Source organism: Dysgonomonas sp. HGC4 (genome assembly GCF_001261715.1).
Lineage (GTDB): Bacteria > Bacteroidota > Bacteroidia > Bacteroidales > Dysgonomonadaceae > Dysgonomonas_A.
This window is the reverse complement of the sequence record NZ_CVRU01000123.1, coordinates 1-44985: the sequence shown is the minus strand read 5'-3', so window position 1 is coordinate 44985 and position 44985 is coordinate 1. Positions and strand designations below refer to the sequence as shown.

The window sequence follows — 44985 nt, the reverse complement described above, 5'->3', positions numbered from 1 at the left end:
ATAGATACAGAAATGGTATTTGCAAACTTTTTTAACTTCAATATTGATCCATTTTATGTATTTTTGCAAGTTAATTTATAATGTATAATTATATTCTACTGAGTATCAATATATACTTGGTCACATTTGTTTAATAAATCAATGATAGATAATACTATATTCGAAAATAAACTTGCCGCTTATCTTACTTTAGGCTGCAAGTTAAACTTTGCCGAAACTTCGGCAATAGGTAAACAATTATCAGAAGTAGGTGTACGCAAAGCCCGAGAAGGGGAAATTGCCAACATCTGTGTAATAAATACTTGTTCTGTTACTGAGTTTGCAGATAAAAAATGCAGGCAAGCTGTAAGAAAGCTAATTAAAGAAAATCCCGGAGCCTATGTTATAGTAACCGGTTGCTATGCGCAACTTAAACCCGATGATATAGCCTCCATAGAAGGTGTAGACATTGTGCTTGGTGCTGAACAAAAGCTGGATGTAATAGCTTATCTTGACGAACTTAAGAAAAAAGAAAAAGGAACCGTTTTTACCAGTAAAACTAATCATATAAAGACATTCGTCCCTTCATGCTCGAAGGATGACAGAACCAGATATTTCCTTAAAGTACAGGATGGTTGCGACTATTTCTGTTCTTTCTGTACCATCCCTTTTGCACGAGGAAGAAGCCGAAATGGAAGCGTTGCCGATTTAGTTAAGCAAGCCGAAGAAGTTGCAGCAAACGGAGGTAAAGAAATTGTATTGACAGGTGTAAACATTGGTGATTTTGGAAAAACCACAGGCGAAACATTCTTCGATCTAGTAAAAGCTCTGGATAATGTAGAAGGAATTGCACGTTACCGCATCTCGTCTATAGAGCCAAATCTGCTGACAGATGATATTATTGAATTTGTAGCACGATCTAAACGTTTTGCTCCGCATTTTCATATTCCATTACAATCGGGATCTGATACTGTATTGAAGCTAATGAAAAGAAAATATGATACAGCTTTATTCAGACATAAAGTAGAAAAAATAAAAACTGTTCTTCCTCATGCCTTTATTGGTGTAGACGTAATCGTCGGCACTAGAGGTGAAAGAGATGAATATTTTGAAGAATGCAGACAATTTATTGAAAGTCTTGACATTTCTCAACTCCATGTATTTACATACTCTGAACGTCCAAATACACAAGCTCTAAAAATAGATTATGCAGTGGACGTTAGAACTAAGCATGCCAGAAGCAAAGCATTACTTGACATCTCGGATAGAAAACTCAGAGATTTTTACCTTTCTCAACAAGGCTTATTAAGAAAAGCTCTGTTTGAACATTCTATTCATGACAATAAGATGTATGGTTTTACTGAAAACTATGTAAAAATAGAACGCGAATACGACGAACGACTTGTAAACGTAGTAGGCGAAGTACATTTAGGAGGATTAAACATGGAAGGAACAGCAGTAGTTCTTCAATAAGACAAGAAGATGAATTATATAATATACAAAATAATATACGCTTTACTGTACATACATGCTCTATTACCATTAAGAGTACTATATATACTATCCGATATATTATATATTCCCGTATATTATATTGTAAGATATAGGCGCAAAGTTGTAAGAACCAATTTAAAGAATTCTTTTCCTGAAAAGAGTAAAAAAGAATTGCTCGAAATAGAACATCAATTCTATCATCATTTTTGTGATTACTTTGTTGAAACGATCAAACTACTTCACATTACAGACGAAGAAATAAAGGAGCGCATCAACTTTAAGAATATTGAATTGGTTGACGATCTTATGAAGGATGGGAATTCGGCTATTATGTATTTAGGTCATTATGGCAATTGGGAGTGGGTACCATCAATCACTCTTCATGTTAATAAAGACACCTTGCTAGGTCAGATATATCGCCCTCTCAAGAATAAAGCTTTCGATAATATATTCCTAAAAATAAGAAGTAGATTTGGTAGTGTCAGCATTTCCAAAAACAATACATTGAGATCTATTATTCAATACAAGCAATCGGGTCAAAAGGTTCTTATCGGATTTATGTCCGATCAGACCCCAGCTTGGAATAATATACATTATTGGACTACATTCATGAATCAGGACACTCCTGTATTCACAGGTGTAGAGCGAATATCTAAACAAACAGGTTTCTCAATAACTTATCTCGATATAAAAAAAGTTGCAAGAGGTAAATACGATTGCGAAGTGAAGCTAATCTCAGCAAACCCTAAGGAAGAGCCTGAATTTACAATCACTGAAAGATATATTAGAGAGATGGAAAAAACCATCTTACATAATCCCGCTTATTGGCTATGGACACACAAACGTTGGAAACATAAGAAAGAAGATTTCGAAAAGAGATGAAAAAAGTATCTGTTGTTATACTTAATTGGAATGGAAAACATCTTCTTGAACAATTTCTTCCATCTGTAGTAAAATATACAGACAGCAATATTGCTGACATTATTGTTGTAGATAATGCCTCCTCAGACGACTCTATCTCCTTTATTCAAGAAAACTACCCTACTCTATCTATTATTCGATTATCTGAAAACTTTGGATATGCTGAAGGATATAATCAAGCACTAAAACAAATAGAGACCGAATACTCTATACTTCTCAATTCGGATGTAGAAGCAACTGCCAATTGGTTAGCACCAATGATTAGCTTTCTAGATACACATCCTGATGCTGCTGCAGTTCAACCTAAAATACTTGCCCAACAAAATAAAAACTATTTTGAATATGCAGGAGCCTCAGGAGGCTTTATTGACAAATATGGATACCCTTTTTGTCGTGGACGCATATTTGACTCATTAGAGGAAGATGAAAATCAATACGACCAGCCTATTGATATATTTTGGGCTTCGGGAGCATGTTTAGTTATTCGCACAAAAGAATATCTAAAAGCAGGTGGACTAGATGCATCTTTTTTTGCTCACATGGAAGAAATAGACCTTTGCTGGAGACTTAATACCCAGGGACTTAAAGTAGTATGTATTCCACAATCGGTAGTTTATCATGTAGGTGGAGCAACCTTAGCTGGTGAGAACCCCAAAAAGACCTTTCTTAATTTTAGGAATAACTTAGTTATGCTCTACAAAAATCTAGATGATAAAGCCTTTAGAAAAATTTATAAAGTGCGATTCTTTTTAGATTATTTAGCTGCATTACAAATGATACTAAAAGGTAAAACTAGTAGTGCAAAAGCAACACATCAGGCACATATTGAATTCAAAAAAATAAAAAAGAATTATAATAGCCTCAGAGATGAAAATCTAAACAAACAAACCTCTGAGAATATAAAAACAATTTACCCTAATAGTTTACTTTGGCAATTTTATGTAAAAGGACATAAAACATTCAAACTTCTTTCTTGGAATATTCAAAAATAACTGCCTCTCAACTCCTTCTGTATAATATATTTATGTAACTCTCTTAATCTTTATTTTAATACTCGCTTCTCAGACAGAGAAAACCTGCCTATAAAAGTATTAAAACACTCATTATTAACTGTATTCTCACAGAAAAACCAAAATAGATATTTATACTTGAGAAAACAAATAGCAAGTTTTGGCTCAAAATAAACAGTACAACATTTTCTATTCTTTTTCTAACATAATTCTCTTCCAGAATTACACCCTTCAAAGACTATCTATATATAACAAAAAAGAATAGACCTCAATTATCAGCTTACATACAACATCAATATATACAACTATAACTAGATAAATATTTTAACATTCTCTACATTTCCAACAAGAACATAAAAACCTATATATCTTCTCAATAACAAGACTATCTATATACACCAATGGAATAATCACCTTATCAAGTACATCAACAAGATTTAAATACGCCAAAAGAATAAAAGAAAACGTCAATATGAAAATATACCCTTTTTATCAATAAAAAACAATGTACTAAAATAAGATGACCAAAATAGAGTAATCGTAATCCATACAAAATAACATGAGAAGTTATTCTAATTAAATTCTTCTTTTACAGAGACAATAAAACTTAGACAAAGGTATCATACAAAAAAAATCTCTTGTACAAAAATTCAAATTACACGCAGCAAAAATCTGACACACTGATATAGAATAGAGTATATATTAATAACCACTTAACATTTCACACCGACTATACACGACCATAATCACCTAATATATAGACAATAAAAAACTCCACCAATATACATTGATAGAGTTTCTATTTATATAAGATATAAAATATCTATATCACATAACTTTTTCTATAATCTTTTGAAGTGCTATATTTTGAGAAGTATCGGACAAATTTATCCAAGTAATATCGGTGTCTCTTTTAAACCACGTCATCTGTTTGCGAGAATATATACGTGAATTTTGTTTTATTTTCTCAACTGCAAAATCTAAAGTCCATTCACCATCTAAATACTTAAATAATTCTTTATAACCCACCGTATTTAGTGAGTTATTCATTCGTAAAGGATAAAACTTTTCAGCTTCTACTAATAAGTCATCCCTCATCATTTCATCCACACGCATATTTATTCTTTGATAAAGCTCTTCCCTATCCCTCATCAATCCAATCTTGATGATTTCAAAAGGACGCTGCTTTACCGTATTGGTCCGAAAAGAAGAATAAGGCTTACCCGACATCAGGCAGACCTCTAAAGCATGAATCACTCTTTTATAGTTTTTCAAATCTACTTGATCATAAAAAACAGGATCTAATATCTTTAATTGTGACCGAATAGGTTCAAGCCCTTCTTTTTCATAACGATCATAAAGCTCTTTGCGGAGAGCATCGTCAATGGTAGGAACTTCGTCAATCCCTTTACATAATGCATCGATGTACATCATTGATCCTCCCGTCACAATAAGCACATCTAAAGTTTCGTGTAACTGCGATATTATTTTTAATGCTTCGCTTTCAAACTCACTTGCACTATAATAATCTTCAACACTAAGAGTGCCGACCATATAATGAGGAACTCGAGATAATTGATTCTCGGTAGGAGCGGCAGTACCTATCGAAAGACCTTTATATAATTGACGTGAGTCTGCTGATATTATCGGACAATTCCAATATTCAGCAAGACTCACGCTTAATTCCGTTTTACCAACTCCGGTTGGACCTAGCAGTACAAGAAGTTTCTTCATCAAAAATTTTCACCATCTGACGGAGGCAGAGCATCGTCTAAACCATCAAAACCTTCTGCATCTAATTCATCCAAATCATATCCTTCATCTCCGTAAAAATTCTCACCAGTATCTATAACCGTACTTTTTACTTCGAAATCATTGAAATCTACAAATTGAGCCGGTGCATCACCTATCGATTTTGTACAAATGGCTCCATCCAAGTCTTTTCCTGTAATAATCTCTCTTAGTTCAATAAAGAAAGATCGTTCAGTCATATAGTCAAAAACATACATAAGTTTTTGCTTTTCGTCTTCAAGGAAATCATTCAATACAGAATCTTCCATTATATAGGAGTCTTCTTCCGAACTTGTATCCATTTCGGTCAAAGTTATTTCACGCTCTTTTTCCCAGTTATCACTACAAATAAAGAACGAAGACATTTCACCCTCTTTGTAATCTACTGATGAAAGAATAGCATTGTGTAAATCCTGAAAAGTTGCATCAGCATCTATCTGAATTTCTCTTTTGAAATCCTCCACTTCATCTGACAACATTAAAAACCTAAATACCATGAGTCTAGCTAATTATTTTCTTTATTAATTAATATGTTCAACTATCTATTTCCTGAATGTTTAATTATAATTACCATAACTTATGATATTTATCTAAGAAACAAATAGGGTTTGCGTTCTTATTTATTTTTCAAAGTTATACAAAAGAATTATATCTAAATTACTGTATCGTTATCTTTTTCGTATTTTTATTGTAAATAGGCAGAACGTGTGTTGTATCTGATTGCAGACAAAAATCGGCAACATCCAAAAGCCCATGTGCTTCCAACCGTTTCATATGCTCGCCTCTCTTTATATATGCGAGAATATCAGGCTTTGCCTCTTTCCACATAGATAAAGCTACACCCGCAGCATCAAAGCCTGCATTATATCCTCCTTTGTCAACTAATATCTCAGCCAAAGCACCGCCAAACAAGCTATCTTCCAGATTAAATTTATCTTTCCATCCCGCACATAGTACCAAAACATCTTTCTTTTGAGAAAGACAGAAATCAGCTATTGTCGAAATATTAGAAAAAGACCCAATTATCAGACAAGAGCAATCTTCCGCCATATCTATGGCATGAGTACCATTAGTTGTAGAAATAACAACATCTTTTCCCTCTACTTTTTCGCGAGTATATTCAGATGGAGTATTACCAAAATCACCAAATTCGAATTTCACTACATTTCTTTCTCCTCCTACTAAATACCCTTTGTCTTTGTACGCCTTAGCCTCTTCTACCGTTGCTACGGGCATAATACTCGCAGCTCCATTGTTAAGAGCCATACACATGGTAGTAGTAGCACGGAAAACATCTACTACAACTACAATAGTATCATTATTTTCTACATAATAAGGATATAAAATCGGGGAAAAACAAACGTCTATTTTCATCTTTAACTATTCTTTTATGCTCTAAAATCGTCCCACTTCTTTAGTAAGCATTAATCAACAATAAATTATCTGCATAAATATTGTATAAATGAGCATGTGACTTATATAAACAAAGCTACAAAAAAATAATAGGCTATAAAAGCTATAGACAGTACTTATTCCGATTTAGTAAACTTATATAAAATCACTATCTTTACACGCTCAACTAAAAAATCAAGCCTATTTATTTGCTTTTACAAAAAACTGACTCATATAAAGCAACGGGCATTTACTTTATACAAAGAATAGAATGATACAAATAGATGATGCCATAGTAGCATTAGATGTTATAGAAGAAAATTTTATCTGCGATCTTTCAGCCTGCCAAGGAGAATGCTGTGTAGAAGGTGAATCGGGAGCTCCTCTAGAAAATGAAGAGGTCGAAATTATCGAAAAGCTATTACCCGCAATATGGGACGATCTATCACCCAAAGCTCAAGAAGTTATCAACGCACAAGGTGTTGCATACAAAGATAGAGATGGAGACATGGTTACTTCCATTGTGAATGGAAAAGACTGTGTATTTACATACTATGATGAGAAAGGAATATGTAAATGTGCTATCGAAAAAGCACACAAAGAAGGCAAGACCGATTTTTACAAACCTATTTCTTGTCACTTATACCCTATAAGATTAGAAAAATTCAGAGAGTTTACAGCAGTAAATTATCACAGATGGCGTATATGCAAAGCAGCAGTGTTATTAGGCAATAAAGAAGAATTACGAATCTATCAGTTCCTGAAAGAACCTCTTATCCGTAAGTTCGGCAATGCTTGGTATAACGAATTATGTATTGCGGCAGATGAATATAAAGAAATGAAAAAGAATGGGTTGACTAAATAAAGTCAACCTTTTTTATACTGAGGATTTATTTAATAAAATTCTCGAATAGACTATTTATATAGGGACGTTCAAAATCTTCGACTTTAATAATATTCCCATTCACAACAAGCAGATCAACATCTATCTTAATAATACCTCTCGATTTTTCTTCTGCGTGTCGCCCGATTTCAGATTCTATCATCTTTAATCTTTCAGTAATTGCTAAGTCATCATCATCTGAGTTAATCAATGCCAATTGATTAAAGAAATCACTCTGATAATTATCACCAAAAGGCTCGGTGTTAATCATTTCTGAAAACATTACATCGGGATAATACTTACTAAGCAGGTAACGGCAACGAGACATATTTTCTGTCCTGTTTTCGTTCGAGCCCATGCTTATAATAAATGTATTCATAATCGGATACAAATATACATTCATTTTATTAAAAAGTTACAGATTGATTATTTTGAATTATCTTTGTTTAAGGTCATATACCCTAAAGAAACAAGGCCTATGATCTTTTTATTTAGCAAATAAATAGAATATAGAAAATTACTTACACTTATAAGACATAGCATAAACAGTTGAAATTACTTATATGAAAAAAACACTTACTCTTCTTTTTTTAATTCTTGTGGGATGTATTCAGCTTATAGCCGATAACAATACGCCTCTTATATACAAAATCAATATAAAACAAGAGATAGGGCCAGTTACATGGCAATATCTTCAAAACGGATTACACCTTGCCGAAAAAGAAAAAGCGGATTATATACTTATTGAAATGAATACCTATGGAGGGAATGTAGTAGAAGCCGACTCGATGCGAACAGCTATTCTCAACAGCAAAATCCCTGTATATGTATTTATTAACAACAATGCTGCATCGGCCGGAGCTTTAATTGCTATTGCTTGTGACAAAATTTTCATGCGAAACAGTGCCAATATAGGAGCAGCAACAGTAGTTGATGCTCTAGGAGAAAAAGCCCCCGATAAGTATCAATCCTATATGCGGTCACTGATCAGATCTACTGCCGAAAGTCATGGCAAAGACACTCTTATATCTCAGAGTAACGACACCATACTTAAATGGAAGCGAGATCCCAGAATAGCGGAAGCAATGGTAGATGAACGAGTAGTAATACCAATACTAACCGATACAACCAAGGTTTTGACTTTAACAGCTAATGAAGCCGTTAGTGTGGGATATTGTGATGGAATTGCTGAAAACATTTCCGAAGTTATAGTAAAACATATGAATATTGAGGATTATGAAATTCATACCTACAATCCTACAATTTTCGATTACATAAAAAACATTCTCACCAATGGAATAGTCCAAAGTATCCTCATTATGATTATCATAGGAGGAATATACATAGAGCTGAAAACACCAGGGATAGGTCTTCCCATTGCAATGGCTATAACTGCAGCCTTGTTGTATTTTACACCTTTATATATGGATGGCTATGCTCAAAATTGGGAAATCATCATATTTGTTATTGGTCTTATTTTAATAGCCTTCGAGATATTCGTCATACCCGGATTTGGCGTTGCAGGTATCAGTGGTATCGTACTTACCATTGCCGGATTATTCCTCAGTTTAGTAGGTAATGTTGATTTTGACTTTACAGGAGTATCATCCGATCAAACACTCAAATCATTAGTAACTGTTATTGTGGGAGTCTTTATGTCGTTTATTCTCATTATTACTCTCATTAGTAGGATTGGGAAGGAAGGAAGCTTATTCAGGAATATTGCACTCACTAGCGATCAGGAAGGATTTATCTCTGTACCCGAAGAACAAAAACTAATGATTGGAAAAATCGGGCATGCCGCCACCGTATTAAGACCATCGGGAAAAGTAATTATAGATGGAGAATATTACGATGCAGTTGCCAATCAAGGTTTTATAGAAAGTGGTAAAAACATTAAGGTCATTAAATACGAAAGCTCTCAATTGTATGTTGTCGAAATAAAGGTCTAAGACGTATTTTTCTTTAGATAAATATAGTAATAAAAGACAGTATAAAGATTAGATAGTGATATAACAAAGAAATATGAAATTTATAGCAATTATACCAGCCAGATACGGATCGTCTCGTTTTCCCGGAAAACCTTTAGCAAATATGGCAGGAAAACCCATGATACAACGAGTTTACGAACAAGTAAAGAAAGCTCTGGATGAAGTTTGGGTAGCTACTGACGATGAACGAATAATAAAAGCAGTAGAAACTTTTGGAGGAAAAGCGGTATTAACTTCACCCGATCATAAAAGCGGTACAGACAGATGTAATGAAGCTTATACTAAAATAGGACTTGGATTTGATGTTATAATCAATATACAAGGTGACGAACCTTTTATTCAACCTCAGCAGATAGAGACGCTAAAGGCTTGTTTCGATACGAAAGAAACTGAATTGGCAACTTTAGTAAAACCATTCAAAAAAGAAGATGGTTTTGAGGTATTATTTAATCCGAACTCTCCTAAAGTTATATTGAATAAGAATAGTGAAGCTATCTACTTTAGTCGTTCTATTATTCCATATATAAGAGATGTACATCATCAAGAATGGCTCAATAAGCATACTTTTTATAAGCATATAGGTATGTATGCATATAGAGCAGATATTTTAAGAGAGATAACTCTTTTATCACAATCTACACTAGAATTTGCCGAATCTTTAGAGCAACTGCGATGGATCGAAAATGGTTATAAAATAAAAGTAGGACTTACTGATATAGAAACTATTGGTATAGATACTCCCGAAGATATGGAAAAAGCTATCAAGCTACTAAACTTCTAGAACTAAGTGATATTAGTACAATTGTAGCTTTAGACCTGAATTTTTATTTTTAGCAACTAAACACTTGTTTAGTTGCTATTTTTTTCATTAATTTGCATAATTAAACAAGTGTTTAAAACAGAACACTATTTATTACTCCCAATATGATCAGCGACAAAGACCCTCACGAAGTAAAAAAACGCATACTGAAAGAGGCTAAAACTCTCTTTATCAAAAATGGATATAATGGAACCAGTATCAGGGATATTGCCAAAGTATCAGAAACAAATGTTGCGATGGTTAATTATTATTTTCAATCGAAATATAATTTGTTTGAAATAATATTTGAAGAGGCTATAGATATACTCACTCAAAAAATTTTCCTCACACTAGGTTCAGATGTCCCATTTTTTGAACTCATAGAAACATGGATAAATACCTATTACGAGATTCTTTTTGAATATCCACAAATACCCATGTTTATTTTAAATGAGGTAAGTCGGAATCCTGAAAAATTAACGACCAGAATAAAAAGTAAGAATCCATTACAGGCATTTGAAACAATAGCGAAACGCATCGAAGATGAATCTGCAAAAGGAACTATAAAAGAAACTCCATCTGCCGATTTTCTCCTGAATGTACTTTCTCTATCTCTATTTCCTTTTATGTTTGGCGAATTAGCTATGGCACTGATGGATGTATCGAGAGAAAAGTACAGCGAACTAATCGCCAATCATAAAAAATATGTTGTAGAGTTTACTATTAATGCTTTACAACCCAATACCACGTCTTAAATATTTGCTAAACATGCACACAAAACTTCAATATAAGATGGGTGTTGACGTTGGGTCAACAACTATCAAGATCGTAATTATAGACGCCGATTTTCAAATTATTTATAAAACTTATAGAAGACATCAGGCTAACATTCAGCAATCGTTTGCTGAAGAATTAAATAAGGTAACAGCACAATTTCCTGATAGCGAATTCTGTATAAACATTACAGGATCAGCAGGCATGGGTATTGGCGAACGTATTGGCGTCACTTTTGTACAAGAAGTAGTAGCAGCAGTAGAGGTGGTAAATAAAATATATCCGGATACACATACTCTCATCGATTTAGGCGGAGAAGATGCCAAAATGGTATTCTTTAAAGAAGGTAAACACCCTGATATACGCATGAATGGCAGTTGTGCCGGTGGTACAGGTGCTTTCATCGATCAGATGGCAAATCTAATGAATATTTCGACAGAAGAACTAGGTAACCAAGCTCTTAAATTTGATAAAATTTACCCGATAGCTTCTCGTTGTGGCGTATTCGCTAAAACAGATGTTCAAAACCTGATAAGTAGAAATATACCAGTATCTGATATATCGGGTTCTATCCTTCACGCAGTTGCCCTTCAAAGTGTAACAACTCTTGCCAGAGGCTGCGATATTACACCTAAAATACTATGTATTGGCGGTCCTCTTACTTTTATTCCTGCTTTACGGAACTCATTCAGAGAAGTTTTAAAGATAGAAGATAATGATTTTATACTACCCGAAAACGGAGAATACTTTCCGGCTTGGGGTGCTGCATTATATCAGGAAAAGAATGTAACTCATCACAATCTGAATGATCTAATTGCTAAATCTGAAGATAACACAACAGCTCAGAAAAATTATTTACCTGCTTTGTTTAAAGATGAAGAGGAATATCTGGAATGGAAGAAAAACAGAAAGATAAAGCCTCTCAAATTCCAAGAACTGGGAAGTAAAAAAGAAATAGAATGCTTTCTTGGTATAGACTCGGGCTCTACTACAACCAAAATTGTAGTAATGGATGACAATGCCAATATAATATATCGTTTCTATGGTAGTAATGAGGGAAACCCTCTAAAGAAAGTCATTGAAGGACTCTCTAAATTCTACAAAAAAGCAGAAGAAAGAGGCGTATCATACAAGTTTTTATCCTCAGCAGCTACAGGCTATGGAGAAGACCTGATAAAATCGGCTTTAGGGCTCGATTACGGAATTGTAGAAACGATGGCTCACCTATCAGGAGCACAATATGTAGATCCTAAAGTTTCTTTCATTCTCGATATTGGAGGTCAGGATATTAAATCGATATTCACCGAAAATGGAGTAATCTCCAATATTGAACTCAATGAAGCCTGTTCTGCCGGATGCGGCTCGTTTTTGCAGAACTTTGCATCAACAATGAACATGACTTTAGGCGAATTCTCACACGCTGCATGTATAGCACAATATCCATCTGATTTAGGTTCTCGTTGTACTGTTTTTATGAATTCGAAAGTAAAACAGTCGCTTCGTGAAAATGCAGGAATGGATGATATTGCAGCCGGTCTTGCTTATTCTGTTGTAAAAAACTGCTTATATAAGGTTCTTAAAATATCGAATCTAAAGCAATTGGGCGATCATATTGTTGTTCAAGGAGGTACATTTCGTAATGATGCAGTGTATCGCACATTGGAATTGCTTTCGGGCAAATCTATCAGCTCCACAGATCACCCCGAATTAATGGGAGCCCTAGGTGCTGCCCTTTATTCTCAAAGGTTATGGAAGAAAAAACAGACCTCAATTCCTAACACCAAAGCAATATCTTTACCGAATATAGAGGCCATTGACACTAGGGAACTTCAATGTAAAGGCTGTAACAATAACTGCTCAGTATTACGATTCAAGTTCGAGAACGGCAATCTATGCTATGCAGGTAATAAGTGCGAAAAGATATTTTACAGCAAAAGCTCTATACAAAAAGGAGGCTATAACGGTTTTGATGAAAAGAATGAGATATTATTCAGCCGAGGGGTAAATGCCGACAATATCCAACAAGGAAAAACAATCGGGATACCTCGTGTTTTGAATATGTTCGATAATTATCCTTTCTGGCATACACTTCTATCAGAATGCGGATTCAATGTAAGATTATCACCTGAATCTACATTTCCCCTCTATCAAAAAGGTGTGGGTGGTGTAATGTCCGATAATATATGCTTTCCTGCCAAACTGGTACATGGGCATGTATTGTCTCTTATTGAACAGAAAGTCGATCGCATCTTCTACCCTATTATACCAAAGGAAGAAAAAGAATTTGGCAGTTCGTCCAACTCTTTTAACTGTCCTGTTGTCAGTGGCTATCCCGAAGTTATCAGAAGTTCAGTAGAACCCGATGAGAAATACGGTATTGCATTCGATAAACCTGTTATAACTTTCAGTAGCGATAAGGCTTTAGAAAAAGGTTGTTATGACTATTTATTATCATTAGGTGTTTCAAAATCTGTTTTCAGCAAAGCGTTTGAGAAAGCGATGAAGGTAAAAACGGATATAAAAATACAGCTAAGAGAAAGCCAAAAAGATTTGCTCAACGAGGCTATTGAAAATAACGAGACTGCTTTTGTTGTTGCAGGCAGACCTTATCATGCTGATCCACTTATCCATCAAAAAGTCGGACAAATATTGTCAGATCTTGGTGTTACAGTATTTACTGATGATGTTTTCCGTAAAGAAGAAAGCTCGGGATTCGGACGTTTGAACATTGTATCTCAATGGTCATATCCAAATCGTGTAGTGCAAGCAGCTATGGAGGTTGCAAAATTACCTCAGAATATACAATTGATTCAGTTGAATTCTTTCGGATGTGGCCCTGACTCCTTTTTCATGGATGAGACACAAGATATATTAAAAGCAGCAGGTAAGAACCTTACTGTTCTGCGTATTGACGAGATAGCCAGTCCGGGATCTATCCGATTACGTTTACGTTCATTAGTTGAGTCTTTAAAAACAATCAATACTTTAGAACAAAGAACTCCTCAACCTGCATACGAAGGTTATCGAACACCTTATACTAAAGAGGACCGAAAGAAAACAATACTTATCCCTTGGTTTACTGATTTTCTATCTCCTTTTGCTCCTGCTTTAGGTGAGTTGGTTGGATATAAAATACAGAACCTCCCTAAATCAAATAAAGTATCGGCCGATTTAGGTTTGATGTATGGTAATAACGAAGTTTGTTACCCTTCAACTCTTATATTGGGAGATATTATAAATACTTTACAATCGGGTGATTACGATGTACAAGATGTTGTTCTGGCAATTACTCAAACAGGTGGACAATGTCGTGCAACCAATTATCTGGCTCAAATAAAGAGCGGATTACAAAATGCTGGATTCAGAGACATTCCGGTTATAGCCCTTTCGTCTGGAGACTCATATCAAAATGAGGAAAGTGAATTCAATATCGACTGGAAAAAACTAGCTAAAATAGCTGTTGATCTTGTTCTTTATTCGGATGCTCTACAACAAATGCATAGTGCTATAACAGTACGTGAAAAGACAAAAGGTGCATCGCAACAGGTATTTGATTTCTATATAGAAAGAGGTATAGACGGAGTAAGAGCAAATTCGCCCAAAACACTACGCCGATTATTAAAAGAGGCTGTTGCCGATTTCAATAATGTTCCTATTTTCGAGAAACAATATACTAAAGTGGGTCTTATAGGTGAAATTTTCCTTAAATACAATAATTATGCTCAGGCAAATATAACTGAATGGCTGAGATCTAAAGAAGTAGAGGTTTCGTGCCCTCCACTCTTAGATTTCTTGATACAGTTCTTTGTAAACAATAAGGAAGATGTAAGAAACGGTCTGAAAGAAGAAACAATTTTCGAAAAAGCGATGCAACCTCTTATCTGGACTTGGATCAATAGCAAGATTAAGAAGTTCGAAAAGATAATGACCAATTTCAAATACTACGAAGTATCCGAGTCTATTTTTGCTAAAGCTGAAGCGGCCTCCGAAGTATTAAGCCTATCTAATCAATATGGTGAAGGATGGCTTATTGCAGGGGAAATAGCTCACTACGCACGTAAGGGAGTTAATAAAGTCGTCTGCATTCAACCGTTCGGATGTATAGCTAATCACATTGTAGCTAAAGGAATTGAGAAGCGATTGAAAACTCTATATCCTGATATGAACATCCTATATCTTGATATCGATGGAGGTATTGCTGAAGTAAATCTACAGAATCGTCTACATTTTATGATCTCATAAATTAAAGTCTTAGACTTTAATTACCGCTTTGACAAGTATAGTATTAAATACATTTAAATACTTAAATAAAAAAGGAGAGCCATCAAACTCTCCTTTTTCTTATTCTACAACTATCTCATCAACCATTATATAAGCCTTAGCCCCTGCTTTTTCATGCCATGACGGTAATTTATTAATAGCCTCTAGAGTTACTCTGATATAGTTAGTTTTTATAGTATCAAAACTTGCTTCTACATCAAACACCTGAGGTTTAATATGCTCATTAAGAATAGGCAACGTTTTATGATGCACTTGGCTAAAAGTTTTTCCATCATCTGAAACTTCAATAGTTATTGATCTGGCAAATAAAAGCCCACCACGACTATTTATGAATTGATTTAATTTCACCGAGGAAATTGAAACTTGCTCACCTAATTTTATCGTCGCTATCATATCCGTTCCTAAAAAACCAAGCCACGAGCCTGTACGATAAGTATTCTTATATCCTTTTTCTCCATCTACCAATGTTATCGGAGAATTGAAAGTATATTTATTATCCGGCTGATTTTTTAATTCAATAGGCTTCACTGTAGCTTTGTTAAAAGAAAATTCCTTTGAATACATTTCACTTTGCTTACCCTCTCTGACCACAACAGCTTTTAAGCCTGTCGACTTAGCAATAACAATAGGTTGTGAATATTTAAGGCTCTTTTCTGTCGGTTCAGTTCCATCCAAAGTATAGTAAATGGGAGCATTATCAAATGTTGACAATATTATCTTTATCTCACTCTTTACCGTATCATAATCATATTTAGCTTGTACCCCATAAGCCTGCTTATTGTTTGCATAACCTAGTTTATCCAACAATAGAGATTGACGATACATTCTTTCAACAAAGTCATTATAATTCTTTTCTTGAGGATATGACCATAACGTTTCAGCCAATGCAGCCATACGAGGTAATAACATATATTCTACACTTTTGCTGGTAGGTATATATTCTACCCAAACATTTACTTGCCCTCCTAAAATATGCTTTCGTTTGTCTTTTGGTAATTCAGCTGGAATGGGATCAAAACTATATACCTTTTCCAAATTGGTTAACCAACCAAAAGTATAAGGTTCACTATCAACATTTGACGATTGATAATAATCCAGATAAACATGCGATTCGGGAGTCATTATAACATCATGCCCTTTATTAGCTGCGTAAGTTCCACCTTCGGTTCCTCTCCACGACATAATTGTAGCATTAGGCGCAATACCTCCTTCTAATATTTCATCCCAACCGATTATAGATTTACCTTTCTTATTTATTATTTCCTCCACCCGATGGATAAAATAACTTTGCAGCTGTTCTCCTGTTGAATGCTCTTTTGTCTCTCTAATTCCTAAATCTTTTATCCTTGCTTGACATTTAAGACAAGCCATCCACCTATTTTTAAGACACTCATCACCTCCAATATGAATATATTTAGCAGGAAATAAGTCTGCTACTTCAGTAAATACATCATCAAGAAATGTAAATACGCTATCATTTCCTGCACAAAGAACATCCTCAAATATCCCCCAACCTCGCCCTACTTGGTAAGGTCCTCCGGTACATCCTAATTCGGGATAAGATGTAAGAACAGCTAATGTATGTCCGGGAATATCTATTTCGGGGATAACTGTTATATAGCGTTGACGTGCATATTCTATAACCTCTTTTATTTCGTCTTGAGTATAAAAACCACCATAAGGTGTATTATCATATTCTTCAGAATGTCGATCGATAGCCGTTTCTGATCTTTGCGAACCTATTTTAGTAAGATTAGGATATTTCTTTATTTCGATTCTCCACCCTTGATCATCCGTCAGATGCCAATGAAAGACATTCATATTGAACAATGCCAACACATCTATATACTTCTTAATAAAATCAGCAGAATAAAAATGACGTGAAACATCTAATAATGCTCCTCGATGCGAAAACTGAGGATAATCTTCAATTTCAACAGCAGACAAAGACACCTTGTTAGTTTTATCTATGGGTAGCGATTTCCGCAAGGTCTGAATACCATAAAATACACCTGATGCACTAGCACCATGTATTATTATATTATTTGCTGTTACAGACAGTTTATAATAATCAGGGTTTAGATTTAGTGTACTATCAACTTTAAATTTTATAATATTCTTAGATTCATCTTTACTAGTCAGTTGGAGCTCGATACCTACTGATTCTTTTATATATGCAGATAGAAAAGAAGCCAATTGATGTGATTCATTATCATGTTCTACATAATATACTTTAGTCGATTTATTTAAAATAAAAGGTTCACTTTCAGCGTGAAGAACTATTTTTCGAGGTAAAGGAACTATGCTATAATTTGCTTCTTTGATCGTGTTATCATCTTTACATGCAGATAATAAAAACAATAGAGAAAAAATTGTGATTATGGATAGTCTTAAGGTTACATTTTTTTTTAGTGTATGGAAATGTGTCATGGTTAATTTGGTTATAACTGAGAATTAAAGACAATAAATATACAAATAAATTACATAGTGAAAAAATTCTAAATTTTATAAACTTTTCGCCACCTTCTGTGTTATCAAAAGATACACAAACGAGTTCTGATAAAACCACATACTGGAAAAATATATCAATCTCATATAATACTAAACTAATTACAACTATGAAAGAAGAAGAAAAAAAGAAAACCTTAACTACTAATCAAGGTGCTCCTGTTGACAATGATCAGGCTTCGATTACAACTCAAAATCCTACAATGACTTTACTTTCGGACACCCACTTGATCGAAAAACTAGCACATTTCGATAGAGAACGTATCCCCGAAAGAGTTGTACATGCTAAAGGCTCTGGAGCTTTTGGTTATTTTGAAGTTACAAATGATGTTACAAAATATACTTGTGCCGATTTTCTTTCTCAGATCGGAAAAAAGACAGATATATTAATCAGATTTTCAACAGTAGGTGGTGAAAAAGGATCTGCTGATACAGCACGAGATCCTCGTGGATTTGCTCTGAAATTTTATACTGATCAAGGAAACTACGATATGGTAGGTAATAATACTCCCGTATTTTTCATTAGAGATGGTATTAAATTTCCGGATTTTATTCATACTCAAAAAAGAAATCCAATATCAAACCTACCCGACCCTGATGCATTCTGGGATTTTCTGTCTCTCACGCCAGAAAGTATTCATCAGGTAACTATTCTTTTCTCGGATAGAGGTACTCCCGATGGTTTTCGTCACATGCATGGTTTCTCAAGTCATACTTTTATGTGGTATAATGCCAAAGGCGAACATGTTTGGATAAAATGGCATTTCAAAACAGCACAAGGTGTGAAAAATCTTACTAATGAGCAAGCAACCGAATTAGCAGGAACAGATCCCAACTATGCAACCCGCGATCTTTATGAAAGTATAGAGAAAGGCGATTATCCTGCATGGAATGCCTATGTTCAGATAATGACACCCGAAGAAGCTGACAATTATAAATTTGACCCCTTTGATATTACCAAAGTATGGTATCAAGGCGAATATCCATTGATTCCCGTAGGTCGGTTTGTATTAAACCGAAATCCAGATAATCATTTCAATGAAATTGAACAAGCCGCTTTCTCTCCCGGAAATTTCGTTCCCGGTATAGCTGCTTCACCCGATAAGATGCTGCAAGTACGTCTTTTTAGTTATCCCGATACACATAGACATAGATTAGGCGCAAACTTCGACCAATTGCCTGTAAATGCACCAAAATGTCCGATGCATAATTATCAACGAGATAGTTATATGAATACTCGTAACGATGCACCTTCACCCAATTACTATCCTAATTCGTTCGAAGGTCCTGCACCCGATGCAAAGTTTACACCTCCTGCATTGGATGTACAAGGACTAGCTGCACGACATGAATATCCTTTAGGTGATATCGATTTTGTACAGACTGGAGAATTATATGGTCGTGTACTAAGTGAGTATGACAAAACCAACCTAATTAATAATATTGTAGGACATATAAAAAATGCACAACAACGCATTCAATTACGCCAAACGGCATTGTTCTACAAAGCTCACCCCGAATACGGAACACGTATTGCACAAGGCTTAGGGTTAAGTGTTGACAGAGTAAAACAGTTAGCTGAAATGAGTCAAGAAGATAGAGTAAGAGCTACTGCACAGTAATTACAATTTGTAGTATATAATAAAAGCCCCATAGTAAAAAAACTATCGGGCTTTTATTATTTCTTTCTTCAATTTCATTTTATCGTTTTGAAAAACAAAATCTACTTATTATATATAGTATATAAGCAAAAATCAGATACCTCACCAAATCATAATGATGAAGATATACTAAAGCAAAAGTTGCGACAACAATTGCGATAGTTAGTAAAACAGCATTGCCTACTCTAGGCAATATAGCCACCTTTTCTCCCCATACATTAGTTTTAAATATCCAATTAATAGGAATCACAAAACCATTAACCAGTAAGATAGAATACGACATATATTCGTATTTTACATCATTTAATAAACATAGCATGGCTACCAGACCAATCATAGCACCATAATATAACTTACCCATCTTAGTAGATGCACTTGATGGCATATCAGTAGCCATAAATAAGGTTCCTAATAATATTCCTCCTAAAGAAAACTTTATGTCTTTAAATGCAAATATTTGTAGTAAGATGAAAAAAGTAACCAACAATCCGAATGGTATATGCCACGAAATACGTCTACGCAAAAGAAGATATAATCCACCCAAGACTAATAGTATAACCGAATATTCGCCTATTGCACCCGATGTTTTAAAGAATATAGAATTGAGGTATTCAGTAAAACCTCCGTTTCCTAAGAAATTGAAGATATTTAGATCCTGAAAATTGACATAATCTTTATTATACCAAATAGTTCGAGAGGTCATTACAAGAGGAAAGAATACGGTCATAAACTCACGTCCAACCAAAGCTGGATTAAACATATTCCGTCCTAATCCTCCCCATAATATTTTACCGAAAATTACAGCCATAGCCGAACCAAAAGCGACCACATACCATGGTGTAAAGGGAGCTAAGGTAAAAGCCAACAAAATAGCCGTTACTATTGCCGAACCATCAAGCAGTGTATCCCATTTTTTAAGAAATATTCCTGCAAATATAAATTCGCCAATCATAGCACTTATTACAGCAACGAACATGACGAATAGAGGAGCTTCTCCATAAGCGAAGTACGAAATAGCTGCGCAGGGAACAAGTGCCAGTAAAACATCCGACATTACTTCCCAAACACTATCTTTAGCTCTTACAAAGGGGGTATATATAGTTTTACTATCAGTTTGCATGAGTCAACAACGCTTTAAGTTTAATTTTTCCTTCTTTAATACTTTCCATCAATGGAACATCTGTCGGACAAATATATTCGCAAGCAGCACATTCTATACAAGAATTTAAACTGTATTTTTCGAGTGCCACAAACTTTCCTGTTCTATACTTTTCTGCAAAGACAAGAGGCATTAATTTCATAGGACATACATCAACACAATATCCACACGAAATACAATTATTTCTCTTGATCTCCTTCTTTTTGAAAAATAGAACTCCCGATGCACCTTTCACTATTGGTGCAGAAGTATTAGTGATATTCTTCCCCATCATAGGGCCACCTAGTACCAATTGTTTATCATCCAAAGTATTTGTTAAACTCTGATGCTCTAAAATGTGACTTATCGGCGTACCTATCTTAACCAGATAGTTTCCTGATTTTTTAGATTGTTCTCCCGAAATCGTAATTATACGCTCTGTTAAAGGCTTTTGCTCTACAAGAGCATTATACACTGCATGAATTGTACCTACATTACTAACCATCAGACCTTCATCTTTGGGTAAAACTCCACGAGGTAGTTCTTTTCCTGTAATAGATTTTATAAGTTGTAATTCTCCACCTTGAGGGTACTGATTGGGTAATATCGCAACTCTTATATTTTTATATTCGGGTTGAGATAGAAACGGACGAAAAACATCCAGTAATTCCTTATTTTGTTTTTCAATTGACAAAACTATTTCATGCGCTTGCAGTACTTTATTAATCAATAAAATGCCACGAAAAAGCTCTTCTGTTTTATCCCTCATTAAAGCATAATCTGCTGTAAGATAAGGTTCACACTCAGTTCCGTTTACTATAAAAGTATTGATTTTTTTACCCAAGAGATTGTATTTTACAAAGGTAGGAAACTGAGCACCTCCCTCTCCTACTATACCTGCACCTTTTATTATTGCTAGTATTTCCTCTGCAGTTAAGTTATCAGCCTCTAATGTTGGTCTTTCGATCTCTTTATTTTGAAAATCATTTTGAAGAACAATAGTTTCAACTAAAGTTCCGTCAGCCAAAGGATGCAACTCTATTGCCTTGATAGTTCCCGAAACGGGAGCATGAATATTAGCTGATAGATTACGTGTTTCTTCCGCAATGATCTGATATTTAAAAACATACTCGCCCACATCTACAATAGGCATTGCCGCTTGTCCTATATGTTGTAATAAAGGCAAATACAAGGCAGGAGCATCAGGAATATCCGATATACTCATCTGCTTGGTTTTCCTCTTCATCGAAAAAATATGCATCATAATTTTATGCTCTGTTAAGGTTGCTTCTTTATAGGTCTTAAGACCTTTTATTGTTGCACTCTATTGTATAATATACTTTTCGAAACCATCCGAAAAACGAATGCTATTATTTTTATCCATTAAAAAGCCCTCAACATCAAACTGACTTGATAATAGCTTCATTTTCTCCGTGAAACCATCTAATGTCTGATTGTATAAACCTGTTGATATAATATCGCCCACAAAACAATTGGTTGATATAATGCCAATTTGCTTATTCTCGGAAGGATAACCTGTTATTGGATTAATGATATGCCCATATCTTTTACCACCAATCTCTACAAAAGTCTTTGTTTGTGCCGAAGTCGAAAAACAAGCATTAGAAACCTTCAGCTTAAATAAGTTATCATCTGTTTTCAATGAGTTTTCTACATTTACAACCCAGTAAGGATGTACCGAGTTATTTAGCGTTTTGATCGTACTACCTCCTGCGTTAATAATGGCATCGGTAATACCTTCTTTTCTCATTTTCTGAACCAGTTTATCCACTGCATAAGACTTCATAAACGAACCTGTAATTATCTCCTGTCCTTCTGCAATCCGAACCTTAGAGCCTTCTATTTCTATTTTCTTATAGTTGACTAACTTCTTGGTAGCCTTAATTTCTTCTTTCAATGGTAAACGAGGGGCTTCATCTTTATAAAAACCCCATAAGCGAACCAAAGGCATTACGGTGATATCATAGCCACCATCAAACAAGTCCGAAAAGTATATAAGCTGTCTCAATAAACTTATAGTCTCCTCATCTACTTCTACAAAATGCCCGGCATTCTTATTTATTAAATCAAAAAAAGAACCTTCGCTATATGAATTATAATGTTTATCAACATCTTCTAATATAGCAAATAGTTCATCAAACAGGCTTTCATCACAGAAAACCGGTATTTTTATCTTAATATGTGCATGGAATAACCATCGCACCTGAGCTTTATATAAAAGTCCGTCATTCACTTGCAGCAGCAGATTCTTCTTGTACTGGTTCTATCTTTGTTTGAGCAGCAGCCTCTTTTACTTTTGGCGTTTCTTTCTTTTCAGCAACCTTAGCAGATTGCTCTTTTACGCTATTATCTTTAGGTTTAGGCTCAGAAGCCTTGGATATCTCTTTCTTTGAGACTTCCGAAACCTTTATTTCCTCCTCTTTAGGTGAAGAGCTATCATTATTAGGAGTTATAACCTCTGTCTCTTTTGTATCTACTTCCTCTGTGATTACAAGATTCTTATTTGCAATCTCTTTTTCTTCTGAATCAGGGGCTTTTAAGCCATCATTATCCTTAAATATAGTATCTATTGCAGCCTTGTTTCCAAAGACTATCAAAACAATACCAAACAGAAAAAGAATAATCTTCTTTACAGTTGTCATTTTATCTAGACATTAAGTTATTTTACTTACAAAAATACTCAATACGTAGTCGTATTGAGTATTAATTAACTATTTATAATAAAAAAAGAATCTTATTTAATAACAAATAAGATTCTTCAACTTATAGATATAGTCAATTATTCTTCAGGCATCATATTATGAAATACATTCTGAACATCTTCATCATCTTCAAACTTATCCAAAAGCTTATTTATTTGGGCTCTTTGCTCTTCAGTAACCTCTTTTAGCTCATGTGGAATTCTTTCAAACTCAGCACTATGAATTTCAAATCCGTTTTCCTCCAAATATTTTTGAATATCCGAGTAAGATTTAAATTCACCATATAAAAGTATATCTTCTTCGTCTTGCTCTATTTCATCTACACCATAGTCGATAAGTTCAAGTTCAAGATCTTCTAGAGAAACACCCTCTTTAGGTGATATTTTAAATACACATTTATGGTCGAATAGAAACTCTAAACTACCTGTTGTTCCTAATGATCCATTATTTTTATTGAAATAACTACGCACATTAGCAACTGTACGAGTGGGATTGTCTGTTGCCGTTTCTACTACAATTGCAATACCAAAGGGACCATATCCCTCGTAAGTAACTTCTTTATAGTCCGATTCGTCCTTAGAGATAGCTTTCTTAATTGCACGTTCAACGTTTTCTTTTGGCATATTCTCTTTCTTCGATTGCTGTATCAATACACGCAAACGAGGATTTGTATCAGCCTCAGGTCCTCCCTCTCTAACTGCAATAGTTATTTGTTTTCCTAATTTAGTAAATACACGAGCCATATTGCCCCAACGTTTCATCTTCGTTGCTTTTCGGTATTCAAATGCTCTTCCCATATCTATTATTATATTTCATTAATTTCTTTTCTGGCTACAAAAGTATAAAAAATAGCATACAGAAGAAACTATTAAGAGTAAGACCTTTTGATAACTACAAAAAAATATTTCCTCGAAGATCTTTTTATCCAAAACTAAATGCAAAAGCATTTCTATTAAGCTCATCGCCTCACTAATTATAATGATTTCGAGCTACTAATTTCACCATTATAGGTGATTGTATTGCTAGGACTATTTATATTACTTCACACGATTTTTATATAAAAAATAAACTCTAAAAAAATGAAATTTTATCTAATCTTAATGTGCTTATTTTTAAGTATATCCATTGCAACCGCAAAAGATATACAAGGTTTAATAAAAAACAGTGACGGCGAAGCTCTCGAATATGCAACTATCAGGCTAGATGGAACTAATTGGGGAACGACAACTAAATCAGACGGTACATTTTACTTCAAAAACATACCTGCCGGACAATATACACTAGTTGCTACACTTATCAATTATAATACCAAAACAGTAGAAATAGATGTCCTATCGAACTCTACAACTGATGTTGGAGAAATTACGATGGAACAAACAAGTCAAGCCCTTCACGAAGTTGTAGTTTCGACCTCCATGGATAGATATGTATCAAGACAGCCATCAAATTCAATCCGATTGGATCAACCCTTAGTGAAAATTCCTCAAAACATACAGATTGTAAACTCATCTATGATCGCTGATCAACAGATACTCAGCATGAGTGATGGTATTATTCGTAATGTAAGTGGAGCTACACGTCAGGAACATTGGGGCGATTTATATACCCGTGTAAATATGAGAGGTGGACGTGCTGCCGCTTTTAGAGAAGGGATGAATATTACATCAGATTGGGGACCATTAACGGAAGATATGAGTTTTGTTGAATCTATTGAATTCGTAAAAGGTCCTACCGGATTTATGATGTCGAACGGCGATCCTAGTGGGATTTACAATGTCGTTATGAAGAAGCCAACTGGACAAACGAAACATCAGGCATCACTTACATTAGGTAGTTATGACCTTTATAGAGCCAGTATCGATCTTGATGGAAAACTAGATCAATCGGGAAAACTATTGTATCGCCTAAATTTAATGGGACAACTTAAAAACTCGTTCCGTAATAACGAATTCAATAATAGATATAGTATTGCTCCTGTTATTTCTTATATTATTGATAACAACACAAAACTTACTGCAGAATATACATTACAGCATGTAGAGATGTCAAATATAAGCTCATATTATAGCTTCTCGACACAAGGTTACGGAACATTACCTCGAAATTTCACGATGTTATCAGGAGGAATGGAGCCTACTAAAATAAATGACCACAGTATAATTTTGAACCTTCAACACAATTTCGATCCCAACTGGAAGCTAACAGCACAAGCAGCTTATTTCAATTACAATCAAGTAGGTAGCTCCATGTGGCCAGATTCTATTAATAGTGAAGGATATATGAGACGTAGAGCAAGTGTATGGGATGCTATTTCTCAGATGAAATTTGGACAAGCTTATGTGAATGGCAAAGCCAAGACGGGAAGTGTTGTACATCGTATATTAGGAGGTTTAGATATGGGAAATAAGGAATATTGGGCAGATTGGATGCAATCTTTTGTTCTTGACACTATCGGCTCATTCAATATTTACAATCCTAATAATGGAGCGCCAGCTTTAGGTTATCCTGTATTCGACCGAAGTAAAAGAGTGAAAGAACGTGCAGGAGGTCCTCAAGTTACACAAACATATACAGGACTTTATTTGCAAGACGAGCTTTCTTTTTTTGACGAAAGTTTACGCTTAACATTAGCAGGTCGATATACTTATGTAAAAAGTAATTCTTATGGAACTTCGGTTGAAGAACGCAAATTCACTCCACGCTTAGGTCTTAGTTATTCCATAAACGAAAACACCTCATTATATGCTCTATATGACCAAACATTCTTACCTCAAAGTGGTTTGCGTCGCGATGGAAAAGGCATTAGATCAATCACAGGTAATAATATGGAGATTGGAGCCAAAAAACTTTGGTTTGGTGGAAAATGGAATAGTACATTATCATTATATCGCATCATTAAAAATAATCTTTTAGCTGCCGATCCTAATAATGCTTCAGGAGAAATATATGTTCTGGAAATAGGACAAAGTAGAGATCAAGGTATTGAGTTTGATCTACAAGGAGAAATACTTAAAGGTTTAAATATTGTTGCAAACTATGCCTTTACTGAATCTGAAGTGACCAAAAGCTCTTCCGAATATCCTAAGGGAACTCAACTACCGGGAGTAGCTAAACATACAATTAATGCCAATCTGAAATATAAATTCACGGAAAGTGTTTTGAGTGGCTTTAATATTCAGGCAGGATGTACATCTCTTATCGATAGATCTTCATGGTGGTCTGATAATACAGTAAAGGCAGAAGAACTACCTAACTATTTCCGTTTAGACGCTGGAGCGGGTTGGTCAAATGGAATATTAGCTATTAATTTAATGGTTAATAATGTACTTGACAGTTATTTATATTCGGGTAGTTTCAATAAAATAAATCACACGCCAGCCTATTATTGGCAAACTGAAGCTCCTGTAAACTATCGACTAAATATTACTTATAATTTCTAAGGTTATAGACCTATTTATTACTTTTGTAAACGTTTAAAAAACAACAGAATTTATCTTTAATGAAGAAACTATCATTCAAGCGAATAAGTTATCTATTGCATCTCTGGTTAGGAATGATTTCGGGTATTGTTGTATTCATTGTAGCAATTACGGGATGTATATATACTTTTCAGACAGAACTGCGTGATATATTTCAGCCCTACCAATACGTAGAAGTAGAAAACAAGCCATTTCTTTCTCCTTTGGAGCTTAAAGAAAAGTCAAAGCAGTACATATACGCGTCTCCAGCTGATACCAGTAACACCATTTATGGTGTTACTTATGGCAGACAAAACAAAGCAGCCACAGTAGCCTACGATCATCACGAAGATGGATATACCCTTTTGGTGCTAAACCCTTATTCAGGTGATTACATTAATAAGCAAGTCTTGAAAAATGATTTTTTCAGATTTATACTGTCAGGACATCGCAATCTATGGCTACCTTATTCTATTGGACATCAAATTGTGGGATGGGCTGTTTTGATCTTCGTCATTGTACTCATTACAGGTATCATTTTATGGATTCCTAAAAGATGGAATAAAAAATCCTTAAAGCCTCGACTTACAATTAAAAAGAAGGCAGGATTCTTTAGACTCAATTATGATCTCCACAATGTATTAGGTATCTATGCTGCACTTATTGCTTTGGTGATTGCATTAACTGGTCTTACTTGGAGTTTCGAATGGTATGCCAACTCATATTACAAAGTAATTTCGGGAGGTAAAGAGCCTAAAGAATGGCAGGTAGCACAATCTGATACTACAGCCATATCTAGTCTCGAAAATACGGCAGATATACTGTGGTCAAGAGTAAAAGCTGAATACCCTATTGGAAGGGAGGGTTCATTTATTTTCGACTTTCCCGATAAGAAAGCTGATGCATATCGTATTTGCTTTAACTCTGTTAACAACGATACATATTATAAAAGGCATTTTCGTTTCTTTGATCAGTATACGCTTAAAGAATTAGAAGGAGGCGGTATGTATGGTATAAAGTACGAAGATTCGTCTGCGGGTGATAAGTTCTATAGAATGACCTACGATATACACGTGGGAGCCATAGGTGGCTTTGCGGGTAAATTGCTGGTTTTCTTAGCTAGTTTGATTACAGCTAGTCTTCCTATCACAGGTTTTATACTTTGGTGGAAAAAAAGAAGTAAACAGAAGAAGTAATAAATTCATTAATACTAAAAAAGGATTCTGAATAACAGAATCCTTTTTTAGTATATAAAATAGATGTATAATACTATCTCAATTGAGCATTTAATTCCTGCTCTAGCGATTTTTGAATCTTTTGCATAATAGCATCAATCTGCTTATCAGTCAATGTTTTTTCATCATCTTGAATAACAAAGTTCACCGCATATGATTTTTTACCTTCAGGCAGGTTCTTACCCTCATATACATCGAATAAACTTACGTCCTTCAATAGTTTCTTTTCCGATTTATAAGCTATTTTTTCTATCTGTTCGAATAAAATATTTTTATCTAACAACAACGCTAAATCTCTTCTTACTTGAGGATATTTAGATATCTCTGTAAATGTAACTTTATGCTTTTTAGTTTCTTTCATCAAAGCATCCCAGTTCAATTCAGCAAAATACACCTCTGTATTTATATCCGCTTGCTTCAATATTTTTTTAGCCACAATACCTGCAGTACCTATAACTCTGCTACGAGTTTTAATAGTTAAAGCTACACTATAAATGTCATTCGAGAACTGTTCGTATTCGTATTGACCTTGAGACATTCCCAAACGAGACAATATATTCTCAACATATGCTTTCAATTGATACACTGATGATTTTTCGGTTGTAGTAGCCCAACTATTGCTGTTCGTATCACCACATAACCAAAGTCCCAGATGAAATTCTTCTGAATATTCTCTCAATGGTTTATCAGCCTCTTTTTTGTCTGCATCAAAATAATAACAATTACCAAATTCGTAGAATTTAAGATCGTTACTTCTTCTATTTCTATTGTATGCAATACTTTCTAAACCTCCGAAAAGTAAGGTTTGACGCATCACATTCAAGTCAGTGCTCAATGGATTCAGTAAACGAACACATTTCGAATCTGGATACGTTTCCAAGCCTGTATAATAAGCCTCTTTAGTCAAAGAGTTATTCATTATCTCATAAAAACCATCACCCGTAAGCTGCTCCGAAATCAGATTTTGTAAATCATAGCCTTTATCGGTAGGTGTTTGATAAGATAGATTAGATTTTAGAGACTCTCCTATTTCTATATTATTATATCCGTAAATACGAAGAATATCTTCAATAACATCTACGTCGCGCAGTACATCAACACGATAAGTAGGTATGCTTAATGTTAATTTATCATCAGATTCTCCTTTAATCTCTATCTCGAGACTAGCTAGAATAGATTTTACAGTTCCTTTATCCAGATCTTTACCAATTAGTGAATTTACTTTGGCATAAGAAAGTTCAACTATCGGATTCTCTATTCGAGTAGAATAAATGTCTTGAATTTCTCCCACAAAATTACCTCCTGCAACTTCCTTGATCAGCAAAGCTGCACGTTTCAAAACATATAATGTATCATTAGGATCAACACCACGTTCGAAACGGAATGATGAATCAGTACTCAATCCATGACGGCGCGCTGTTTTACGTACCCATGTAGGATTAAAATAAGCACATTCCAAGAATACATCGGTAGTACTTTCTGTCACTCCCGATTTCAGACCGCCAAAGACTCCACCAATACACATACCCTCTTTGTCGTTACAGATCATCAGATCCTTATCACTTAACGTATGATCTTGTTCATCCAAAGTAACAAATTTAGTACCCTCAGCTAGCGTCTTCACATAAACAGTACCTCCTGAAATTTCTTTCATATCGAAAGCATGCAAAGGATGCCCCATCTCGTGAAGTACATAATTGGTAATATCTACAATATTATTTATAGGGCGTAAACCAATTACATTAAGGCGATCTTTCAACCAATCAGGACTTTCTTTAACCGTAACTCCTTTTATTGTAATACCCGCATAACGAGGACAAGCTTCCTCATTCTCAACTATTACATTTATTCCTTTTTCTGTTGCATCAACAGTAAAAGCATCTACCGAAGGTCGATTTAAATCGGTTGCTTTTCCGTTTTGTTTCAAATAAGCAGCAAAATCACGAGCTACACCAAAGTGAGAAGCAGCATCTACCCTATTAGGAGTAATATCAACCTCTAATAAAAAATCACTTTTGATATTATAATAATCTTTGGCAAGTGTACCAACTTTTGCATCGGCAGGTAGAACAATAATACCATCATGGCTTGTTCCAAGACCGATTTCATCTTCGGCACAAATCATACCAAAAGATTCTTCGCCTCTTATTTTTGATTTCTTAATTGTAAAAGACTCTTCTCCCGAATAAAGCTTAGTGCCAACCAAAGCCACTATAACCTTTTGTCCGGCAGCAACATTAGCTGCTCCACATACTATTTGCAAAGGCTCTTCTTGACCTACATTTACGCTAGTAACATGTAAATGATCTGAATTGGGGTGATCTACACAAGTAAGCACCTCACCCACAACTAAACCTTCGAGTCCTCCTTTTACAGTTTGTATCTCTTCTACCCCTTCGGCTTCAAGCCCTATTGAAGTAAGAGCAGCAGCCACCTCATCGGGCAACAAATCGAAATTAATGTAGTCTTTTAACCAATTGTATGAAATATTCATATTCCAAATTGTTTCTTAGCTAACTTATTAGCTGTTTATATTTTATATAATACTATTTCTTTTAAAGCCAGAGTAAACATCCCATGAGTATATTCTCAGAATATAGCTTTCTACAACAGTTTTATCTATAAATAAAAGAGGTAAGAAGATATGAGACTTTCAGTCCGCCAAAATTACAAAATTTTCTTTGTCTACCCTAAAAAAAGAGGCTATCCATGCACTTTGCTGTAAAAAAAACCGAATATCGGTTACTTTATTATTAGATAAAATCTATATTGGCTGAAAACCTTTTGCACAAAACATTGTTATAAATCCGATATCTAGAATAAAGATAGCCTATTTTGATTTTGGAGTAAAGTGCCGTATCTTTGTGCCACTTTATTAAAAAGTATACTGATTCTAAGCGTAGAATCGGCCATTCCGAGAATCGGAAAGGCCTTATTCCGAGGGTGATCCTATGAATAAGGTCGTAGTTCTAACCAAAATATTATTTTATGAAGTATTTGAAGTATTTCTTGCTTGTAGCGATAGTGCTAATAACATCATCTTACACGCCAAGGACTTCGAGGATTTCGGAAGGTATTTACCCGGGAGACCTTATGCCTGAGCTGAAAATCAATAATGATTCAGGCACGAAGCTCGATTTAGAGCATCTGAAAGGAGTTAAAGTATTGGTAAGTTTTTGGGCTGCATACGATGCAGAATCCCACATGAAAAATGTTCTTTTATGGAATACCTTACAAAAAGAGAAGCACCCATTAGTTATGGTGTCTGTCTCATTTGACAAAAGTAAAGCGGTATTCGAAAAAACATTAAGTATTGACGGAATAAACGACAGGTATCAGTTTTTAGATACAAAGGGGTCGAATTCTGAAATTTATCAAAAGTATCAACTGGAGAAAGGATTTCAAAATTACCTGATTGACGAAAATGGCGTCATCATGGCAATTAATCTGACTCCTAAAGATTTGAACAGAATATTAGAAAAAAAGACATTGTAAATAAAAGAGCTATTCAATATTGAATAGCTCTTTTTTATTTTATCCGTCTTTTAAAACATCTTGCTTATCGGGTCCCCAAGGTTCAGGTGTAGAATTTTTATCAAAGGGATTGAAGTATTTGATATTGAATTTATCTAAATACTTGAGAAATATTTTTACACGACTCTCAAAACCAACGTAATTTCTATTGCTCACACTATTATCATACCAAGCATTTTCAGCAAGAGCCAATAAGCGAGGATATGTCATAAAATCGAGCCTTGCTTTATCCTTAATACGCTCTGTCCATACATTGGCTTGCATTCCCAATATTTGCTTAGGATGGCTAGCAATTAATTTAGATATACTTCCTGAGAAATCGTATACAGTTTCCAATTCATTAAAATCACCAGCCCAACGTCGTCCTATTTGATGACTATCATCTTGTACAAAGTCAAAATAGCAAGGTATGCGCGGAGTTAGAATAATATCAAACCCATTATTCAAAGCTTGAGTTAACAACTCTGGTTTATCATGCCTCCACCACATTATTATAGCTTTATCTGGTGATACACCGGTATTTATAATCTCGTCCCACCCAATCATCTTACGACCTTTCGCATTTACAATATCACAAGCTCTACGCACAAAATAATGCTCCAGACCTATTTCGTCCTTCAGATTATTATCTTTGATAAATTTCTGCATCAAAGGATCAGTAAACCATGATTGATTTCCAAAATGAACCTCATCTGCTCCAATATGAACGTATGGTGCTGGAAATAGCTGTACTATTTCATCAAAAACATTACTGATAAATTCATAAGTAGCCTCTTTTGCCGGATGAAAGGTAAAATCTTTCCAACGACCTTCACCACCTCCCGATACTTCGGGATACGAACGCCCTACTGCCGTAGCATGCCCTGGCATATCTATTTCGGGCACTACCATAATATGACGTTGAGCGGCATATTCAACTATCTCTTTTATCTCATCTTGTGTATAAAATGTGCTTGGGGCATCAATATCACTCCAACTACCTATTGAGCCTTCTTGAGTTAACAGAGGATATCTTTTTATTTCGATTCTCCATCCTTGTTCATCTGTTAAATGCCAATGAAAGACATTTAGCTTCAAACGAGCCATTATGTCCAGATATTGTTTTACAGCCTCTTTTCCCATGAAGTGGCGCGATTCGTCAAGCATGTACCCTCGCCATCCATACACGGGAGCATCTTCAATTGATACAACGGGGACAATCTGCTTACCATTCTCTATTTTTATCAATTGTGTTAAACTCTGAAGTGCATAGAACAAACCAACCTCAGTGGATGCTTTACAGAGTATCCTATCAGCCTGAACGTCGAGTGCATATGCTTCTTTTCCTAATTTAGAATCAAGTTGAAGCACAATAGAGTTTGCCACAGCTTTTCCATTTACATTTAGCTTAGGAGATGTATTAATAGAAAATTCATTTTCTAAAGTCCTTTGAAATGTTCCTGCGATGACTTTTAGATCATTACTAGCATAGAGTAAGCTTGTTTTCGGATTAAAAGTAAAAAAGCCTTCTCCCAAAGATACTTTTTGAGGTTTAGGAATTACATTTACATCTGAGTTTGCATAGGTATTTACCGATAATGCAAAAAACGAGAAAATGAGAATGATAACAGTAGATAATCGTGTTTTTCGAGTATTCATAGTAATAAATGCTATTATAAGGTTTCTATATCCAAATTTAAGATTTAATTATATTCTTTCCAACCCAAGTAGATCAATTATAAATAATACATTTGCAAATTAACATTTTAAGGTCTTAGTCTTATTTATTACTTCGGTATGTACAACACAAATAACTTGTAATAATAAGGAAGTAGTGCCATCAAAGATTTCAGTAAATCATTTTCAGTAAATAAAAAAGAAATATGCAAAAGGTAGTGATAAACAATAAAGAATATAATTACATCACTAATTATAAAGATAACGAAGTCCTGAGAAACAGCCTTTACGTTCAAACCCAGAAGATTTGGAAATTTGACTTCGAAAAATGGTATAAAAGTGGTCATTGGGAGGATAATTGCCTATTGTATTCTTTATTTGACGACAACAAAATAGTTTCCCATATTACAGTAAGTGTAATAGACTTTATTGTTCTTGGCAAGAAAAAACGATTCGTACAATTGGGTACAGTATGTACTGATGAAGAATATAGAAAACAGGGACTAAACAGATTCCTCTTAGAAAAAGTAATAGAGGAATGGAAAGAGAAGTCCGATCTAATTTATCTCTATGCCAATGATAGTGTTTTAGATTATTATCCTCTCTTTGGTTTTACTCCTGTTAATGAGTATCAAGCCATTAAGAAACTAGAGTATAAAGAAACTTCTCACATTGTCCGAAAGATGAACATAGACAATGCTAATGATTATAAACTACTATACGACAAGGCAAAGAATGCTGTTCCATTATTCAAAGTTTCTATGGTTGATAACGCAGGGCAAATAATGCTCTACTGCAACTACTTTGACAAATTTAGCTTCAAAGACAATCTATTTTACATTGAATCTATAGATACAGTTATTATTGCTGAGTATAACGAAAGTGACCTTATTCTATATGATATTCTATCAACAGAAGATCAGGATATAAATATTGTTATCAGTGCAATGATTACCGATCAAATACAAAATGTAATTATGCACTTCATGCCTATTGATAGTGAAAAATATGAAATAAAGCTCTTAAAGGAAGAAGACACTACCCTATTTATGATGGGTAATAGTAAAGAGCTGTTTGAGAAGAATAAACTTATCTTTCCGATCTTGTCTCACACTTAACAATAAAAAAAGAAGAGAATTACCCTTTAATGGAATAATTCTCTTCTTCTATGTTATAGATATTTCTATCTTAGAACCCCCATGCAAAACCAAACAAGAAGTTTACTTGCGCAAACCAGAAGTGTTGAGAAGCTTTATCGCGACTTGACGATGTTGTACGAATACTAGGCATATTAATATACCCTTGTTTACCTTCGCATCTTAGGAAGAATAAATCCCAAAGCAATACATCGGCAGCAATTTTACCACTCAAACCAAATCCAGCCACATGAAAATCGTCATGTCTCTCTTCATCAAACAACTTTACATTACTCTTAGGTAATAGAAAACCGGCTCCCACGCCTCCTATTCCATTTATTTTAAGAATACCATGTTTATAGAAGTTATGATAATATTCAAATTCTGAATTTATATAGTTCAATCCATCTGTATGTTCGAAAGTTAGAAAATCATCCGTCAATCTCACAGTTCCCTCAGGCGTTACGTGATCTTCAAAGCCAGGTCTTACCTTTCCTGAAATATTAACAGTCTGATTCTGATCCATTACATACTTCATGTGATCCACCCCTATATTTACAGCCATATTATCCTTAAAGAAATATCCGATCTTGAAATTTGTTTGAGGTATCGTTACACGATTAGGCTGTAAATAATTATGATAGTTTATTGCACTCAATTTGTCATGAGCAACAACACGATGCAAAGTAAAATCGTAATCGTCTCCGGTAAAATGTATTGTTGAGTTTGTGTAATGTGCCCTGTTCCATCCCCAAAAGGCATAAAATTTACCTTTTTTATAAGCTGGTTCAGTTTGTGCCATAGCTCCAATACTTGTAAGTAAAACAAGCGTTAATAATAAAAACTTTTTCATTTTCTTAATTTATATTAATTCCGAACTGCAAAGATACCTTATTTAATTTACACGAAAAACATTTTCCTTATAATTAATGCATATCTCGCCCTACCGACACTAACGTAACCGGTTTATATTTAAAGAAATACAGCAATATAATAACCAATAGTATAATACCCATTATTAACATATACCCGAGTATTTCTTTTATACTGATAGTAAGTGCTTGTATCTGCACTTTCGAATAAAGGGCATTTATAGCCATACGCTGAGCATCTTCTACACTCAATCCCTTAAGTAAAGAGCTTGCATAGGTTTGTGAATACAAACTATTTGCTAATGGATTAAGTTGGTCTACGCTTTCAGACAGATGTACTGTGTTTTCTTGTTGCAATCGGTACAACCAGTTAGTAAGAATACTGGAACCTATTGCAGGTGCAAGCACGGAACGGCATCCTATTAGAAAGAAAGCATTATATATAAGTTGTTCAGGTTGTAGCCCCTGAATAGCATAAACTGCTAATGCCACAAACAAGATAAGCATGCCAAGACCTTTCAAAAACATAGGAATATAAAGATCTTCGTATAAGCCCATTGGCTCAACATTAAAATAAAGTAAACCTATAGCCAATGTAAAACATGAAAAGCCGATAAATATAAGCCAAGCCATTCTTATAGCTTTCTTAAAGAAATAATAGCATATAAATCCACCTAAAATGATTCCGGGAATCATGAATAAATACAACTCATTAGATCTTGTAGTATCTAATCGTAGTACAGAGTTCACATAAGAGGCTGTAAGAATAGTAAAGGATGCAAAAAACATCATTATAAACGAAAAAAGGTACACAACTACCGAATTTCGATTTTTCATTACACTCAGATCAACAAAAGGTCTACCATCCGTTATTAACTGTCGCCGTATAAACATCCATCCAACAATAGGTATTAAGACCGCTGCCATCACTATATTATTTGAAGCAAACCAATCATTTGTTTTCCCATAAGTAACTACATACAGTATACACATAAAAAGCAGTGAACATTGGAAGAAGCTATACCAATCTATTTCTTTATATGGAATACGAATCAATTTACGTCCGAATGCCATAAATATTACCACCAATGCCATAGCAAATAAAAGCAAGGCTATCAAGAAATAGTACATATGCTGCCATTGATAGCGATAGGCAAATTCTGCGGTAAGCACAAGAGACAACTGCCCCAGTGTTAAAGTGATCGGATAGAATTTAGAATAAAACTCATTACGGGTATTACTCGGACTAAAAATCGGCATTATTATCGCAATAATTTCCAGTAGAGTAAATGCTTTAAAGTAACCTATAAAAAAGCTGCAAATAGTTATTACCTCCATAGAGGTGGTTATTGCACAAATCCAACTCAATATAAACTGACAAAAGAGAACTACAAGAATAATAGTTTTAGATGTTGCAACAGGTTTTATGAGAGGAATAATGGGATATGCTATCGCCATACCAGCCGAAGCTGCATAATATGCCATATTTATATCTTCGGACAACACACCTAAAGCTCCAGAAATATCAATACTACTACCAGTATAAGCCCCATTGATAAGCATTACGGGAATCAACACAAGTAAAGCCACCACACAAACTAACCATTGTGGCACCCAACTTCTAAAATGTTGACTATTGTTATTAACCGCCATTACTTCTCTTTCTTTCTTAAAATCTTATATATGCCTATTATTTGGTCATGTATAAATGAAACAAGTAAGTATCATTCAAAGAATATCTAACCCTTATTTTGATTTTATAGCCTCTGTTTCAACCATCATCCCCGCTCTTAGTTTTTCCATATCCTCATCCGAAATATCCACAAAATCAATTCTTACAGGAATACGTTGTTGTATTTTCACGAAGTTTCCTGCCGAATTATCTGTGGGTAATAGAGAGTACTTAGAACCTGTGGCTAAAGAAATAGAAGTTACCTTTCCTTTAAATACCTTATCGGCGATGGCATCTACTTTAATGTTTATTTCCTGACCGATGTAAATATTCTCAATTTGCTTCTCTTTATAATTTGCAATAACCCATTTACCTTCGTCTCTTACAATATTCGTCACCGTTTGACCTGCTTGTACCAATTGACCTTCTTCTAACGTACGACGTCCTAAGTATCCTGAATACGGTGCAGTAATTACGGTATAAGACAAATTCAACTTAGCTAAAGCTAAATCGGCTTCTTTTCTAAGAATATTAGCATCTGTGTTGCTTCTTTTTTTCTGAGTTTCGGTCGACATAGATCGTAACGATTCTTGTTGCATCATCAAAGAGTTGTAATGAGCCTTCATGGCTTCATATTCTGTCTTTGCCTGATCGTATTGTTGATGTGAAACAGCATCTGCTTCCAGTAAGTTAGTATATCTCTTATAGTCCTGCTCAGACTTCCACAAGCGGGCTTTGGCTTCTTCAATATTAGCTTGCGATACAGCAACGTTACTTGTGGTAGTGCTAATACTTGATGTCAACACTTCTGCAGATGCTTCTGCATCTTTTAGTGCAGCTTCTGCATCCATAAGTTTCAGACGGTATTCTCGGTCATCAATAATCAAAAGTGTATCGCCCTCATGTACCATTTGATGATCAGTAAAATATATTTTACTGATATATCCTGTCACACGTGTATTAATAGGCGAAATATATTGCTCTATGGTTGCATCGTTCGTAATTTCATATCTATAATAATTAATGAAAAAATTACACGCCCATACAATACCTGCAATCGCTAAAAGGATAGTTATTCCATTTAAGACAAAGTTTCGACGTCTTTTGTTTCTTAGTTTCAGATATATTCGTCGGAGCTCCTTTTTCGCTTCAATTTCCGATTGATCTATGTCCATAAATATTAATTACTGCTTTTTATTATAAGTTAGCCTATTTGTATCTTCAATCTTATAGTCTGCCACACACATTTAGTAACTGATAGTATGTGTATACAGCATTCGTACGGGCTGCTGTTAGTTGCAATTCGGCATCAAGTTGCATTGCATTTGCATCCAAAAGATCCGTTAATATAGATAGCTGATTAAAATATTTTTTATTCACAATTCGGTAATTCTCATTTGCTTGCTCTACCGATGTTTCAAGTGCTTTTATACGCATCAAAGCTTCTTTATGCTTCAAGTAAGCAGATTTTACGATACCTCTTATATTTTGCTTCTGCTGCTCTTCTTCCAATTGCTGCAAGCTTATCTGGGTCTTTGCTGCCGAAAGAGAATGTTTCCTATCAAACAAAGAAGATATCTTATAGGATAAATTTAAAGTTATCCCCCATGAGTCAATAAACAAATCCTGAACGGGCGAAGTATTTGGTAATGGTCTTTGAAAAGTATTCCCGAATTGCAATGATAAGCTCGGTCGAAAATCAGCTTTCGTAATATCAAGATTGTTTTTTGCCAAAGCAATATTTGTTTTAGCAATACGCATTTCAGGATAATCATGATAAGCTGTCTGAATATAATTATCGATGCCTTCGTCAATATTCATCTTTAAATTCAAAAAAGCCGAGTCAGGCTCATAAAGCAAATCCTCATCCATACCTAATGCTATTGCCAATTGCTGACAAACAAGTGTGATACCATTAGTCGTTTCCTGATACGACAAATCAAAGTTGGTTAGCTCTATTTCACTTCGTAAAACATCGTTCGAAGTAATCATTCCCTCTTCACGCATCTTACGAATATCTTGTAGCCTACGCTTAGCTTCATCAATATTTATAGAGTATATTGCTCTTTGTCTGTAAAGATTATAAAGATCGAGATATTTACCTACTAACCATATTTTCAGATTAGCCTTGTCTTGTGTTAATGACAACTGAGCTAGTTCCTGCTCCAACTCCGACCTCTTTATATTGTTACTTATACGACCACCTTCGTACAAAGGTTGCACGGCACTCAATTGGTAGTTTTGTCTCCAATCGGGGGCTGATGTATGTTTTACAAACGATAAGTCTTTATCGAAGATAGTAGATGTACCCACATAACCAAATTGGCCAGTAACTGCAACATCAGGCAAGCGTTTGTTTTTTGCTAATGAATTTTTATCATTAGCAATCTCAACCTTTAAGTATGTAGATTGAATTACGATACTATGCTCTACTCCTTTTTCGAATAGCTCTTCTACTGAAAGTTTATACTGAGCTTTCGCTTCTGAAGATATAAGAATTATAAGTAGGAGAAGCGATAATGAAATTATTTTATTTAATATTTTAATCATTGCTTATTATTCCACTTAATTCTGTCATATAATCGACACAAAATTGCAGTTTATTTTTGTCTGTCGTTTCTTCTACTTTATGATACACAGTTTCAACAATAATTTTAATCTGTTGGTGTAAAGCTTGTCCCTCTTCTGTAAGAACTATTAACTTACTCCTTTTATCTTGATGACTTTCGGTACGAGCTATCAAGTTTCTCTTTTCCATATTATTTAATAAATACGAAAGACTCGATTTGTCTTTATGAGTTTGATTAGCCAAGTCCTGTTGATTCACGGCATCTTTTCGGTACAAACACCTCATTACCTGAATCATTTCAAAAGTTAAATCAATACCCTGTTCTTTAATCCTTTTTTGTATAGCTTGTCTGTAGGAAGCCTGCACCATTAGTAGTGCATATACAAATTCTTGCATTTTAACAATCTTTTCTATTTGACGTACAAATATACAACAAAATAAAACATTAGTTGAATATTCAACTAATAAATTCCATAGAAATAATATTTCATTATACAGAAAGAACCTGCATAATAAATAATATATGCAGGTTCTTTAATTTTTTAATCGAGAATATAAGTAAGAACTTAGTTATTCATTCTTCCATTCTTCATATCCTCCATCTATACTATAAACAGTATCAAAGCCCTGCGCTGTTAAATATTGAGCTAAAGATTGACTGCTATTACCATGGTAACACATAACCAAAACTGGAATCTGCTTCTCTGTACCAACTATGAAGTCTGATAGATTTTCTTGAGTCAGATGTAATGCACTCTCATCATGCCCCTCATTATAACTCTGAGAGTCTCTCATATCAATCAATATGGCTTTTTTATTTGCTGCTAGTACCTCTTTAGCTACTTCCTTACTTATTCTCTGAAACATATCTAAATTCTTTTCTTTATTTTAAATTATAAACACTTATATATAACCCCTATTTCGATTTATTGTTCTATTAATCTAAACTAAACGTCATTTCATACAAGCCTAAAAAATAAGAAAAACCAATATCTGGCAATATTTTAATTAGGCTAATGCTTTCATCCAGAGTTACAAGCTTTATTACATCACTTTCGGTTTTATCTTTCAACTCACTTACAATAAGTTGTTCTAGGTTTTTATTCTCCCAACCCTTCAAAACTCTCAATTGAGGAATATCGCCTCGTTTTTTGTGAATAAAACCAAACCCTATTACTTCTCCATCAATAGATACTGAGCAATACTCATAATTATCAATATTATTGAGAATGGATATTTTTTGATTTTGCCATGATGGCATAAATGGATGAAAGTTTGCCTCATCAATATCCACATAGTTCGTCTTATCATATCCTACAGTATAGTCATTCGCCAAAACACCCAAAACATCCTCTTTATTTATTTTAAAAGACTTGAAACGACGTTGAACTCCAAATCCATTTTTACGATAAAGATCTATCGCAGGCGTATTATTTTCTAACACTTCTAATAGAAAGATATCAACATTATCCTTCTTCAATAAGTCGACCAATTTGATAAAGAGATCATTCGCAATAGCTTTACGCCTAAAGCTCGGTATTACACCAGTTCCTCCATTGTAGCAATATTTCTTACCATCTATTTCTCGATAACCACATAATATAAATCCGACTAACTTTCCATCACTAAAACATCCGACCGAATAACCAAAGTCAATATCCCTAGTTATAATCATCTCTTCAAATTGGTCGATAGGCATTTCCATAGGAATCTCATAGTCCGAAAAAGATTCCATAAATGCTTCATATACTTGTTTTAAAGATATATTTTCAAGTGAACAAATTTCCAAATTTCCCATTAACTCAACATTTTTTATTGAACAATATAGATTAACAATTACAAAAGATTACAAAAAAGCAGAATCAGCTTTCACTGATTCTGCTTTATATAATAATTTCTCAAAATATTACTTCTTATCTTCAGTCTCTTTATACCATTTATTTAGGTGATTATCAACAAAAACAAAGAAGAAATGATTTTTATACATATCCTTATATTCCAATGTCTCTTGTTGTTTACCCTGCACCTCATTTATACCAGATGTCGCATATTTATCACCCATAAGCGATACAACTTCTTGCTTTGTCATACCTAACTCTATTTGCTTTAGAGCCGAATTATAAACTTTCATAGAACCACAAGCTGAAAGAACTGTAGCAATAAATGCTATAAAAAGTATCTTTTTCATACGATAATCGTTTTTATTTATCAAATAAACGCTTTACTAGACCGATAAGTTCGAAATATTCGGACTTCTAAAACAAAAATACTCTATAAAAACAAAAGAATCAATATTTGGCGACTATAAATTACCCGACTTTCTAACTATATTTAAACAACCAAGAATAAATATCTATGAAACGACTATTAACTGCCTTATTGATACTTTCAATACATCTTACCTTAAATGCTCAAATCTACAATACAGCAATGAGGATAGAGTACGATGTCTACTATATAAAAAGTAATGACACAATTAAAAGTATGTTATATCTTGAATGTACAGGAAATAAATGGAGTTTTCAAAATAAATATATAGATGATAGTTGGACAATTCGTTGGATTCAACAAGACTCAAAAACAGGGGAAGATTATATTACAGAAACTGGAATAAAAGAAACATCCGACAAGCTATTTCTGCACCCTCCTCGCTCCAAAGAATACGCAATTCTGGAGTTTTGTCCATTTCCTTTAATTCACTACCCTCTAGAAATAGGCAATAACTGGGAATGGGAACTGGAAAATATCCCAGAAATCTATTACAGAGCCCTCCATAATCCAACTAAACAGAAAATCTCTGTAAGAAACAAATACAAGATCACTAAAAAGATTTCATGGTTTTACAAAAAAGCAAATAAATATATAGAGTGTTTTAAAGTGGAATCTATCGGTGAAACTTCTATAGGAACGACAAAACTAACTTTTTATTTCTCGCCTCAATATGGTTTCATTTACCTAAACTTTGAAACACTTAATAAGGATAGATTTATATTAAAGTTCAAAGAACAAACCGTAAGTTTTAAATTTCAGAATAAATCAAATAGATTAATTAATCCCTTTAATTAAGATTATCCTACTATTCCACACTCACGATATTTTACTTTTTTATTTTCAGGGGAGCAAAAAGAGTCATTATACATTTTGTATATTTGAGTTTATTAATCTATCTAAAACTATAAAGGATGAAAACTCTTATAATTTTATCATTCGCCACACTCCTACTTAACCTTTCATCTTGCGGAACAGGTGAACCGCTTGTTCGAACCAAAACACAAAACAACAGCACTTATAAGGTAGATTATCTATTTGAACATGATGGATGCAAAGTTTATCGTTTTGAAGATGATGGTAAATATGTATATTTCACCAATTGCATTGGGGATGTAAGTGTTTTAAAAAGCGACTCAACCCGCACACAGATACAAACTGTAGGAAGACATAACTGAAAGTATTCGTTCTAAAAATATAATCTCTTTAATGTAATAATAACAAAGATATAATATAAAAAGAAGAGAGAGAATATAATTCCCTCTCTTCAAGTGAAACTATCACTTTATTTTTATATCTAGTCAAAAGTTACATACATATTCTGGAACATATGTTCGACTAGACACTATCTCTTGTCCTGTCGCTTTCACTTTCATCGTTACAGTAACATTCACTGCATAATTACCTGGATATATAGAAGGCTTACCATTAATTGTACAATTGCTTAATATTAGAGGAAGTTTACTCAACATCACTCGACTAACACCATTACAATTAGAAAAACCTTGACTTGTATAATCGGTGTAATTAGAAGCATAGGATGAAGCTGGAACGACATAATCCCCCCAACTACCTAATCCTAATGCATATGCTGCTCCCGGACGAAGAATCGTTTTATTTTCACCTTTCTCATCATGATATAATTCAGGATGAATAGCTCCTGCATAATAAGTCTTGGAACCATATTGAACTTCTCTGTAATTTTGGCCCGTGTATTTACGAGTAGAATATTGCTCAAAAATCTCATTCCACTTAGGACCAACATATTCCACTATTTTTGCATCAACCTTACATTCAACCTCACTTGATATTAATGGATTTACAACTAAATCTATTGATGGATAGAAAGCAACTTGATAATACTCAAAAGCTTTTAAAGTACCAGAACGAGGTTGCCCTACAAAATGCTCTGCTGAAGCTGTCAACTTTGGAGCAGTCCTTAAATTCCAAGCTCCCATAATTGAAGCATCTATATTTGTTAGAGGTTTAACAATTCCAACTAGATCTCCTGTAATTGTTCCAGTTGTTGTTATTTGTCCAGAGGTAGTTAACTCGACAGTCTGTATCACCGGTTGGGATACAGTCTTGCTACCCAAAAACGAACCAAATAGAGCATTAAGTCCAGAGCTGATTAATGAGGTCACACCGCCACTTGCCAATGATGCAACAACATTAGGAATTCCCTTAAAGATCCCCTCTTTAGGTATATCTTTTGATTTAGTAGCCACTTTTTTCAGCCAACTTTCGGCTGCATCTCCACCTGCTTTTGCGATAGATGCTCCTTCTTTAGCATATTTTCCTTCGGTTGTAGAAGAATGATCAGTTACAATTGTCCCCTTAGTAGTTTCAGTATAATTACCAGTTAATTCAACCTTACTTATATTAAGACTCTTTGAATACACATTTAACTTGCCTTTTAATGGTGTATAGGTTACAGGCAATTCAAAACAGTTCCACCCTTGTTGTAAACCATTAGTTCCACCAGCTTCCAGCGCTGCCACCCCAATAAATTGTTGTCTAACATCAGACATTGGAGTGGTAAAATATGGACCTTGATTAAAGTATCCACATTTATTTTCATCAAGTAACTGCCAAATAACATTATTATTCAGAACTTTACTTACTGAATAATAGAAAATTTTTAAAACTCCGGTATATTTATTGTAAAATATTAAATAATCTGTCCCTTCTTCTTTACTTGCTGTACTCAAAAAGTTCCATCCATCTTGCTTCTTTATATCAGTTCTCTTATCAAGAGGTATAGCCGTTGGTGCACTAGGCATCCATGGCAAATCAACAGGAGTGGGTAATTGAGTTATTTTGATTTGAGTTTGAGTTTCCCAATTATTTTCAAAACCAGAGGGATGCAAAGACCTTAAGGCTGGCTCATCTGATACTTGAGAAGTAATAATTTCTTCATTTTCACAGGAAGTAAAAAAAAGGCTGACAGAGAGCCAGACCAAAGCTAATAAATGTCTTTTTTTCATAATTTGTTTAGATAAAATTTGTTTGTTGTTTATGTTTAAGGAAGGTTCAAGGTTTAAGAGATCTAACAGTAAAATATTTGTGTCGTTTTCATTTATAAAAAATTCTTATAAGGTTAATCATAGCCTTATGTACATTCTGAAAAAGTTTGATTAGAACAAATATATATATTTTTCCGATTCAACCCCCAATTCACAGAAAAAAGATTACAACAAAAGAGAAAGCATCTAATTTCTTAGATGCTTTCTCTTTTGT

36 protein-coding genes are annotated in these 44985 nt (G+C 34.3%); 15 read left to right on the top strand and 21 right to left on the bottom strand.

The window, feature by feature from the left end:
* Nucleotides 1–141: 141 nt before the first annotated feature.
* Genes mtaB through HGC4_RS12915 form a run of 3 tightly spaced genes read left to right on the top strand, consistent with a single transcriptional unit; the run spans nucleotide 142 to nucleotide 3386 of the window.
* Complete coding sequence (gene mtaB / locus HGC4_RS12925; RefSeq protein ID WP_050710557.1) at nucleotides 142–1452, top strand: tRNA (N(6)-L-threonylcarbamoyladenosine(37)-C(2))-methylthiotransferase MtaB; 1311 nt, start codon at nucleotides 142–144, stop codon at nucleotides 1450–1452.
* A 9-nt stretch (nucleotides 1453–1461) separates the two neighbouring features.
* Nucleotides 1462–2355, top strand: a complete 894-nt coding sequence (locus HGC4_RS12920) for a lysophospholipid acyltransferase family protein (RefSeq protein WP_050710556.1) — start codon at nucleotides 1462–1464, stop codon at nucleotides 2353–2355.
* Complete coding sequence (locus tag HGC4_RS12915) at nucleotides 2352–3386, top strand: glycosyltransferase family 2 protein (RefSeq protein ID WP_050710555.1); 1035 nt, start codon at nucleotides 2352–2354, stop codon at nucleotides 3384–3386. The genes HGC4_RS12920 and HGC4_RS12915 overlap by 4 nt, the downstream gene beginning before the upstream one ends.
* Before the next feature lie 846 nt (nucleotides 3387–4232).
* Here HGC4_RS12915 and miaA read toward each other — a convergent pair.
* From miaA to HGC4_RS12900, 3 genes are all read right to left on the bottom strand, one after another.
* Nucleotides 4233–5138, bottom strand: coding sequence for a tRNA (adenosine(37)-N6)-dimethylallyltransferase MiaA (gene miaA, locus HGC4_RS12910; RefSeq protein ID WP_050710554.1), 906 nt, complete (start codon nucleotides 5136–5138; stop codon nucleotides 4233–4235).
* Complete coding sequence (locus HGC4_RS12905; RefSeq protein WP_050710553.1) at nucleotides 5138–5692, bottom strand: IS1096 element passenger TnpR family protein; 555 nt, start codon at nucleotides 5690–5692, stop codon at nucleotides 5138–5140. The genes miaA and HGC4_RS12905 overlap by 1 nt, the downstream gene beginning before the upstream one ends.
* A gap of 160 nt (nucleotides 5693–5852) precedes the next feature.
* Entirely contained in the window at nucleotides 5853–6569 is a 717-nt protein-coding gene (locus HGC4_RS12900; protein ID WP_050710552.1) for a 2-phosphosulfolactate phosphatase, read from the bottom strand.
* Between the two features lie 289 nt (nucleotides 6570–6858).
* Between HGC4_RS12900 and HGC4_RS12895 the strand changes: the two genes are divergently transcribed.
* Nucleotides 6859–7452: a DUF3109 family protein gene (locus tag HGC4_RS12895; protein ID WP_050710551.1), complete on the top strand. Its 594-nt coding sequence runs from the start codon at nucleotides 6859–6861 to the stop codon at nucleotides 7450–7452.
* A 25-nt stretch (nucleotides 7453–7477) separates the two neighbouring features.
* Here the strand turns inward: HGC4_RS12895 and HGC4_RS12890 are convergent, their stop codons facing one another.
* Nucleotides 7478–7849: a 2-amino-4-hydroxy-6-hydroxymethyldihydropteridine diphosphokinase gene (locus tag HGC4_RS12890; RefSeq protein WP_157258280.1), complete on the bottom strand. Its 372-nt coding sequence runs from the start codon at nucleotides 7847–7849 to the stop codon at nucleotides 7478–7480.
* Between the two features lie 184 nt (nucleotides 7850–8033).
* On the opposite strand from HGC4_RS12890, the gene HGC4_RS12885 reads away from it, so the two are divergent.
* The 4 genes from HGC4_RS12885 to HGC4_RS12870 all read left to right on the top strand — a co-directional run bounded on the left by HGC4_RS12885 (nucleotide 8034) and on the right by HGC4_RS12870 (nucleotide 15276).
* Nucleotides 8034–9422, top strand: a complete 1389-nt coding sequence (locus HGC4_RS12885) for an NfeD family protein (protein ID WP_050710549.1) — start codon at nucleotides 8034–8036, stop codon at nucleotides 9420–9422.
* Between the two features lie 73 nt (nucleotides 9423–9495).
* Nucleotides 9496–10242: a 3-deoxy-manno-octulosonate cytidylyltransferase gene (gene kdsB, locus HGC4_RS12880; RefSeq protein WP_050710548.1), complete on the top strand. Its 747-nt coding sequence runs from the start codon at nucleotides 9496–9498 to the stop codon at nucleotides 10240–10242.
* Nucleotides 10243–10385: 143 nt separating this feature from the next.
* Nucleotides 10386–11015, top strand: coding sequence for a TetR/AcrR family transcriptional regulator (locus HGC4_RS12875; RefSeq protein WP_050710547.1), 630 nt, complete (start codon nucleotides 10386–10388; stop codon nucleotides 11013–11015).
* A gap of 13 nt (nucleotides 11016–11028) precedes the next feature.
* On the top strand, nucleotides 11029–15276 hold the full coding sequence (locus HGC4_RS12870) for an acyl-CoA dehydratase activase (RefSeq protein WP_050710546.1): 4248 nt from the start codon (nucleotides 11029–11031) through the stop codon (nucleotides 15274–15276).
* A 99-nt stretch (nucleotides 15277–15375) separates the two neighbouring features.
* Here HGC4_RS12870 and HGC4_RS12865 read toward each other — a convergent pair whose 3' ends face one another.
* Nucleotides 15376–17745: a glycoside hydrolase family 20 protein gene (locus tag HGC4_RS12865; protein WP_082204176.1), complete on the bottom strand. Its 2370-nt coding sequence runs from the start codon at nucleotides 17743–17745 to the stop codon at nucleotides 15376–15378.
* 188 nt (nucleotides 17746–17933) lie between these two features.
* Between HGC4_RS12865 and HGC4_RS12860 the strand changes: the two genes are divergently transcribed.
* Nucleotides 17934–19445: a catalase gene (locus tag HGC4_RS12860; RefSeq protein ID WP_050710558.1), complete on the top strand. Its 1512-nt coding sequence runs from the start codon at nucleotides 17934–17936 to the stop codon at nucleotides 19443–19445.
* Between the two features lie 79 nt (nucleotides 19446–19524).
* Here the strand turns inward: HGC4_RS12860 and HGC4_RS12855 are convergent, their stop codons facing one another.
* From HGC4_RS12855 to HGC4_RS12835, 5 genes are all read right to left on the bottom strand, one after another.
* The gene (locus tag HGC4_RS12855) at nucleotides 19525–20604 is read right to left on the bottom strand and encodes an RnfABCDGE type electron transport complex subunit D (RefSeq protein ID WP_050710545.1); all 1080 of its coding nucleotides are present in this window, start codon (nucleotides 20602–20604) and stop codon (nucleotides 19525–19527) included.
* Nucleotides 20594–21886: an electron transport complex subunit RsxC gene (gene rsxC, locus HGC4_RS12850; protein ID WP_050710544.1), complete on the bottom strand. Its 1293-nt coding sequence runs from the start codon at nucleotides 21884–21886 to the stop codon at nucleotides 20594–20596. The genes HGC4_RS12855 and rsxC overlap by 11 nt, the downstream gene beginning before the upstream one ends.
* Before the next feature lie 60 nt (nucleotides 21887–21946).
* Complete coding sequence (locus tag HGC4_RS12845; RefSeq protein WP_050710543.1) at nucleotides 21947–22876, bottom strand: FAD:protein FMN transferase; 930 nt, start codon at nucleotides 22874–22876, stop codon at nucleotides 21947–21949.
* Complete coding sequence (locus tag HGC4_RS12840) at nucleotides 22869–23285, bottom strand: hypothetical protein (protein ID WP_050710542.1); 417 nt, start codon at nucleotides 23283–23285, stop codon at nucleotides 22869–22871. Before HGC4_RS12840 ends, HGC4_RS12845 begins: the two co-directional genes overlap by 8 nt.
* Before the next feature lie 137 nt (nucleotides 23286–23422).
* Nucleotides 23423–24142 (bottom strand): YebC/PmpR family DNA-binding transcriptional regulator, encoded by a 720-nt coding sequence (locus tag HGC4_RS12835; RefSeq protein WP_050710541.1) that lies wholly within the window; start codon nucleotides 24140–24142, stop codon nucleotides 23423–23425.
* 282 nt (nucleotides 24143–24424) lie between these two features.
* Between HGC4_RS12835 and HGC4_RS12830 the strand changes: the two genes are divergently transcribed.
* Nucleotides 24425–26785, top strand: a complete 2361-nt coding sequence (locus tag HGC4_RS12830; protein ID WP_050710540.1) for a TonB-dependent receptor — start codon at nucleotides 24425–24427, stop codon at nucleotides 26783–26785.
* Between the two features lie 59 nt (nucleotides 26786–26844).
* The gene (locus HGC4_RS12825) at nucleotides 26845–27999 is read left to right on the top strand and encodes a PepSY-associated TM helix domain-containing protein (protein WP_050710539.1); all 1155 of its coding nucleotides are present in this window, start codon (nucleotides 26845–26847) and stop codon (nucleotides 27997–27999) included.
* 73 nt (nucleotides 28000–28072) lie between these two features.
* Here HGC4_RS12825 and pheT read toward each other — a convergent pair whose 3' ends face one another.
* Nucleotides 28073–30532, bottom strand: a complete 2460-nt coding sequence (pheT, locus tag HGC4_RS12820; RefSeq protein WP_050710538.1) for a phenylalanine--tRNA ligase subunit beta — start codon at nucleotides 30530–30532, stop codon at nucleotides 28073–28075.
* Nucleotides 30533–31026: 494 nt separating this feature from the next.
* On the opposite strand from pheT, the gene HGC4_RS12815 reads away from it, so the two are divergent.
* Nucleotides 31027–31533 (top strand): TlpA family protein disulfide reductase, encoded by a 507-nt coding sequence (locus HGC4_RS12815; protein ID WP_050710537.1) that lies wholly within the window; start codon nucleotides 31027–31029, stop codon nucleotides 31531–31533.
* 39 nt (nucleotides 31534–31572) lie between these two features.
* On the opposite strand, the gene HGC4_RS12810 is transcribed toward HGC4_RS12815, so the two are convergent.
* A complete protein-coding gene (locus HGC4_RS12810) occupies nucleotides 31573–33210 on the bottom strand; it encodes a beta-N-acetylhexosaminidase (protein ID WP_050710536.1) in 1638 nt (545 codons plus the stop codon).
* A 224-nt stretch (nucleotides 33211–33434) separates the two neighbouring features.
* Between HGC4_RS12810 and HGC4_RS12805 the strand changes: the two genes are divergently transcribed.
* A complete protein-coding gene (locus HGC4_RS12805; RefSeq protein WP_050710535.1) occupies nucleotides 33435–34346 on the top strand; it encodes a GNAT family N-acetyltransferase in 912 nt (303 codons plus the stop codon).
* Between the two features lie 70 nt (nucleotides 34347–34416).
* On the opposite strand, the gene HGC4_RS12800 is transcribed toward HGC4_RS12805, so the two are convergent.
* The 8 genes from HGC4_RS12800 to HGC4_RS12765 form a co-directional block, all read right to left on the bottom strand.
* Nucleotides 34417–35217 carry a hypothetical protein gene (locus HGC4_RS12800; RefSeq protein ID WP_050710534.1) on the bottom strand — a complete coding sequence of 267 codons (801 nt, stop codon included), beginning with the start codon at nucleotides 35215–35217 and terminating at the stop codon, nucleotides 34417–34419.
* Nucleotides 35218–35290: 73 nt separating this feature from the next.
* Nucleotides 35291–36889 (bottom strand): MFS transporter, encoded by a 1599-nt coding sequence (locus tag HGC4_RS12795; RefSeq protein WP_050710533.1) that lies wholly within the window; start codon nucleotides 36887–36889, stop codon nucleotides 35291–35293.
* A 93-nt stretch (nucleotides 36890–36982) separates the two neighbouring features.
* A complete protein-coding gene (locus tag HGC4_RS12790) occupies nucleotides 36983–38083 on the bottom strand; it encodes an HlyD family secretion protein (protein ID WP_050710532.1) in 1101 nt (366 codons plus the stop codon).
* A 52-nt stretch (nucleotides 38084–38135) separates the two neighbouring features.
* Nucleotides 38136–39458, bottom strand: a complete 1323-nt coding sequence (locus HGC4_RS12785; RefSeq protein ID WP_050710531.1) for a TolC family protein — start codon at nucleotides 39456–39458, stop codon at nucleotides 38136–38138.
* Complete coding sequence (locus HGC4_RS12780) at nucleotides 39451–39873, bottom strand: MarR family winged helix-turn-helix transcriptional regulator (protein ID WP_050710530.1); 423 nt, start codon at nucleotides 39871–39873, stop codon at nucleotides 39451–39453. Before HGC4_RS12780 ends, HGC4_RS12785 begins: the two co-directional genes overlap by 8 nt.
* A 174-nt stretch (nucleotides 39874–40047) precedes the next feature.
* Nucleotides 40048–40344 (bottom strand): thiosulfate sulfurtransferase GlpE, encoded by a 297-nt coding sequence (gene glpE / locus HGC4_RS12775; protein ID WP_050710529.1) that lies wholly within the window; start codon nucleotides 40342–40344, stop codon nucleotides 40048–40050.
* Between the two features lie 70 nt (nucleotides 40345–40414).
* Entirely contained in the window at nucleotides 40415–41275 is an 861-nt protein-coding gene (locus HGC4_RS12770) for a GNAT family N-acetyltransferase (protein ID WP_050710528.1), read from the bottom strand.
* A 108-nt stretch (nucleotides 41276–41383) separates the two neighbouring features.
* A complete protein-coding gene (locus tag HGC4_RS12765; protein ID WP_050710527.1) occupies nucleotides 41384–41665 on the bottom strand; it encodes a lipoprotein in 282 nt (93 codons plus the stop codon).
* 167 nt (nucleotides 41666–41832) lie between these two features.
* Between HGC4_RS12765 and HGC4_RS12760 the strand changes: the two genes are divergently transcribed.
* Together HGC4_RS12760 and HGC4_RS12755 are read left to right on the top strand one after the other, a co-directional pair.
* Nucleotides 41833–42543 (top strand): hypothetical protein, encoded by a 711-nt coding sequence (locus HGC4_RS12760; protein WP_050710526.1) that lies wholly within the window; start codon nucleotides 41833–41835, stop codon nucleotides 42541–42543.
* A 116-nt stretch (nucleotides 42544–42659) separates the two neighbouring features.
* The gene (locus HGC4_RS12755) at nucleotides 42660–42923 is read left to right on the top strand and encodes a DUF4884 domain-containing protein (RefSeq protein WP_050710525.1); all 264 of its coding nucleotides are present in this window, start codon (nucleotides 42660–42662) and stop codon (nucleotides 42921–42923) included.
* 123 nt (nucleotides 42924–43046) lie between these two features.
* Here the strand turns inward: HGC4_RS12755 and HGC4_RS12750 are convergent, their stop codons facing one another.
* Complete coding sequence (locus HGC4_RS12750) at nucleotides 43047–44732, bottom strand: hypothetical protein (RefSeq protein ID WP_050710524.1); 1686 nt, start codon at nucleotides 44730–44732, stop codon at nucleotides 43047–43049.
* Nucleotides 44733–44985 lie beyond the last annotated feature (253 nt).

What these genes read in the sequence shown, in the direction of transcription:
- mtaB (WP_050710557.1), top strand. Translation starts at nt 142, where the DNA reads ATGATAGATAATACTATATTCGAAAATAAACTTGCCGCTTATCTTACT.
- HGC4_RS12920 (WP_050710556.1), top strand. Translation starts at nt 1,462, where the DNA reads ATGAATTATATAATATACAAAATAATATACGCTTTACTGTACATACAT.
- HGC4_RS12915 (WP_050710555.1), top strand. Translation starts at nt 2,352, where the DNA reads ATGAAAAAAGTATCTGTTGTTATACTTAATTGGAATGGAAAACATCTT.
- miaA (WP_050710554.1), bottom strand. Translation starts at nt 5,138, where the DNA reads ATGAAGAAACTTCTTGTACTGCTAGGTCCAACCGGAGTTGGTAAAACG.
- HGC4_RS12905 (WP_050710553.1), bottom strand. Translation starts at nt 5,692, where the DNA reads ATGGTATTTAGGTTTTTAATGTTGTCAGATGAAGTGGAGGATTTCAAA.
- HGC4_RS12900 (WP_050710552.1), bottom strand. Translation starts at nt 6,569, where the DNA reads ATGAAAATAGACGTTTGTTTTTCCCCGATTTTATATCCTTATTATGTA.
- HGC4_RS12895 (WP_050710551.1), top strand. Translation starts at nt 6,859, where the DNA reads ATGATACAAATAGATGATGCCATAGTAGCATTAGATGTTATAGAAGAA.
- HGC4_RS12890 (WP_157258280.1), bottom strand. Translation starts at nt 7,849, where the DNA reads ATGAATACATTTATTATAAGCATGGGCTCGAACGAAAACAGGACAGAA.
- HGC4_RS12885 (WP_050710549.1), top strand. Translation starts at nt 8,034, where the DNA reads ATGAAAAAAACACTTACTCTTCTTTTTTTAATTCTTGTGGGATGTATT.
- kdsB (WP_050710548.1), top strand. Translation starts at nt 9,496, where the DNA reads ATGAAATTTATAGCAATTATACCAGCCAGATACGGATCGTCTCGTTTT.
- HGC4_RS12875 (WP_050710547.1), top strand. Translation starts at nt 10,386, where the DNA reads ATGATCAGCGACAAAGACCCTCACGAAGTAAAAAAACGCATACTGAAA.
- HGC4_RS12870 (WP_050710546.1), top strand. Translation starts at nt 11,029, where the DNA reads ATGCACACAAAACTTCAATATAAGATGGGTGTTGACGTTGGGTCAACA.
- HGC4_RS12865 (WP_082204176.1), bottom strand. Translation starts at nt 17,745, where the DNA reads ATGACACATTTCCATACACTAAAAAAAAATGTAACCTTAAGACTATCC.
- HGC4_RS12860 (WP_050710558.1), top strand. Translation starts at nt 17,934, where the DNA reads ATGAAAGAAGAAGAAAAAAAGAAAACCTTAACTACTAATCAAGGTGCT.
- HGC4_RS12855 (WP_050710545.1), bottom strand. Translation starts at nt 20,604, where the DNA reads ATGCAAACTGATAGTAAAACTATATATACCCCCTTTGTAAGAGCTAAA.
- rsxC (WP_050710544.1), bottom strand. Translation starts at nt 21,886, where the DNA reads ATGATGCATATTTTTTCGATGAAGAGGAAAACCAAGCAGATGAGTATA.
- HGC4_RS12840 (WP_050710542.1), bottom strand. Translation starts at nt 23,285, where the DNA reads ATGACAACTGTAAAGAAGATTATTCTTTTTCTGTTTGGTATTGTTTTG.
- HGC4_RS12835 (WP_050710541.1), bottom strand. Translation starts at nt 24,142, where the DNA reads ATGGGAAGAGCATTTGAATACCGAAAAGCAACGAAGATGAAACGTTGG.
- HGC4_RS12830 (WP_050710540.1), top strand. Translation starts at nt 24,425, where the DNA reads ATGAAATTTTATCTAATCTTAATGTGCTTATTTTTAAGTATATCCATT.
- HGC4_RS12825 (WP_050710539.1), top strand. Translation starts at nt 26,845, where the DNA reads ATGAAGAAACTATCATTCAAGCGAATAAGTTATCTATTGCATCTCTGG.
- pheT (WP_050710538.1), bottom strand. Translation starts at nt 30,532, where the DNA reads ATGAATATTTCATACAATTGGTTAAAAGACTACATTAATTTCGATTTG.
- HGC4_RS12815 (WP_050710537.1), top strand. Translation starts at nt 31,027, where the DNA reads ATGAAGTATTTGAAGTATTTCTTGCTTGTAGCGATAGTGCTAATAACA.
- HGC4_RS12810 (WP_050710536.1), bottom strand. Translation starts at nt 33,210, where the DNA reads ATGAATACTCGAAAAACACGATTATCTACTGTTATCATTCTCATTTTC.
- HGC4_RS12805 (WP_050710535.1), top strand. Translation starts at nt 33,435, where the DNA reads ATGCAAAAGGTAGTGATAAACAATAAAGAATATAATTACATCACTAAT.
- HGC4_RS12800 (WP_050710534.1), bottom strand. Translation starts at nt 35,217, where the DNA reads ATGAAAAAGTTTTTATTATTAACGCTTGTTTTACTTACAAGTATTGGA.
- HGC4_RS12795 (WP_050710533.1), bottom strand. Translation starts at nt 36,889, where the DNA reads ATGGCGGTTAATAACAATAGTCAACATTTTAGAAGTTGGGTGCCACAA.
- HGC4_RS12790 (WP_050710532.1), bottom strand. Translation starts at nt 38,083, where the DNA reads ATGGACATAGATCAATCGGAAATTGAAGCGAAAAAGGAGCTCCGACGA.
- HGC4_RS12785 (WP_050710531.1), bottom strand. Translation starts at nt 39,458, where the DNA reads ATGATTAAAATATTAAATAAAATAATTTCATTATCGCTTCTCCTACTT.
- HGC4_RS12780 (WP_050710530.1), bottom strand. Translation starts at nt 39,873, where the DNA reads ATGCAAGAATTTGTATATGCACTACTAATGGTGCAGGCTTCCTACAGA.
- glpE (WP_050710529.1), bottom strand. Translation starts at nt 40,344, where the DNA reads ATGTTTCAGAGAATAAGTAAGGAAGTAGCTAAAGAGGTACTAGCAGCA.
- HGC4_RS12770 (WP_050710528.1), bottom strand. Translation starts at nt 41,275, where the DNA reads ATGGGAAATTTGGAAATTTGTTCACTTGAAAATATATCTTTAAAACAA.
- HGC4_RS12765 (WP_050710527.1), bottom strand. Translation starts at nt 41,665, where the DNA reads ATGAAAAAGATACTTTTTATAGCATTTATTGCTACAGTTCTTTCAGCT.
- HGC4_RS12760 (WP_050710526.1), top strand. Translation starts at nt 41,833, where the DNA reads ATGAAACGACTATTAACTGCCTTATTGATACTTTCAATACATCTTACC.
- HGC4_RS12755 (WP_050710525.1), top strand. Translation starts at nt 42,660, where the DNA reads ATGAAAACTCTTATAATTTTATCATTCGCCACACTCCTACTTAACCTT.
- HGC4_RS12750 (WP_050710524.1), bottom strand. Translation starts at nt 44,732, where the DNA reads ATGAAAAAAAGACATTTATTAGCTTTGGTCTGGCTCTCTGTCAGCCTT.